The sequence below is a fragment of the Pseudomonas sp. NPDC090201 genome, from assembly GCF_044746825.1.
Lineage (GTDB): Bacteria > Pseudomonadota > Gammaproteobacteria > Pseudomonadales > Pseudomonadaceae > Aquipseudomonas > Aquipseudomonas putida_AD.
The window spans coordinates 1,082,164-1,137,594 of sequence record NZ_JBIVCX010000001.1 but is presented as its reverse complement, the minus strand read 5'-3'; the positions used below and the strand labels follow the sequence as shown (position 1 = coordinate 1,137,594).

The following is a 55,431-nucleotide window of genomic DNA, read 5'->3' as shown; positions in this document are numbered from 1 at the left end:
GTGACTTTCTTCAGGGCGCGCGGGTCGGCTTTCTGGCTCTTGTAACGATCGAACACGTATTCGCCATCGGCCAGGGTTTCCACCAGCAGGCGGTTCTTGCCGTAGATGTCGCGGTTCTTGACGCTCAGTTGATCCAGCACGAATGCCGCATCGGTGCCGCCCAGGCTTTTCAGGGTGTTCAGCGCGCCACTGACGATCTTGCGGAACTGGCGGTCGCTCAGCTCGGCATCCTTGCCAGTGCCGACCAGCAGCACGCGCTCGGCCTTGAGGTTTGGCAGGCTGTGCAGCAACAGGCTCTGGCCGACCTTGCCGGCCAGGTCGCCGCGCTTGAGCACCGCGCTGATCGCGCCGCCGCTCAGGGTGTCGACGCTTTGTGCAGCTTCGCTCAACGCGCGGCCTTCGCCGACGGCGACCACCAGGGTGGCGGTTTTCAAGGTTTCTGCACTGACGCTCTTAACAACCAATTCCATGTCGGGGTCCCCGAATAAACTGTGGGTTACGCAAAATGAGTTCGCGGCTGGCGCGGCCAGAGATGTCTCGCTTCGCCACGCCAGCGGCATGGCCCGCAGTTTGACCCCGGCCAAGGTGTGATGACAACCCCGCAAAGCGCAGGTCTGGCACGCCAGTGCTACGTCTTGTGTGGCGGGCTTGTCGATACAGTTGCAAGAAGTATCCGGCGCACGCAGTGACAGACACACCCAATCACAGGATAATGCCGCATATTTTTTCGGTGGTTCTCCGTCGCGAGCATCATGGCTGATCCATTTCCTTGTCAGGCTGTCTTAGCCTGACAACCCTGGAGTGTCTGGTTTGATTGTCTTCCGTTACCTGTCCCGAGAAGTGCTGGTTACCTTGAGCGCTGTCAGCGCCGTGCTGCTGGTAATCATCATGAGTGGCCGTTTCATCAAGTACCTGGCCCAGGCTGCGTCCGGTGCGCTCGATCCGGGCGTGCTGTTTCTGATCATGGGCTTTCGTCTGCCGGGCTTCCTGCAACTGATCCTGCCGCTGGGCCTGTTCCTGGGCATCCTGCTGGCCTACGGGCGCCTGTACCTGGAAAGCGAAATGACGGTCCTCGCCGCCACCGGCATGAGCCAGCAGCGCCTGTTGTGGATGACCCTGGCGCCAGCCGCCCTGGTTTCGCTTCTGGTCGCCTGGCTGAGCTTCAGCCTGGCCCCGCAAGGCGCGACCCAGTTCCAGCTGCTGATCAACAAGCAGGATGCGATGACCGAGTTCGACACCCTGGTGCCGGGCCGTTTCCAGCTGCTGCGCGACGGCAGCCGCGTGACCTACACCGAAACCATGACCGACGACCGGATCAACCTGGGCGGCGTGTTCATCTCCGAGAAGAAGCTCGACGAGAAGAAGGACCACGGCATCACCGTGCTGGTGGGCGAGAAGGGGCGCCAGGAGATCAAGCCTGACGGCAACCGCTACCTGATTCTGGAAAACGGCTATCGCTACGACGGCAACCCCGGTCAGGCCGACTACCGCGTGATCAAGTACGACACCTACGGTGCACTGCTGCCCAAGCCTGAAATCAGCGATGAGATCACCGACCGCGACGCGATCCCGACCAGCGAGCTGCTGAGCGGAGAAGACACCGCCCGCAACAAGGCCGAGCTGCAATGGCGGGTTTCCCTGCCGATCCTGGTGTTCATCGTGACGCTGATGGCGGTGCCGCTAGCCCGCGTCAACCCGCGTCAGGGCCGCTTCCTCAAGTTGCTGCCGGCGATCCTGCTGTACATGGCCTACCTGACGATCCTGATTGCCGCTCGCGGTGCGCTGGAGAAGGGCAAGATCCCGATGGTGCTGGGCTTGTGGTGGGTGCACGCGATATTCCTGTCCATCGGGCTGGGACTTTTGTACTGGGAGCCTCTGCGCCTGAAAATGGCCAGCCGCCGCGCAGCGTCGGAGGTGGCTCATGGTTAAGCTCGATCGCTACATCGGCAAAAGCGTGTTCATGGCGATTCTCGCCGTACTGGGCATCATCCTCGGTCTGGCCTCGCTGTTCGCCTTTATCGACGAGATGGCCGACATCAGCGACACCTACACCTTCTGGGATGCGGGCAGCTTCGTGGTCATGACCGCGCCGCGTCGCCTTTATGACATGCTGCCGATGGCCGCGCTGATCGGCTGCCTGATCGGCCTGGGCACCCTGGCCAGCAGCAGCGAACTGACCATCATGCGCGCCGCTGGCGTGTCGATTGGCCGGATCGTCTGGGCGGTCATGAAGCCGATGCTGGTGCTGATGGTGGCCGGTCTTCTGATCGGTGAGTACGTGGCCCCGGTCACCGAGGCGCAGGCCCAGGCAGCGCGTTCGCTGGCCCAGGGCACTGGCGATGCACAGAGCGCCAAGCGCGGCCTGTGGCACCGTCAGGGCGAGGAGTTCATCCACATCAACACCGTGCAACCCAATGGTTTGCTCTACGGTGTGACGCGCTACCACTTCGATGACCAGCGTCACATGCTGTCGTCCAGCTTCGCCAAACAGGCCAACTTCAAGAAGGACTATTGGGAGCTGAAGGACGTCACCACGACCGTCTTCCACGAAGGCCGTACCGAAGTCGTGACGGCCCCTGAAGAGCGCTGGGACATTGCCCTGAGCCCACAACTGCTGAGCACGGTGGTGCTGCCTCCCGAGTCGCTGTCGATGACAGGGCTGTACGGCTACGCGAATTATCTGGCCGACCAGGGCCTGAACAACGGCCGTTACTGGCTGGCGTTCTACACCAAGATCTTGCAACCGCTGGTGACCGTGGCGCTGGTGTTGATGGCGATCTCGTTCATCTTCGGTCCGCTGCGTTCGGTGACTCTGGGCCAGCGTGTCTTCACCGGCGTGCTGGTGGGCTTCACCTTCCGCATCGCCCAGGACCTGCTGGGCCCATCGAGCCTGGTGTTCGGCTTCTCGCCGCTGTTCGCGGTGCTGGTGCCGGCCGGGATCTGTGCGCTGGCGGGGGTGTGGTTGTTGCGTCGGGCGGGTTGATCGCTTCTGCGTAACGGGAAAAGCCGACCTCAGGGTCGGCTTTTTTGTGCCCGGCATTCAGGCCAAACGATGACCTGTAGGAGCGCGCTTGCCCGCGACCGCGGTGCTTCAGGCACGCCGATGTCGGATGACACGACGCCTCGCGGGCAAGCGCGCTCCTACAGGGGCCGGCGCTATTTCTTCTGCTTCGGAATACGCACCAACTGTGTCTCGGAATACATGTCGTGCCAGCTGCGTTTCTGCTTGTCGAACAGGCTCCAGAAGAACCCCAGGCCCACGCAGAGCCATGAGGCGATCGCCACCACGAAGCGCAGCAGCGCCTGCCACAGGCTGATCCCGGTGCCATCGGCGTTCTGCACGCGGATGCCCCAGACCTGCATGCCCAGCGTCTGCCCGGCGTGGGTCCAGAATTTGGCGAAGAAGGCGAACAGCGCAAAAAACAGCAGGGTGGACAGCAGTGGGTCGCCATCCAGTGCGCCGGACTCGGACATCTGCCGCAACTTCGCCTCGCCGACGAAGCCCATCCAGATCAGTTTGTAGATGAAGGTGGTGACCATCAGCAGCGCCACGCACAGCAGCGCGTCATAGAAAATCGCCGCCAGGCGCCTGCCCAGCCCTGCGGGAGGAAAGTCGCCTTGAGGACGCAACAGGTGTCTGGACATGGGCAGCGCTCGTTCACCGGGATGGGTGCAGTGTACGAAATCGCAGGCATAAAAAAGCCCCTGATGTCGCCATCAGGGGCTTTTTGTGCGTTGGGCGATCAGCCTTCAGCTTGTACTTCGTCAGCCTGCATGCCTTTCTGGCCCTGCACAGCAACGAAGGTCACTTTCTGGCCTTCTTTCAGGCTCTTGAAGCCGTTGCCCTGAATAGCGCGGAAGTGGACGAACAGATCCGGACCGCTCTCTGGAGTGATAAAACCAAAACCTTTCTCGTCGTTAAACCACTTAACGGTACCGCTCTGACGTTGAGACATTTTCTTATTCCTTGGAGCATAAATTAATGACAGCCCCTTTCACACGAAAGAGTACTGGGCTGGTTGCAGGAAGAAGAAACGTAGAGCGGGATGTAGCATTGCTTTTGGCGCTACTGCCCAGGTCACGATCCCAGCGACCTATGCAAACACAGTTGAGAAACTCTACGCTAACTCCCGCAGAAAAAACAAGCCCCGGATAAGCCCGGATTCAGGGGCTTTCGGCCACTTTTTGAAAACTTTAACCACGGCGGGGTGATCGATAGTTTTTACTGTTAAAGCGGGTAATCAAGTGCAGTTTTCTGACAATTTCATTGCTGTTTTGAACGGCGTCACGTTGCAGCACCGCAACAGTCAAATGCACTGTTGCGGTGCCTTGTTTTTTGACGTCAGCCGTCAGCCGCGGAAGTAACGTGGCGAAACAAAAGGCATTTTGCTCACTTTCATCGGGACTTTCTTGCCGCGCACGATGGCCCACAGCGGGGTGTCGAGTGCTGTGAACGCAGCGTCCACATAGCCCATCGCCACGGGTGCGCCCAAGGTCGGCCCGAAGCCGCCGCTGCACACGGTACCCACTGGCTTGTCATCGGCATCGACAATTTGCGCGCCCTCGCGAACGGGCGTGCGCTCTTGCGGCAACAGGCCGACACGCTTGCTGGCTGCACCGCTTTGGTGCTGGGCGAACACTTGCTCGGCGCCCGGGAAGCCACCGGCGCGAGCGCCATCGGCACGGCGCACCTTGGAAATCGCCCACAAAAGGCTGGCCTGGATTGGCGTGGTTTCGGTGTTCATGTCGTGGCCGTACAGGCACAGGCCTGCTTCCAGACGCAGCGAATCGCGAGCGCCAAGGCCGATGGCGGCCACTTCTGGCTCGGCCAGCAGGCGACGGGCGAGGGATTCGGCCTGGTCAGCCGGCACCGAAATTTCATAGCCGTCTTCGCCGGTGTAGCCCGAGCGGCTGATGTAGCAGTCGATGCCGTCAATCGGCATTGAGGTGTACTGCATGAAGGTCATTTTCGCGACCTCAGGGGCCAGGCGAGCCAGCGCGGTCACGGCCTGCGGGCCTTGCAGGGCGAGCAGGGCGCGCTCTTCGAACAGCGGAGTGATCTCGCACTGATTGCCGATGTGCTTGCGCAGGTGAGCCAGGTCCTGCTCCTTGCACGCGGCGTTGACCACCAGCATCAGTTGGTCGTTACCCAGATTGGCGACCATCAGGTCGTCGAGGATGCCGCCGGCTTCATTGGTGAACATGGCATAACGCTGCATGCCGACGGGCAGGTCGATGATGTCCACCGGGACCAGGGTTTCCAGCGCCTGGGCGGCATTCGCGCCGCTGAGCAGGATCTGCCCCATGTGCGACACGTCGAACAGGCCGGCCTGTTCGCGGGTGTGCAGGTGTTCTTTCATGACGCCAGCCGGGTACTGCACCGGCATGTCGTAGCCTGCGAATTCGACCATCTTCGCGCCCAGTTCACGGTGCAGGGCGTTTAGCGGGGTTTTCAACAGATCTTGGGACATCGATGACTCCTTGAATGCATGTCCGTGTCGGCAGCCCGGTGGCGCCGAACACGATAAGAGGGGGCTGGGATCAGCACTCGATAATGTTCACGGCCAGCCCGCCACGGGCTGTTTCCTTGTATTTGCTTTTCATGTCGGCGCCGGTCTGGCGCATGGTGCGGATGACCTTGTCCAGCGACACGAAATGTTGGCCATCCCCGCGCAGCGCCATGCGCACTGCGTTAATGGCTTTGACCGAGCCCATGGCATTGCGCTCGATGCAGGGCACCTGAACCAGGCCGCCAATGGGGTCGCAGGTCAGGCCCAGGTTGTGTTCCATGCCGATTTCGGCAGCGTTCTCGACCTGTTGCACGTTACCGCCCAGCACTTCGCACAGCGCGCCAGCCGCCATGGAACAGGCCACGCCGACTTCACCCTGGCAGCCGACTTCGGCGCCTGAGATCGAGGCGTTTTCCTTGTAGAGAATGCCAATGGCTGCCGCCGTCAGCAGGAAGCGCACCACGCCGTCTTCGTTGGCGCCGGTGATGAAGCGCATGTAGTAATGCAGCACCGCCGGGATGATTCCCGCCGCGCCGTTGGTGGGCGCTGTGACCACGCGCCCGCCGTTGGCGTTTTCTTCGTTGACGGCCAGGGCATACAGATTGACCCAGTCCAGCACCGACAGCGCATCGCGCAGGGCCGCTTCCGGGTTCTTGCACAGCTGACGATGCAGCGCAGCCGCCCGACGCTTGACCTTCAGCCCACCCGGCAGGATGCCCTCGTTGCGGCAACCGGCTTCGACGCAATCCTGCATGACCTGCCAGATCTTCAGCAGGCCTGCGCGGGTTTCCGCTTCCGGTCGCCACGCCCCTTCATTGGCCAGCATCACCTGGCTGATCGACAACCCGGTGCTTGCGCAGTGGGCCATCAATTCCTTGCCGGTCTTGAACGGGTAGGGCAGCACGGTGCTGTCCTCGACGATCCGGTCGGCACCGGCGGCGTCTTCATCCACCACGAATCCGCCGCCGACCGAGTAGTACTCGCGGCTGCGAATCTGTAGGCCAGCGCCATCGAAGGCACGGAAGATCATGCCGTTGGGGTGGTAGGCCAAAGGCTTGCGGATCATCAGCAGGTGCTGCTTTTCGATGAATTCGATGCTGTGCTCGCCCAGCAGATTGATACGCCCGCTGCCACGAATGAGTTGCAGGCGTTCGCTGACGTGCTCGGTATCGACGGTATCCGGGTGCTCGCCTTCCAGGCCCAGCAACACGGCCTTGTCGCTGCCGTGGCCTTTGCCGGTGGCACCGAGGGAGCCATAGAGCTCGACTTTCACAGAGGCGGTCGCGGTCAGGAGGTCGTCACGGCGCAGGCCTTCGACGAAGCGTGCAGCGGCGCGCATCGGGCCCACGGTATGGGAGCTTGAGGGGCCGATGCCGATCTTGAACAGGTCAAACACGCTCAGGGACATGGTCAGGCTCCGGTCATTATTATGGTTTGAGGACGTGCGGTCCGTAGCAGCCCGGCCGGGCGGCGCTCCGCTTGCCGGCGGGAGCGTTGTATCAGTCAGCGAGTGGATGTCTGACACACCGCTCCCGCCGGCAAGCCGTGCTGCTACAGAGGTTTAGCTTATACCTGTCACGCGTCCTGATAGCTTTCGATGGACGGGCAGGCGCAGACCAGGTTGCGGTCGCCGAAAACGTTGTCCACGCGGCCGACCGGTGGCCAGTATTTGCCTTCGATCAGCGACGCGACCGGGTACACGGCCTGCTCGCGGCTGTACGGATGGCTCCACTCGCCGACCAGCTCCGCTGCGGTGTGCGGGGCGTTTTTCAGCGGGTTGTCGTCCTTGTGCAGGGCGCCGCTTTCGACCGCGCGGATTTCTTCGCGGATCTTGATCATCGCGTCGCAGAAGCGATCCAGTTCTTCCTTGGACTCGCTTTCGGTCGGTTCGATCATCAGCGTGCCCGCCACCGGGAACGACATGGTCGGGGCGTGGAAGCCGAAGTCGATCAGGCGCTTGGCCACGTCATCGACGCTGATGCCACTGGTTTCCTTCAGCGGACGCAGGTCCAGGATGCATTCGTGGGCCACCAGGCCGCTGCTGCCGGTGTACAGCACAGGGTAGTGCTCTTCCAGGCGACGGGAGATGTAGTTGGCGTTGAGGATTGCCAGCTGCGAAGCGCGCTTGAGGCCTTCGCCGCCCATCATACGGATGTACATCCAGGTGATCGGCAGAATGCTCGCGCTGCCGAATGGCGCTGCGCAGACCGCGCCTTCCTTGCGCTCCATCTTGCCATGGCCCGGCAGGAACGGGGCCAGGTGCGATTTTACGCCGATCGGGCCGACGCCCGGGCCGCCACCGCCGTGAGGGATGCAGAAAGTCTTGTGCAGGTTCAGGTGGGACACGTCGCCACCGAACTTGCCCGGTGCACACAGGCCGACCATGGCGTTCATGTTGGCGCCGTCGATGTAAACCTGGCCGCCGTTGTCGTGGATGATGCCGCAGATTTCGCGGATGCCTTCCTCGAACACACCGTGGGTCGACGGATAGGTGATCATCAGCGCGGCGAGGTGTTCGCGGTGCTCGATGGCTTTGGCGCGCAGGTCTTCGATGTCTACGTTGCCGCGGGCGTCGCAAGCGGTCACCACCACGCGCATGCCGGCCATCTGGGCGGTAGCAGGGTTGGTGCCGTGGGCCGAAGAGGGGATCAGGCAGATGTCGCGGCGTTCATCGCCACGGCTCCGGTGATAGGCACGAATGGCCAGCAGGCCTGCGTACTCGCCCTGGGAGCCGGCGTTCGGTTGCAGGGAGATCGAATCATAGCCGGTGGCCGCGCACAGCATGGCTTCCAGCTCGTCGGTCAGTTGCTGGTAGCCGGCGCTCTGCTCCGCCGGGGCGAATGGGTGCAGGTTGCCGAACTCGGCCCAGGTCACCGGGATCATTTCGCTGGCGGCGTTGAGCTTCATGGTGCACGAGCCCAGCGGGATCATGGTGCGGTCCAGCGCCAGGTCCTTGTCGGCCAGACGGCGCAGGTAGCGCATCAGCTCGGTTTCGGAATGGTAGCGGTTGAACACCGGGTGGCTGAGCACCGGCGACTGACGCTTCAATTCTGCGGGCAGGCGCGCTTCGATGTTTTGTGCCAGGGCGGCGAAGTCAGGCAGGGCCTGGCCATCTGCGGCGAACAGTTTCCACAGCACTTCAACGTCGGCTTGCTGGGTGGTTTCGTCCAGCGACAGGCCCAGGCGCTCGGCGTCCACTTCGCGCAGGTTGATCTGCAGGGCGCGTGCCTTGGCGTGGAGTTCGGCAGTTTTCGCGCCGGTGTTCAGGGTGATGCTGTCGAAGAAGAACGCTTGCTCAGGCTTGAGGCCCAGTTGGCTCAAGCCTTCAGCGAAGATCGCGGTCAGGTGATGCACGCGGTTGGCGATGCGGGTCAGGCCGACCGGGCCGTGGTAGACGGCGTACATGCTGGCGATGTTGGCGAGCAGAACTTGCGCGGTGCAGATGTTGCTGGTGGCCTTCTCGCGGCGAATGTGTTGCTCGCGGGTCTGCATGGCCAGACGCAGGGCGGTCTTGCCGAAACGGTCGATGGACACGCCCACCAGACGGCCTGGCATGTCGCGCTTATAGGCATCCTTGGTGGAGAAGTAGGCGGCGTGCGGACCACCGAAGCCCAGCGGAACACCGAAGCGTTGCGCGCTGCCGATGGCCACGTCAGCGCCGAATTCGCCCGGCGGGGTCAGTAGGGTCAAGGCCAGCAGGTCGGCGGCCACGGCCACCAGTGCGTTGGCGGCGTGGAAGCGCTCGACCAGTTCGCGGTAGTCGAACACATCACCGTTGCTGGCCGGGTATTGCAGCACGGCGCCGAAGAATTCGCTGACATCGCTCAGTTGGCGCTCGTCACCGACCACCACTTCGATGCCCAGAGGTTCTGCGCGAGTACGCAGTACGTCCAGGGTTTGCGGATGGCAGTGGGCCGATGCGAAGAACTTGTGGCTGCCTTTGTTCTTGCTCAGGCGTTTGCAGAAGGTCATGGCTTCGGCAGCAGCAGTGGCTTCGTCCAGCAGCGAGGCGTTGGCGATCGGCAGGCCGGTCAGGTCGCTGATCAGGGTCTGGAAGTTAAGCAGCGACTCCAGGCGGCCTTGGGAAATTTCAGGCTGGTACGGGGTGTAGGCGGTGTACCAGGCCGGATTTTCCAGCAGGTTGCGCAGGATCGGCGCCGGGGTGTGGGTGTTGTAGTAACCCTGGCCGATGTAGGTCTTGAACAGCTGGTTCTTGCTGGCGATGGCCTTGATATCGGCCAGTGCGTCGGCTTCGCTTTGCCCGGCGGACAGGCCCAGCACGCTGGTGCCCTTGATCGATTCAGGGATGACACTGGCGCTCAGGGCTTCCAGCGAGTCGAAACCCAGGGTGGCGAGCATAGCGCTTTCGTCGTCGGCACGCGGACCGATGTGACGGGCGATGAACTCGTTGGCGGTGCTCAGTTCGATACGGTCAGTCATGTCGCGCTCCTCAGGCTTCGGCGTTGGCTTTGATCAGACGGTCGTAGGCGTCCTGATCCAGCAGTTGGCCGACAGCGGCGGCGTCGGACGGGATGAAGCGGAAGAACCAGCCTTCGCCCAGCGGGTCTTCGTTGACCAGTTCAGGGTTGGCGTCCAGCGCCGGATTGACCTCGACCACTTCGCCGGTCAGGGGCATGTACACACCGCTGGCGGCCTTGACCGATTCGACGGTGGCGGCTTCGGCGCCTTTGTCGTAGGACGCCAGTTCAGGCAGTTGCACGAATACCACGTCACCCAATGCATTCTGCGCGAATGCGGTGATCCCGACTGTGACGCTGCCGTCTGCTTCGGCACGCAGCCACTCGTGATCTTCGGTAAAACGCAACTCGGTCATCTGGTCACCCTCAATAGAAAAGCCATCGCTCGTCGTCGGCGCGAGCGTTATGCAGGAGACATAGCAAGTTTGCGGCCAACCTGGTGCGAGGCCTTTAAATCAAGGGTTTTGGCGGGATTTGGGATGATTTACAAGTACAGTGCTGTAGCGAAATCGCTACAGTTTTGCGGGGGCGAAAAATTGTTGTGGGATCAAAGCCTTGTCGGCTGGGGATAAGCTGAGGGTGGAATGAAATCAATACGGTGTATTGATTTCGTTCCGACCTACGGTGATCGTAGGAGCGCGCTTGCCCGCGACGGCGTTGTGTCATCCGGCATAAATGTGGCTGAACCGCCGCAATCGCGGGCAAGCGCGCTCCTACAGCGGACGGTGACATCACGCCATTCGTGCAACGGACGGTGACCTCAGGCCGTTCGTGCAACGGATGGTAGCCACTCAGGCCTTCCCCGAAATCCCGTACTTGCGCAGCCGATGGGCGATGGCGGTGTGGGAGGTTTGCAGGCGGGCGGCCAGTTGGCGGGTCGAGGGGTAGTGGCTGTAGAGCTTGGCCAGCAGCGACTTCTCGAAATCTTCGACCGCCGCCTCCAGGCTTTCGACTTCGCCGTCATTGCCCTGGGCGACCGAGGTGCCTGCGATGTCCAGGTCGCCGATCTCCACCAGCGAGCTTTCACAGACGGCTGCCGCCCGAAAAATCACGTTCTGCAACTGCCGCACATTGCCCGGCCAGCGGTTGCCCAGCAGCGCCGGGTAAGTGCCTGGGGCAAGGCGGCAGACCGGGCGCTGGATCTGAGTGCAGGCCTGCTCCATGAAGAATCGGGCCAGCAGCAGAATGTCCTGCCCGCGTTCGCGCAACGGCGGAACGTCCAGATTCAGCACGTTCAGGCGATAGAAAAGGTCTTCGCGGAAGGTGCCTTCGGCGACCATCTTTTCCAGATCGCGGTGGGTCGCGCTGAGAATGCGCACGTTGACCTGCACTTCCTTGTCACCGCCGACGCGACGGAAACTGCCGTCGTTGAGAAAACGCAACAGCTTGGCCTGCAGGTAAGGTGACATCTCGCCGATTTCATCGAGAAACACCGTGCCCTGGTTGGCCAGCTCCATCAGGCCGGGCTTGCCGCCGCGCTGGGCTCCGGTAAAGGCGCCAGGGGCATAGCCGAACAGCTCGCTTTCGGCGAGGTTCTCCGGCAATGCCGCACAGTTGAGCGCCAGAAATGGCGCGCTGTGGCGAGCACTGACGGCGTGGCAGGCGCGGGCCACGAGTTCCTTGCCGGTGCCGGTTTCACCTTGAATCAGCAGCGGCGCATCGAGGGCCGCCACCCGTTGCGCGCGGGCCTTGAGGGTGCGAATCGGCGCGGAATCGCCGAGCAGTGCGTCGAAGCCTTCTGCATGATCGTGATGCAGGGCCGACAGGCGCTCGCCGATGCGGCTGGGCAGATACAGGGTCAGCAAGGCGCCGGCGTCGGTGATGGGCGTGGCGTCGAGCAGCAGCGTTTCGCCGTTGAGCGTCACCTCACGCATGGGCAGGCGAAAGCCGTTTTCCAGCAGCGCGGTTTGCAGGCCAGGTTCGTTGAAAAGCTCGGCGAGAGACTCGCCCGCAGGTTCGCGACCATACAGTGCTACCAAGGCAGGGTTGGCCAGCAGCACATGCCCTGCGCTGTCCAGCGCCAGTACGGGGTCGGTCATGGCGGCGAGCAGGGCGTCCAGTTGCAGGTGGCGACGCTGGCCGGGGAGGATGTCCACGACCTTGATCGCCTCAACGCCACGTACCCGAAACAGCCGGTCCTTGAGTTCTTCGAGCAGCTCGTGGCTCAAGGTCGGGGCGTCGATGTAGACATTGGGCGGCACCATCTCCACGGCGTCGAGATTCAGATTGCGCGCGCCAAGAATGGCCAGCACTTCCTGGGTGATGCCGACGCGGTCGATGAACGTGACGTGGATGCGCATGGGGTGCGGTGCAGTTCGGGCCTGAGAAGCGTCGGATTATGCCAGTAAACCGCAGCACACCTGTAGGAGCGCGCTTGCCCGCGACCGCCGTGTGTCAGCCCAAATCAACGTACCTGACACTCCGCAGTCGCGGGCAAGCGCGCTCCTACAGGCCGAAGGTTACTCCAGGTGCTCTGGCTTGACCGCATCGCCCGATTTCATGTCGAGCTTGTCGCGGATGTCTTCGAACATGGCGTCGTAGTCGCCGTGCATGTCATGCAGGTCGGCGTTTTTGGGAAGGCCATGTTTCTCGCAGATGCGCGAAGCTTCGCTGGCGAAGTTGTAGGCAAGGTCCTTGGGCAGGTCGAAGGCGTCATTGACCGGCTTGCCATTGATGTCCCCGTCGAGGGCGAAATGCATGCCGGGGCCGGCGTCGGTCTGGCTGACCTCGTAGCGGATGTGCAGGTCGTAACCAATTTCATCCGGTTGCAGGGCAGGACGGGTGATGTGCAGATGGCCTGGCTCGAACATGTGACTGCTCCCTCAAGAAACGATGATCGTATGGAGCAGACCGTGCGCCAGGCCCGGGGTTCAGCACCACAGGTCAAGGTTGCCCGGAAGACTCCGTGCAGCGGGCGGTGTGCGAACCCGGTTCGGGCCGCGACCAGATCCACAGGTTGACCAGCACCATGCCGGTGACTGCGAAGTAGATCCACCAGTTGTGCTTGAGCACCACCAGCATGACAACCGCACATATCAGCATGGTGACAGTGGCGCTGATCTTGGCGCTGCGGGCGATCAGCTTGCCGTTGCGCCAGTTGCTCAGCATCGGGCCGAACAGGCGATGATTTTCCAGCCAGGCGCTCAGGCGCGGCGAGCTTCTGGTGGCGGCCCAGGCGGCCAGCAGGATGAATTCGGTGGTGGGCAGCCCCGGAATGAATATCGCAATGATGCCAATGGCAAGGCTGACGTAGGCCAGGATGCCGAACAGGATGCGGGACAGTTTGCTGCCTGGGGGAGTGTTGGTCATGAGTCTCGGGTACGGCAGGGTATAGATGTGCTTCAAGGGCTCGCTCCCTCGAAAGGACGCCCAGCTTAACAGTGCCGGGCGCCAAACGCTTCGATTCAGGCCGGTTCCGTCTGGGCAGCCGACGTATAGGCATGGTTCAGCAGCACGTTGAAACGCTCGAACGCGGCTACGGCGCCTTTATCGATCTGGCGTTCCTGCTCTTCGCTGAAGGGCAGGTCGTCGAGGATCCGGATGAAACGTTTCCAGCCATCGGCACGGCCACCGGCCGGTTCGCCCAGATGGCGGGCACCGAAGGTTTCGCTCAGGTTCAGGGCCACGGCGCGCTTGATGAGAAAGGCAGCGCCCAGCTTCGAGCCCTCGGAGACGAACAGCCAGCCCAGGGCTTCGGCCTGGGAGGGGCTATGCACAGCGCCGGCGACGGGCGACGGGATTGGCGTTTCGAGGTCGTTGAGGTCGGCCTTGGCCTGTTCGGCGCGGCAGCGATCGGGCAGGTCGGCGATCAGTTCGATCAGTTGCGGGTCGGTGTACAGCGCTTTCAGTTCCTGCTGGAACAGGTATTGAGCGGTCAGGAAGCGGGAGTAGCTGGCCAGGGTTTCAAACGGTGCATTGGCCTTGACCGCCTTGTCCAGTTGTTCGTGGGGAGCGTGGGTGATCTGGTTCAGCCGCTGGGAGCGACGAATCGGGTCTTGGGACATGGTGTCTTCCTTGGGGAAAATGAGGCGCTTGTAGACGAGACGAGTGAGGGCGGTTCGAGCGTAAAAAAATCCTGGGCCGCCACGCTGTAGGAGCGCGCTTGCCCGCGATGGCGGCGTGTCAGTCCAAGAGTGGGGACTGGCACACCGCAGTCGCGGGCAAGCACGCTCCTACAGGGGGAAGTGGATGGCGTTAGATATCCCACACCAGGTTGATCGCGAAGTTGCGGCCCGGCTGGGTCAGGCGGTCCAGGTTCGCCGGTTGGGTGACAGCCGCCTCGCCTACGCCGTCGTAGCCGCGCACGTCGTCCCACAGCCAGTACTTCTTGTCGGCCAGGTTGTACAGGCCGCCGCTGACGGTCACATCGTCGGTGACCTTGTAGAAGCCGGTCAGGTCCACCAGCCCGAAGCCCGGGGTCTTGAACTGGGTCGAAGAGCCATCCGGTGCGTGGAAGTTGGAGTCGTCCACCCGGGTCTTGCGCTTGACCAGGGTCCAGCTCAGCAAGCCGCCGTAGTTGTCCTGGTCATAACCCAGGCCGAAGGTGCCGGTCAGCGGGTTGATGCTGTTGATCGGCTGGCCGGTGTCGTCGTTGCGCCCGTGCTGATACGCCACCGAGCCCAGGGTGTAGAGGCCTTGCGGGGCGCCGTAGCTGTCCAGGTTCAGGCGGCCCTTGAGCTCGACGCCCTTGATGGTGGCGTGCTTGATGTTGTTGGACTGAAACACGGCAGTGTTGGAGCTGGCGGGCTGGATGGCATCTTCGTTGATGAAGTCGCGGTACTTGTTATAGAACACCGCCACATCGAACGAGCCCTCGTCGAAACGGCCACGCAGACCGGTTTCGAAGCTCTTGCTCTTCTCCGGTTCCAGGTCCGGGTTGGGCGCGACGACATAGCCGGTATTGATGTTCTCGAAGCGGCCGTACAGTGCCTTGGCGCTCGGGGTACGGAAGCCCTCGGCGTACTGGCCGTACCAGGTGTAGGCGTCGTCGATGGCGTAGGTCACACCGAGTTTGGGCGACAGGCGATGCCACTTCTTCTCGCTGTCGTCGAACTGGCTGGCGCTGGTCAGGCCTACGGCGCGCAGGAATTCCGGAGTGGCGTGTGGGTTGAGCGTGGTGTAGTCGTAGCGCGCACCCGGCATGAATGTCCAGTCACCCCACTTGATCTGGTCCTGGGCGAACAGCGCGTAGGTGTTGATGGTCGGGTCCGGGAAGTCGCTGTTTGGCGCCAGGCTGTCGGAGGCGGTCGGGCTGGTCGCACCGATGGTGCGGCAGGTGCCGAGGACCGATGCGCAGGTCGCGGTGCCGCTACGTTCGCCGGTGACTTTCTGCTGCTTGAGGGTGGTGCCGTAGGTCAGCAGGTGCTCGGTGTCGGCGATGCTGAAGGCCTTGTCCAGTTGCGCGTCGAAGATCCACTGGCGTTCCTTGTAGGTGGTGTCGCGGGTTCGCCAGACGTCGCGCGTTGGCGCCCCTGTGAACGGATTGCTTGGAACGTACCGCTCCATGGTGTCCTGGTCGGTCTTGGCGATCTGGTAGTTAAGGCTCCACTTGACGTTGTCCACCAGCAGGCTGTCCAGCGCGAAGGTGTTTTCCAGGCCGAAACGCTCGCGGGTGATCACATCGTTGCCTTCACGGCTGCGATACATGCCAGAGCTGACGCCGGAAATGAACGGCCCGCCCACCGCACTTTTCTGGTTGGTGTGGGTGTCGTCCTTGTACTTCTCGTAGGTGAAGGCCAGGCGGTCGTTGTCGTTGTAGTTCCAGCCCAGTTTGGCCAGCACGTTGGTGGCGCGACGGTCTTCAGGGTTGGCGGCGGTGCGGGACAGACCGGTGCCACCGTGCTCGCCGTAGGATTCGGTCTCGCGGCCGTTGCGCTGGCTCAGGTGCAGCAAACCGTCGAAATCGCCTTCACGGCCCGCCAGGGTTGCGGAGTTCAGCCAGCTGTTGTCGACCGAGCTGTACCCGGTTTTCAGGCGTGCGCCGACGTCGCTGCCGGGCTTGATGATGTCTTCGGGATCGAGGGTGTAGTAGCTCACCGCGCCGCCGATGGCGCTGCTGCCGTAGAGCGCCGAGGCCGGGCCGCGCAGGATCTCGACGCGCTTGATGATTTCCGGGTCGACGTAGTTGCGGTGAGTGTTGGCGTAGGGGCCGGAGAAGTAGTTGTCCGGGACTTCGACGCCATCGACCTGGGTCAGGATGCGGTCGCCGTCGATGCCGCGAATGTTGTAGCCGCTGGTGCCTGCACGCTGGCCGGCGCCGCCTACCGAGACGCCGGGCTCATAGCGCACCAGATCGCGAATGGTGTTGACGTTTTTACGATCCAGATCCTGACGGGTCTGCACGGTGACGGTGCTGGGCACCGAGTCCACCGACTGGGCCTGTCGGGTGGCACTGACCGTGACCTGATCCAGGGCCAGTATGCCGGTGTTGCTGCGTTTTTCCAGCACCACGTTGTTGTTGCCCAGGCTGCGGTAGCTCAGGTTGCTGCCCGCCAGCAGGCGATCAAGCGCCTTTTCGGCAGGCATCGACCCGTTGACACCCGGCGAGGTAACGTTCTGTGCCAGATCCGAGGACATCCCGACCTGCCAGCCCGTCACCTTGCTGAACTCGTTCAACGCCGACACCAGCGGTTGCTGCTTGATCGAGAACTGATAGCTGCCCGCGACACGCGCCGGTTGTTCGGCGGCGAGGGTGGGGGCTGCGTGCAGGCCGGCGGCGAACACGGCGACGGTCAGCAGGGAAAGGGTGAAGTTGCTGGTGCTGCGGGGTGAATCGGATGTCCCGGGGGTGAACGTGGACGGCATCGATAGCGCTCCCTGTCGTGCGGCTCGTTATAAGTGTTAGCAAGTATTTAATAGGAATCACTTGCATTGGCTATGACGAGACGAACGACGAACGGTTATCGCGTAAAAATAATTATTCTCAATTGAGGATGACCAGCGCAGGCAGTTCATGCAGGTGCGCGGAGGTGATCTGCGCCAGGGAGCGGACCACGTCCACCGGGTTGTCCAGGCGGTAGTTTCCGGTCACGGCGACCTTGTCCAGCCGGTCATTGGCGCTGACGATCCAGCCAGGATAATAGCGGCGCAGCTCGGCCAGCACTTCGCTCAGCGGGCAGTTATCGAAAATCAGGCGTCCCTGGACCCAGGCCAGGTCCTTGTTGCGGTCGATCTTTTCACGATGGCCAAATCCGTCGGGCCCGACCCTGAGGCTGTCGCCTGCGCCCAGGCTGACCTGGGAATTGCCCTTGGTCGCCTGCACGTTCACCGCGCCATGTTCGACCTGAATCTGCGCGACCCCGTCCAGATAGCGCACGGCAAAGGCAGTGCTGCTGGCGCTCATGCGCACGGGACCTGCCTCGACCTCAAGGGGCAGGCCCTTGGCCCCCGGCACTTCGAAGAACGCTTCACCCTGATACAGACGGGCGATGCGCTGGTGTTCATCCAGGTCGCTGGAGAACGCAGATCGGGTATTGAGTAGCACCTTCGAACCGTCTGCAAGCTCCAGCCGCTGGCGCTCTCCGGTCACTGTGAGGTGGTCGGCCTTGAGCCTCAGGGGCAGGTCGCTGAAGTTGAACAGGCCCAGAATCAACAGCGCTGCGGTGGCCAGTGGCATCCAGTGGGGGCGCAGGCGCTTGAACATCGAGGGCTTTTTCGGCGCGGCCAGGGTCACTGCGGCGTCGAGCACCGGCTGCGAATTCCACACGGCCTCGGCCCTGGCGAAAGCTTCGCCATGGGCAGGGTCGGCGGCCAGCCATTCATGAAAACGGGCCTGCTGCTGGGCGTCGGCATCTTCCAGTTCGATCAGCCACATCAGGGCTTGATCCATGGCGCTGTCGTTCAGCGCATCGGCTGGTTGACCGGTGCCAGGTGAGTGAGAGTCCGTCAAGGAGCGTCCTCGGTTGCACGGTTTGGGGCGCGATTCTAGCGTCACAGACGCAAGGCTCCGCCGGATTTCTTATGAAGTATGGATCAGGCTGCTCTCATCAGCGTTCGAGCCGGGCAGCAACCCCGACACAGATCGCCATGATCAGCTTGAGTTCCTTTTGTACGGTGCTGGCCGAAACCCCCAGTTGCTCGGCGATCTCCAGGTAGCTGCAACCATTGAGCCGGCTGAGGGTGAAGATTTTCTGCTGGCGGGGCGTGAGCTTCTCAAGGCTCGCGTTCAGGCTCTGCAGCAGGCGGTTGGCGTCGGCGGCGTCTTCCAGCGCGGCATCAGGGGCGACCACGTTGTAGATATCGGCAATGGGCGCGTCATCGACAATGGTGCGGGCATGAATGCGTCGTGCGCGCAGATGATCCAGCGCCAGGTTGCGTGCCGTCTGGAATACGAAGGGTTCGAGGTGATCGATGGGCCGCTCGCCCAGCGCACGGGTCACCCGCAGGTAGGTTTCCTGCAACAGGTCTTCGGCGGTGCTGGGGTTGCGAACCATGCGTTGCAGGGTGCGCAGCAGGATCGTCCGTCTTGCCAGGAAGACGTCGTTGAAGTGTGACTGACTCACGGGGATACCCGACCAGAAATTCAGCGAATGATAATGCTTATCATCTGCCATGCGGGTCAAGGGTAAAAATTGCAAAGAATGTGTAAAAGCAAGGGCTGGTGCACCCCTGTAGGAGCGCGCTTGCCCGCGATAGCGGTGTGTCAGCCAAGGTTGAGTGACTGACACACCGCCGTCGCGGGCAAGCGCGCTCCTACAGTTAACGCATTGCGTCGGAGGGCACTCGGCCCGTCACTCCGCGTTCATCAACGCCAGGCAGTTATCCAGCATGCGGTTGGAGAAGCCCCATTCGTTGTCATACCAGGCCAGGACCTTGAGCAGGCGGCCGCTGACCTTGGTGTGGTTGGCATCGAAGATCGACGAAAGCGGGTTGTGGTTGAAGTCATGGGACACCAGCGGCAGGGTGTTGTAGCCCAGGATCTTCGAGTGCTTGGCGGCTTCTTTCATGATCGCGTTGACCTCGTCGGCCGTCGCGTCACGCTTGAGCTGGATGGTCAGGTCGACCAGCGACACGTTGATGACCGGTACACGCACCGCCATACCGGTCAGCTTGCCCGCCAGTTCCGGCAGCACCAGGCCCACGGCTTCGGCGGCGCCGGTCTTGCTCGGGATCATCGACTGGGTGGCCGAACGGGCGCGGTAGGGGTCGGTGTGGTAGACGTCGATCAGGTTCTGGTCGTTGGTGTAGGCATGCACCGTGGTCATCAGGCCGCTTTCGATGCCCAGCTCGCGGTTGAGCACCTGGGCCACCGGCGCCAGGCAGTTGGTGGTGCACGAGGCGTTGGAGATGATCTGGTGCGACTGGCGCAGCACGTCGTGGTTGACGCCGTACACAACGGTCGCGTCCGCGCCCTTGGCCGGGGCCGAGATGATGACCTTCTTCGCGCCTGCGGTGATGTGGGCGGCAGCCTTGGCGCGGTCGGTGAACAGGCCGGTGCACTCGAACACCACGTCGATCTTCTCGGATTTCCAGGGCAATTCAGCCGGATTGCGAATGGCGCTGACCGAAATACGGTCACCATTGACTGTCAGGCTTTCCTTGTCGTGCTCGACAGTTGCGTCGAACTGGCCGTGAACGGTGTCGTACTTGAGGAGGTGGGCGTTGATCTCGCTGTCACCCAGATCGTTGATGGCGACGACTTGCAGGTCCTGACGGTAGCCTTGGGTATAGAGTGCACGTAGGACGTTGCGGCCGATGCGGCCAAAGCCATTGATTGCGATGCGGAGAGTCATACACCCGTCCTCTGTAAATTTGTTGTTGGAATTACAAGATTATTCTCATAAAAATAGAAAACAAGCCCTTTTAGTGGCAGTATTTTGGTTTATCTACAAATAGAAACCCGTAAAACGGGCACAACACGCTGATAAATCAGGCCTTTGCTGAAGCGTTTCTCCCAGGTCATGAAAAATTGTCAGGTTTTGTGAACGTTTGAGAGGGTGACCACATCCGTTAGCCTGGAGTTCATCACATGCATCCCCGCGTCCTTGAGGTAACTGAGCGGCTGATCGCTCGAAGCCGTGAAACCCGTCAGCGCTATCTGCAACTGATCCGGGGCGCGGCAAGCGACGGGCCGATGCGCGGCAAGCTGCAATGCGCCAACTTCGCCCATGGCGTCGCGGCCTGCGGCAGCGAAGACAAGCACAGCCTGCGGATGATGAACGCCGCTAACGTTGCCATCGTTTCTTCGTACAACGACATGCTCTCGGCGCATCAGCCTTACGAGCATTTTCCGGAACAGATCAAGAAAGCCCTGCGCGAAGTCGGCTCGGTCGGCCAGTTCGCCGGCGGCGTGCCTGCCATGTGCGACGGCGTGACCCAGGGCGAGCCGGGCATGGAACTGAGCATTGCCAGCCGCGAAGTCATCGCGATGGCAACGGCGGTGGCGCTGTCGCACAACATGTTCGATGCAGCGCTGATGCTCGGCATCTGCGACAAGATCGTGCCGGGCCTGCTGATGGGCTCTTTGCGTTTTGGCCACCTGCCGACCATCTTCGTGCCGGGCGGGCCCATGGTGTCGGGCATTTCCAACAAGGAAAAAGCCGACGTGCGCCAGCGCTACGCCGAAGGCAAGGCCACCCGCGAAGAGCTGCTGGACTCGGAGATGAAGTCCTATCACGGGCCGGGCACCTGCACCTTCTACGGCACGGCGAACACCAACCAACTGCTGATGGAAGTCATGGGGCTGCACTTGCCGGGCGCCTCCTTCGTCAATCCTTACACGCCGCTGCGCGATGCCCTGACACACGAAGCCGCGATCCAGGTCACGCGTCTGACAAAACAGAGCGGCGAGTTCATCCCTCTCGGTGAGATTGTGGACGAACGTTCGCTGGTCAACTCGATTGTTGCGCTTCACGCGACGGGTGGTTCCACCAACCACACGCTGCACATGCCGGCCATCGCCCAGTGCGCCGGCATCCAGTTGACCTGGCAGGACATGGCCGATCTGTCCGAAGTGGTGCCGACCCTGAGCCACGTCTACCCCAACGGCAAGGCCGACATCAACCACTTCCAGGCCGCTGGCGGCATGTCGTTCCTGATTCGTGAACTGCTCGATGCGGGCCTGCTTCACGAAGACGTAAACACCGTGGCCGGCCGCGGCCTGCGTCGCTACACCCAGGAGCCGTTCCTGGATAATGGCAAGCTGGTCTGGCGTGATGGCCCGATCGAAAGCCTGGATGAAAACATCCTGCGTCCGGTGGCTCGCCCGTTCTCCCCGGAGGGCGGCTTGCGGGTCATGGAAGGCAACCTGGGGCGTGGCGTGATGAAGGTTTCGGCGGTGGCGCTGGAGCATCAGATCGTCGAGGCGCCTGCCCGGGTTTTCGAAGATCAGCAGGACCTGGCCGATGCGTTCAAGGCCGGGGAGCTTGAGCGCGATTTCGTCGCGGTCATGCGTTTTCAGGGGCCGCGCTCCAACGGCATGCCTGAACTTCACAAAATGACACCCTTTCTCGGCGTGCTGCAGGATCGCGGTTTCAAGGTCGCGCTGATTACCGACGGACGCATGTCCGGGGCCTCCGGAAAGATCCCGGCGGCCATCCACGTCTGCCCTGAAGCGTCCGATGGTGGCCCTTTGGCACTTGTGCGTGATGGGGACCTCATTCGGGTCGATGGCGTGAAAGGAACGTTGCAAGTTCTGGTCGAACCGGCAGAATTGGCCGCCAGAGAACCGGCAATCGGACGTTTGTCCCACAACGTGGGCACCGGCCGTGAACTGTTCGGTTTCATGCGCATGGCCTTCAGCTCGGCAGAGAAGGGCGCCAGCGCCTTTACTTCGAATCTGGAGACGCTCAAGTGACATTGGCGATGGTGGGTGATATCGGCGGCACAAATGCTCGTTTTGCCATCTGGGAAGACGATCAGTTGCATTCGATCCGGGTGTTCCCGACGATCGATTACGCCAGTCCCGAGAAGGCCCTGCTGGTCTACTTGCAGGACCTGGAGCTGCAACCGGGCGATGTCGGCTCGATCTGCCTGGCCGTGGCGGGGCCGGTGACCGGCGATGATTTCCACTTCACCAACAGCCACTGGAAAATCAACCGGCAGGCATTCTGTGCGGCGATGAAGATCGACAACCTGATCATGGTCAACGACTTCACCGCCATGGCGCTGGGCATGACTCGCCTGCGCGACGATGAATACCTCACCGTGCGCCACGGCAAGGGCGATCCGAAGGCCGCCCGCGTGGTGATCGGACCGGGCACCGGCCTTGGCGTCGGCACCTTGATTCGCACCGGCGAAAGCCACTGGACCGCCGTGCCGGGCGAGGGTGGACATGTGGATTTGCCTATCGGTACGTCCCGCGAGGCGTTGTTGTGGACTCGGCTGATGGCCGAGCATGAACACGTCAGCGCCGAAACGATTCTGAGCGGCGCGGGCCTGTTGTTGCTGTATCAGGTCAGTTGTGCGCTGGATGACATCGAGCCGGAGCTGAAATCCCCGGCGGCCATTACCTCCGCCGCGCTCAAGGGTGATCCGGTGGCCTGCGCGGTGCTGGAGCAGTTCTGTGTGTTCCTGGGCCGGGTGGCGGGCAACAACGTGTTGACCGTCGGCGGGCGGGGCGGTGTGTACATCGCAGGCGGGGTGATTCCGCGTTTCGTCGACTTCTTCATGAACAGCGGTTTCAATGCGGCCCTTGCACAAAAAGGCCTGATGAAGGATTACTTCAAGGATGTGCCGGTGTGGCTGGTGACGGCCGAGTACCCGGGCCTGATGGGCGCGGGTGTGGCGCTGGACCAGGCGCTGGCTCAGGCCTGATGCTTTTGTAGGAGCGCGCTGTGCTGCTGTATCAATAATAACAATCCAGTGCTTACAAGGACGACCAAAGTGAACGCTGTCAGTAAATCGATTCTGGTGGTCGATGACGACCAGGAGATCCGCGAGTTGCTGCAGGCCTACCTGAGCCGTGCAGGCTTTCAGGTACGTACCGTGGGCGACGGTGCCGAGTTTCGTCAGGCGTTCAATGACGAGGCCAGCGACCTGCTGATTCTCGATGTCATGCTGCCCGATGAAGATGGTTTCAGCCTGTGTCGCTGGGTCAGGCAGCACCCGCGCCAGCCCCATGTGCCGATCATCATGCTCACCGCCAGCTCCGACGAGGCCGACCGGGTCATCGGCCTTGAGCTGGGCGCCGACGACTACATGGCCAAGCCCTTCAGCCCACGTGAACTCCAGGCCCGGATCAAGGCCCTGCTGCGCCGTGCCCAGTTTGGCCAGGAACGCACGGCTGGCGAGGTGCTGGTGTTCGACGAGTGGCGTCTGGACATGGTCAGCCACCGGCTGTTCCACAACGATGGCGAGGAAGTGATCCTCTCGGGTGCCGACTTCGCCTTGCTCAAACTGTTTCTCGATAACCCGCAGCAGATCCTCGACCGCGACACCATCGGCAACGCTACCCGTGGGCGTGAGCTGATGCCGCTGGAGCGCATCGTCGACATGGCGGTGAGTCGTCTGCGCCAGCGTCTGCGCGACACCGGCAAGGCGCCGCGGCTGATTCGCACCGTGCGAGGCAGTGGCTATCTGCTGGCGGCCAACGTGCTGCCGCAAGCCGGCAACGGCTACTGACCGGTGATAGTGGTCGAGAAAAAACGCCGTCTGCCGGTACCGCGCTCGCTGCTGGGGCGCATGTTGCTGCTGACCCTGCTGGCGGTGTTGCTGGCCCAGACGCTGTCCAGCCTGATCTGGCTGTCGCAACTGCGTGCCACGCAGATGGAAGGCCTGATCACCAGTGCCCGCAGCCTCGGTTTCTCGATGGCCGCCAGCGTGAGTTATTTCCGTTCGTTGCCGGTGGCGTTTCGCCCGATGGTCCTCGACCAGTTGCGCAGCATGGGCGGCACGCGGTTTTTTGTGTCGCTCAATGACCGGCCCCTGGAAATGCAGGTGCTGGAGCCCACGGTGCGCAAGTCGGCGGTGATCAACGTGGTCGGCCAGGTCCTGCGCCAGAACCTGGGCGCTGACCCCGACATCCTGGTGCGCTTCGTGCGTCCGGAAGACCTGCGCATCTTCAACAGCGGTCTGAAACTCGATGAGCTGCCGCGCTCCTGGGCACATTACGCCCTGACGCTGGAGCCGGTGAATCCGCCGGTGCTGGTGACCCAGATCGAGCTGTCGCCGGGGGAATGGCTGTACATCGCTTCGCTGTTGCCTGAGCCCTACACCATGCTCGAAGAGGAAGGCCTGCCGTCGCAGCAGGTCTGGTTCATCGCGCTGACGAGTATTTTCCTCTTGGTGTTCATCGGCCTGCTGGTGCATTGGCAAAGCGGGCCGCTCAAGCGTCTGGCCAATGCGGCGCGGGACCTGTCGCTGGGCGCCGACGTGGAGCCAGTGGTGGAGGGCGGCGGTAGCGAGGTGGTCGAGGTGACTCGCGCCTTCAACACCATGCGTGAACGCATCAGCCGTTACCTGACCGAGCGCGGGCAGTTGTTCAGCGCCATTTCCCACGACTTGCGCACCCCGATCACACGGCTGCGGCTGCGGGTCGAACTGCTGGAAGACGAAGCCATGCAGGTCAAGTTCACCCGCGATCTGGATGAGCTGGAGCTGCTGGTCAAAGGCGCCCTGCAGTGTGTGAAAGACACCGACATCCACGAGAACATCGAGCCGGTGGACCTCAATCACGCGCTGGACTGCCTGATCGAACCGTACCTGGGGCCCAACGGCGATGGCCGTGTCACGCTGCAAGGCACGGCGATGTCGATGTTCTACGGCAAGCCGCTGGCGTTGCGGCGCTGCATGGGCAACCTGATCGACAACGCGATCAAATACGGCGACAAGGCGCACCTGTTCGTCGAGGACGATGCCGAGGCGTTCATCCTGCATGTGGATGACGAGGGGCCGGGCGTGCCGGAGCAGCGCCTGGAGCAGGTGTTCGAGCCGCATTTCCGGCTGGCGGGCAAACAGCAGCAGGGCTACGGCCTGGGGCTGGGCATCGCACGCAATATCGCCCACAGCCACGGCGGTGAAGTCAGCTTGCAGAACCTGCGCGAGGGCGGGCTGCGGGTGACGTTGTACCTGCCACGCAGCCAGAACTGACGCCAAACCCTGTAGGAGCGCGCTTGCCCGCGACTGCGTCATGTCAGTCGCCACATCCGGTGCAGCCACACCGCAGTCGCGGGCAAGCGCGCTCCTACAACTGCAACAGCGAATGTCACCATCCTGTGACACTCGCGCATCCCTTCGTTACCGTCGGCTCTAGCCCGTTGTTTAGAATCCATGCAGTGCAAGCACCAAGACTTGCTCATGCATAACAACAAGAAAGGTCAAATTGATGAATTCGATTACTCGTCTCGCCGCACTCGTTTCTCTCGCCTCGTTGTTCCCTCTGAGCGCCATGGCCGCTGATTCCAAAGGCACTGTCGAAGTTGTCCACTGGTGGACTTCGGGCGGTGAAAAGGCGGCTGTCGATGTGCTCAAGGCCCAAGTTGAAAAAGACGGATTCACCTGGAAAGACGGCGCTGTAGCTGGCGGCGGCGGTTCGACTGCCATGACCGTTCTGAAAAGCCGTGCCGTGGCCGGTAACCCGCCTGGCGTTGCCCAGATCAAGGGCCCGGACATCCAGGAGTGGGCATCCACTGGCCTGCTCGATACCGACGTGCTCAAGGATGTCTCCAAGGAAGAGAAGTGGGACAGCCTGCTGGACAAGAAAGTCTCCGATACCGTGAAGTACGACGGTGATTACGTGGCCGTGCCGGTGAACATTCACCGTGTGAACTGGCTGTGGATCAACCCGGAAGTCTTCAAGAAAGCCGGTATCGAGAAAGCGCCTACCACCCTCGAAGAATTCTACGCCGCAGGCGACAAGCTCAAGAAAGCCGGCTTCATCCCGCTGGCCCACGGTGGCCAGCCTTGGCAGGACAGCACCGTGTTCGAAGCTGTCGTACTCTCGGTCATGGGCGCAGACGGTTACAAGAAAGCCCTGGTCGACCTCGACAACGGCGCGCTGACCGGCCCCGAGATGGTCAAGTCCCTGACCGAACTCAAGAAAGTCGCCACCTACATGGACACCGACGGCAAAGGCCAGGACTGGAACCTGGAAGCCGCCAAGGTCATCAACGGCAAGGCCGGCATGCAGATCATGGGTGACTGGGCCAAGTCCGAATGGACCGCCGCCAAGAAAGTCGCCGGCAAGGACTACGAGTGCGTTGCCTTCCCGGGCACCGACAAGGCGTTCACCTACAACATCGACTCCCTGGCCGTGTTCAAGCAGAAGGACAAGGGCACCGCAGCCGGTCAGCAGGACATCGCCAAGGTGGTGCTGGGCGAGAACTTCCAGAAAGTCTTCAGCATCAACAAGGGCTCGATCCCGGTGCGTAACGACATGCTGTCCGACATGGACAAGTATGGTTTCGACTCCTGCGCCCAGACCGCTGCCAAGGACTTCCTGGCAGATGCCAAGACCGGCGGCCTGCAACCGAGCATGGCGCACAACATGGCCACCACACTGGCCGTGCAGGGCGCGTTCTTTGACGTCGTGACCAACTACATCAACGACCCGAAAGCCGATCCGGCCGACGCGGCGAAGAAACTGGGCGCTGCGATCAAGGCTGCTAAATAACGCGTAGTCCGCAGACTTGTAGGAGCGCGCTTGCCCGCGATTGCGGTGTGTCAGATCAACGATGCGGCACTGACACGACGCCGTCGCGGGCAAGCGCGCTCCTACGCGGGACGCGTTCGTAATCTTCTTTTCCTGTACTGGATTTCACCATGAGTTCTGTTGCTGTGTTCAGCAAAGCCTCGCCGTTCGATGCACTGCAGCGCTGGCTACCCAAACTGGTGCTGGCGCCAAGCATGTTCATCGTATTGGTGGGCTTCTACGGCTATATCCTGTGGACGTTCGTTCTGTCGTTCACCAACTCGACTTTCCTGCCGTCCTACAAGTTCGTGGGCCTGGCGCAATACGCACGGCTGTTCGACAACGACCGCTGGTGGGTAGCAAGCAAGAACCTTGCGGTGTTCGGTGGCATGTTCATCGGTATCAGCCTGGTGGTCGGCGTGCTGCTGGCAGTGTTCCTCGATCAGCGCATTCGTCGCGAAGGTTTCATCCGCACCATTTACCTGTACCCGATGGCGCTCTCGATGATCGTCACAGGTACCGCCTGGAAATGGCTGCTCAACCCGGGCATGGGCCTGGACAAACTGCTGCGTGACTGGGGCTGGGAAGGCTTCCGTCTGGACTGGCTGATCGATCCGGATCGCGTGGTCTACTGCCTGGTGATCGCTGCCGTGTGGCAGGCCTCGGGCTTCATCATGGCGATGTTCCTGGCGGGCCTGCGTGGTGTCGATCAGTCGATCATCCGTGCCGCGCAGATCGATGGCGCAAGCATGCCCAAGATCTACTGGAAAGTGGTGCTGCCAAGCCTGCGTCCGGTGTTCTTCAGTTCGGTGATGATCCTGGCGCACATCGCCATCAAGAGCTTCGACCTGGTGGCCGCGATGACCGCCGGTGGCCCTGGCTACTCGTCCGACCTGCCTGCGATGTTCATGTACTCGTTCACCTTCAGCCGTGGCCAGATGGGCATGGGGTCGGCCAGTGCAATCCTGATGCTCGGTGCGATTCTCGCGATCCTAGTGCCTTACCTGTATTCCGAGCTGAGGACCAAGCGCAATGACTAGTCTCGCTGCCAAACCTTCCATCAGCCTGAGCCGGATCGCGATCTACGCCGTGCTCATCGGCGCGGTGCTGATCTACCTGGTGCCGCTGGTGGTGATGCTGCTCACCAGTTTCAAATCGCCGGAAGACATCGGCACCGGCAACCTGTTGAGCTGGCCGACCGAAATCACGGCCATCGGCTGGGTCAAGGCCTGGGCGACGGTCAAGGGCTACTTCCTGAACTCGATCCTGATCACCGTGCCGGCGGTGCTGATCTCCACCGCCATCGGTGCCCTGAACGGCTACGTGCTGTCGATGTGGCGCTTTCGTGGCTCGCAGATGTTCTTCGGCCTGTTGCTGTTCGGCTGCTTCCTGCCGTTCCAGACCGTGCTGCTGCCGGCCTCGTTCACCCTGGGCAAGATGGGTCTGGCCAGTACCACCACCGGCCTTGTGTTCGTGCACGTGGTCTACGGCCTGGCGTTCACCACGCTGTTCTTCCGCAACTACTACGTGAGCATCCCTGATGCGCTGGTCAAGGCTGCACGCCTGGACGGTGCCGGTTTCTTCACCATTTTCCGGCGGATCATCCTGCCGATGTCGACCCCGATCATCATGGTCTGCCTGATCTGGCAGTTCACCCAGATCTGGAACGACTTCCTGTTCGGTGTGGTGTTCTCCAGCGGTGATTCGCAGCCCATCACGGTGGCGCTGAACAACCTGGTCAACACCAGTACCGGGGTCAAGGAATACAACGTTGATATGGCGGCGGCGATGATCGCGGGTCTGCCGACCCTGCTGGTCTATGTGGTCGCAGGCAAGTATTTCGTGCGCGGGCTGACGGCCGGCGCAGTCAAGGGGTAATCATGGCAACGCTCGAACTTCGCAATGTAAACAAGACTTACGGGACCGGCCTGCCGGACACCCTGAAGAACATCGAACTGTCGATCAAGGATGGCGAATTCCTGATTCTGGTCGGGCCTTCAGGCTGCGGTAAGTCGACCCTGATGAACTGCATCGCGGGCCTGGAAAACATCACCGGCGGCGCGATCATGATCGGCGATCAGGACGTCAGCGGCATGAGCCCCAAGGATCGTGACATCGCCATGGTGTTCCAGTCCTACGCCCTGTACCCGACCATGAGCGTGCGCGAGAACATCGAGTTTGGCCTCAAGATCCGCAAGATGAGCCAGGCCGACATCGACGCCGAAGTCGCCCGTGTCGCCAAGCTGCTGCAGATCGAACACCTGCTCAATCGCAAGCCGGGCCAGCTTTCCGGTGGCCAGCAACAACGTGTGGCCATGGGCCGCGCACTGGCCCGTCGGCCGAAGATCTACCTGTTCGACGAACCGCTGTCCAACCTCGACGCCAAGCTGCGGGTCGAGATGCGCACCGAAATGAAACTGATGCACCAGCGCCTCAAGACCACCACGGTCTACGTGACCCACGACCAGATCGAAGCGATGACCCTGGGCGACAAGGTGGCGGTCATGAAGGACGGCATCATTCAGCAGTTCGGCACGCCCAAGGAGATCTACAACGATCCGGCGAACCAGTTCGTCGCCAGCTTCATCGGCTCGCCGCCCATGAACTTCATTCCACTGCGCCTGCAACGCAAGGATGGCCGTCTGGTCGCGTTGCTCGACAGCGGCCAGGCGCGCTGCGAACTGCCGATGAGCATGAGCGATGCGGGGCTGGAAGACCGTGAGGTGATTCTGGGCCTTCGCCCTGAACAGATCATGCTAGCGTCCGGTGATTCTTCCGGTATGCCGACCATCCGCGCTGAAGTCCAGGTCACCGAGCCCACGGGGCCTGACACGCTGGTTTTCGTCACGCTCAATGAAAGCAAGGTCTGCTGCCGCCTGGCCCCTGATGTGGCGCCTGCGGTGGGCGAAACCCTGACCCTGCAATTCGATCCGGCCAAGGTGCTGCTGTTCGACGCCAAGACCGGAGAGCGTCTGGGTGCGCTGGGAAAGTCTAAGCCCGAGCAGGGCATGGGCAACGTCACGCGGCTCAACCGCAACTGATTCACGCACGCAGGAGCACTGCGTCAACGAGCACATCTGACGGGGCGGTTTCTGCCGTAAAGACGGCCCGTCAGGCACACGAAGCAAGTGGTTACAACGCTGTTCCAGAGCTAATAACAATAAAACGAGGATTTAAGGGATGAAGAAGGTAAAAGGCAAATCGCTGAACCAGTTCCGGTTGATTGGCGGGCTGTCAGTCCTGGGGGCTTTGACAATGTCGGGATCGGCATTCGCACTCGAGCCTTTCAACGCCAACGAGCACATGACCGGCGATTGGGGCGGTCTGCGCAAAGAGCTGCACGACAAGGGTTATGACTTCAATCTCGAGTACGTTGGCGAGATGGGGGCCAACGTCAAGGGCGGCTACAACCACGACAAGACTGCACGCTACAGCGACCAGTTCGCCATCGGTACCCAGATCGACCTGGACAAGGCTTTCGGCATCAAGGACGCCGAGTTCAAGCTGACCATCACCGAGCGTAGCGGTAACAACATCTCCAACGATCGCCTGGGCGATCCGCGCATCGGCACGCTGTCTTCCTCGCAGGAAGTCTGGGGCCGTGGCCAGACCTGGCGCCTGACGCAGATGTGGGTCAAGCAGAAGTACTTCGACGGCGCGCTGGACATCAAGCTGGGCCGTATGGGCGAAGGTGAAGACTTCGGCAGCTTCCCTTGCGACTTCCAGAACCTGACGTTCTGCGGCACCCAGGCAGCGAACTACGTCAACACCTGGTACAACTGGCCCGTCAGCCAGTGGGCTGCGCGCGTGAAATACAACATCACGCCGGAATTCTTCGCGCAGGTCGGTGTGTATGAGCAGAACCCGTCGTACCTGGAAACCGGTAACGGCTTCAAGCTCAGCGGCAGCGGCGCCAAGGGCACCCTGGTGCCTGTGGAAGTGGTGTGGTCGCCAAGCATCAACTCGCTGCCAGGCGAATACCGCCTGGGCTGGTACTACAGCAGCCCGAGCGCCGATGACCTGAAAGACGACATCAACGGTCAGCCTCAGGCCCTCACCGGCGCCGACTTCAAGTCCCACGGCAGCAAGCACGGCTGGTGGTTTGTCGCTCAGCAGCAACTGACCACCATCGGTGGTGATCCGTCGCGCGGCATGAGCGTGTTCTTCAACGCCACTGTGCACGACAAGGCCACCAACTTCGTCGACAACTTCCAGAACGTCGGCCTGGTGTTCAAAGGGCCGTTCGATGCTCGTCCGAAGGATGACATCGGCGTTGGTGTGTCGCGTATCCACGTCAACGACAACGTGCGTGACCGTGCACGTCTGATCAACCAGGTGAACGGCGCGACCGATTTTGACGATCCGAACTTCCTGCCGATCCAGACCACCGAGTACAACTCGGAGATCTACTACGGCGTACACGTCACCGACTGGCTGACCGTGCGTCCGAACGTGCAGTACGTCGTGCACCCAGGTGGTACCGACCACATCGACAACGCACTGGTTGCCGGTATCAAGCTGCAAACCAAGTTCTAAGTGTCATCGGCGGCGCGTACCGCTCCTGCGCGCCGCTTCTCTCTGATGTGCTTCACAAACGATCTAGGGTCGTGTGTGCTTTACGGGCAGCCTGGCTGCCCGTTTTTTTGTGGAATGGCGCGCAGGTTTTTTTGCGCTTTTTTTTGCACTGAGATCCCCCCTTTTGCCCTCGTAGCAGCACGGCTTGCCGGCGGGGGCATTCTCAAGATCGCCCCCGCCGGCAAGCCGTGCTGCTACGGGTGTCTCACCGCTAGACAGGAACTCAATGGCCATCTCGGAAACAGGCTCGCTTGAGCATCCTCTTCAACGCTTCTTCACCCAGGCAAGGCCGCAGCCGACCTTTCAGTGGGAGCGGTACCAGCAGCGCGATGTGCTGGTGGTCAATCACCCGCAATGCCACGCGGTGTTCAGCCGCCAGGGCGCGCAACTGCTGCATTTCCAGCCTTCCGGGCAAAAGCCCTGGTTGTGGTGCGCGGCGCAGTGGCCGCAGGTGGGCGCGATTCGTGGCGGTGTGCCGGTGTGCTGGCCGTGGGTGGGGCGGCATCCCGGTGAGAGTGGCTGGCCGTCCAATGGCTGGGGGCGCCTGCTGGACTGGAAGCTGATCGACAGCCAGGAACACCGCGACGGTGTATCGCTGCACTGGCGCCTGACATTATGGGACTGGCAGGCCGACCTGTTCGCGGAACTGGGGCAGGGCATGGATCTGCGTCTGGAGACCCAGCATCAGGACAGCGAACCCTGCCAGTTCGGCCACGCCTTGCACGCCTATTGGCGCATCAGTGACATCGCCGATGTCGCCCTGCAAGGGCTGGATGGCGCCCTGGGCTACGACGAACTCAGCCGCAGCCCCTGCGAGCAGAAGGGCGAGCTGAAGGTGCTAGGCAGTTGCCAGAGGGTGTTCGAGCATTCCGGGGCGCTGCAGTTGCAGGATGATAGCTGGCAGCGGCGCCTGAATATCGATGCCAGCGACAGTGCCAGCACGGCAGTCTGGCACCCTGGAGGGCGCCCGCTGCTCGGCGTGGCGGGCAGTGAAGCGGCAGGGTTCGTGCGGGTGGAGGCGGTGTCGGGTATCGACGACTGCCTGAGCCTGGCGCCGGGGCAGCAGGCGCGGGTGAGTTTGCAGGTGAGTTTGGTTGGTTGATGGGTTGGCTCGAGGCCGCCACATGGATGCCCTTCGGGCCTATCGCGGGCAAGCGCGCTCCTACATTTGTTGCAACGTGCCGCATTCTGACGGACCGAGCACATAGCCTTTAAAGCAGACCGCACGGGTCACGTTTGAAACCAAGGCTATCAACTCGGTCCATCAGGCCATGGCACGTTGCAAAAAATGTAGGAGCGCGCTTGCCCGCGAAACGCCCGAAGGGCATCAAGGTAACAATCCCAAGCCAACATCCTCACTCCAACTCATCCCCCGCCGGATACCGGCTCGCATTCAGGCTTTCCTTGATCTTGCGCAGGTGCGGCTGGAAGTCCACGCCGCGGCGCAGGGTCATGCCGGTGGCCAGCACGTCGAGCACGGTCAACTGAACGATGCGCGAGGTCATCGGCATATAGATGTCGGTGTCTTCGGGCAGCGGAATGTTCAGGCTCAGGGTGCTGGCCTTGGCCAGCGGCGAGTTGGCGGCGGTCAGGCCGAGCACCGAAGCGCCGTTTTCCCGGGCAATGCGCGCCACCTCCACCAGTTCACGGGTGCGGCCGGTGTAGGAAATGATCACGAACAGCTCGCCGGTGTGGGCGACGGACGCCAGCATGCGCTGCATCAACACGTCCGCGTGGGCCGTCACGGCCAGGTTGAAGCGAAAGAACTTGTGCTGCGCATCCACCGCAACCGGTGCCGAAGCACCGAGGCCGAAGAAGTGAATCTGCCGGGCCTGGATCAGCAGGTCCACGGCCTTGCTGACCAGCGTCGGGTCGAGCACCTGGCAGACGCTGTCCAGGGAGGCGATGGCGCTGGCGAAGATCTTGCGGGTGTAGGCCTCGGGATTGTCGTCGGCCTCCACCGCACGGCTGACATAGGCCGCGCCGCTGGCCAGGCTCTGGGCCAGTTGCAGCTTGAGTTCCGGATAGCCGCTGACGTCGAACGAGCGGCAGAAGCGATTGACCGTCGGCTCGCTGACCTTGGAGGCCTGGGCCAGGGCGGCAATGCTGAAGCGGGTGGCCTGCTGGGGATTGCTCAGAATCACCTCGGCGACCTTGCGCTCGGCCTTGTTCAATTCCTCGAGACGGCTCTGGATCTGCTCCAGAAGATTGCGTACGCGGTCCATTCAAAATCCTTCTCTGAAGCGGCAAACAGGCGAATCGGCAGGCCATAAGTGTAAAGGTAGCGACATAGGCCTTTAGCCTGTAGCAAAGGTGGCCTATCGTACTGAGGGCCTGTGGCGATCACCACTCTAATGTGCTTTTTGAAGAAATGTTGTGGTTATTACTACATTTGGCCTTGAGTAACGCCTTTAAAAAAGGTATTTGTAGCCTAACTTGATAAAAGAACAAACATTATGCTCTCGATTACGGTAGAACCGTGCACTTTCGCCTTGTTCGGCGCCCTGGGCGACCTGGCAGTGCGCAAGCTGTTTCCTGCGTTGTACCAGCTTGACCGGGCTGGACTGCTGCATGCCGAGACCCGAATTCTTGCCCTGGCCCGCGAAGCGGGCACGCCAGAGGAGCATCTGGCCTACATCGACAAGAACCTGCGCCGTTTTGTCCCCGAGGCTCAGCTTGAGCGCGAGCACGTGGAGCGTTTTCAGGCCCGCCTGAGCTACCTGCACGTGGACTTCCTCAAGGGCGAGGATTACGTGGGCCTGGCCGAAGTGGTGGGCGATGCGCAGACCATGATCGCCTACTTCGCGACGCCCGCCTCGGTGTACGGTGCGATCTGCGAAAACCTGGCGCTGGTAGGCCTGACCGACCGCACCCGTGCGGTGCTGGAAAAACCGATCGGCCATGACCTGGCGTCTTCGCGTCGGGTCAACGATGCGGTAGCCAAATTTCTTCCGGAAAACCGCGTTTACCGGATCGACCACTACCTGGGCAAGGACACGGTGCAGAACCTCATCGCACTGCGCTTTGCCAACAGCCTGTTCGAAACCCAGTGGAACCAGAACTACATTTCCCACGTCGAGATTACTGTGGCGGAGAAAGTAGGCATCGAGGGGCGCTGGGGCTACTTCGACCAGGCCGGCCAGTTGCGCGACATGGTCCAGAACCACCTGTTGCAGCTGTTGTGCCTGATTGCCATGGACCCGCCAAGTGATCTGTCGGCCGACAGCATCCGCGACGAAAAGGTAAAAGTGCTTAAGGCGCTGGTGCCCTTCACCCCGGAACGCCTGGCCACCCAGGTGGTGCGCGGGCAGTACATTGCCGGTTACAGCGAAGGCAAACCGGTTCCCGGTTATCTGGAAGAGGAAAACTCCAACACCCAGAGTGACACCGAAACCTTCGTTGCCATTCGTGCCGACATCCGTAACTGGCGTTGGGCAGGGGTTCCGTTCTATCTGCGTACCGGCAAGCGCATGCCGCAGAAGCTGTCGCAGATCGTGATCCACTTCAAGGAACCGCCGCACTACATCTTCGCCCCGGAACAACGGATGCAGATCAGCAACCGCCTGATCATCCGCCTGCAGCCTGATGAAGGCATTTCGCTGCAAGTGATGACCAAGGATCAGGGGCTGGACAAAGGCATGCAATTGCGCAGCACCCCTTTGCAACTGAGTTTCTCCGACGCTTACAACAGCTCACGCGTCCCGGACGCCTACGAGCGGTTGCTGTTGGAGGTCATGCGCGGCAATCAGAACCTGTTTGTCCGCAAAGATGAGATCGAGTATGCGTGGCAATGGTGCGACCAACTGATTGCCGGCTGGAAAAAGGCGGGCGATGCGCCCAAGCCTTACGCCGCTGGCTCCTGGGGGCCGATGAGTTCCATTGCGCTGATTACTCGTGACGGGAGGTCCTGGTATGGCGATATGTGAACTTGAATTTCCGGCTGGCCTGAAAGCCCTGGATTTCGACAACCCCGAACAGCTGGCCAATGCGCTGGCCGATCACGTGGCCGAGCGTCTGACGGCGGCCATTGACAGCAATCCCCATGGCACCGCGACCCTGGTGGTGTCCGGTGGCAAGAGCCCGGTGGCGTTCTTCCAGGCGCTGGCGCAGAAGCCGATCAAATGGTCGCGCGTGTGTATCAGCCTGGCCGACGAACGCTGGGTGCCGACTGAGCACGCCGACAGCAATGCCGGCCTGCTCAAGCGCTTCCTGTTTCAGGGGCCGGCGGCCGAGGCAGGCTTCTTCAGCCTGTACCGCCCGACCAACACGCTGGACGAAGCGGCGGCAGCCACCGACGAAGCGCTCAAGGAACTGCCGAAGATTGACGTGCTGGTGCTGGGCATGGGCGACGACGGCCACACAGCCTCGCTGTTCCCGGATAGCCCGAACTTGGCCGAAGCACTGGATCTGAACGGCACTCGCCGCTGCCTGCCGATGCTGGCACCGAGCATACCGCATCAGCGTCTGACCATGACCCGTGCCCTTTTGGCGACGGCTGCGACGCCGATCCTGTCCGTTTCCGGGCAGGCGAAACTCGAAACACTGCGCACGGCGCTGGCGGGCGATGACCTGGCCCAGATGCCGATCCGTGCGTTCCTCAACCCGGCTTTAGAGATCTACTGGTGCCCATAAGCAAAGGATCAGCCGCCATGGAGAAAACCCAAGTGACACAACCGTTGAATAGCATGGCGAGCAAAGTTGCCCAGATCGACGAACTCTGCGCGAAAGCGAAGATTCTTCCGGTCATCACCATCGCCCGCGAACAGGACGTGCTGCCTCTGGCCGATGCGCTGGCGGCAGGCGGCCTGACCGCGCTGGAAGTCACCCTGCGTTCCGAATTCGGCCTGAAGGCCATCCGCATGCTGCGCGACGCGCGCCCTGAGCTGTGCGTAGGGGCCGGTACCGTGCTGGACCGCCACATGCTCAAGGCCTGCGAAGAAGCCGGCTCGCAATTCATCGTGACCCCGGGCAGCACTCAGGAGCTGCTGGAAGCTGGCGCGCAGAGCGAGTTGCCGCTGTTGCCTGGCATCAGCAGCGCGTCGGAAATCATGATCGGTTACGCCCTGGGCTATCGCCGCTTCAAGCTGTTCCCGGCTGAAATCAGCGGCGGTGTCGCCGCGATCAAGGCCCTGGGCGGCCCGTTCCCGGAAGTGCGTTTCTGCCCCACTGGCGGCGTCAGCGCAGCCAACCTGAAAAGCTACATGGCGCTGCCAAACGTGATGTGCGTGGGCGGCACCTGGATGATCGACAACGCCTGGGTCAAGAACGGTGACTGGGGTCGCATCACCGATGCCACCGCAGAAGCCGTGGCGCTGTTCGACTGATTGAATGCCCTGACACCCGGCAATATTGATCCCGGACAGCTCTCGTTCATGAGCGGGCTGTTCTAATCATCATTCAACGATGGGTTTCAATGCGCTGGGGTGTTGCTACAGAAGTCGTTGTTGCATGGCTATTTAACGGTGCTCTCCGGTCAGGGAGCATCGTTTTTTTTTGGTTTTTTTAAGGTCAAGGCGAAAGCGATAAATATGTACCGCACAGCCCTTCGGCTGGGCACGTATCTTTATCACTCCTTTGTAGTTCGTTTTTCATGAGCTCTTTAGCGGTGTTCCCTCCCGGGCGCGCCGCTTTTTTTATTCAGGAAATCGAATCAGCGTCTTGGGCGCGTTCGGCCTCAGTGGCTCGCGAGGGCGGGTTCGCAGCGGGTCAAGCAGGGCGGACAAACCGTTGTGGTCAATCTCCTGCATCAGTGCCAACAGGCTGCCCAGCTCTCCCGTCGGAAACCCCTTGCGGGCAAACCAGTTCAGGTAATCCCCCGGCAGATCGGCCAGCAACCGCCCCTTGTACTTGCCATAGGGCATTTCACGGGTCACCAGGAGTTTGAGTTTTTCGGGATTCATGACGTCGCCGTTGGTCTTTTCGAGTGAACTGGCAAGATACGTGCATTCTGCATGCAGGCCAACAGGCCGATCATGCAGAAAGCGCGGTCACGTGATTTGATTAATGTGTTAACTATATGATTTTAAAGGACTTAATTAAGTTTGAAAGTCTGGCATGGCCGCTGCAACAGTCTACTCATCGAGTGAATTGACTCTTCGATCAACCTGCCAGAAAGGAAACTCAAAATGACGGACATCAACAAAGAAGCGGTCTCCCTGCTCAATGACCTGATCGAGACCAGCAAAGACGGCGAAAAAGGTTTCCACACCAGCGCCGAAGATATCAAGAACCCAGAAATCAAAGCTTATTTCCTTTCTCGTTCATCCGAGTGTGCAACTGCAGTGCGTGAACTTCAGGCTGAAGTCCGTGCACTGGGCGGCGATCCAGAAAATTCCTCGACCGCCGCAGGCACTGTGCACCGTCTATGGGTGGAGCTGAAGGCTGCCGTGACCGGCAAGAGCGATGAAGCCGTACTCAATGAAGTGGAGCGTGGTGAAGACCATGCCCTGAAGGCTTATCGCGATGCCCAGCAGAAAGCCGTCGAGAAAGCGCTGCCAACTAATGTGGTCAGCCTGATTCAGCGTCAGCTGGCCGGCGTGCAAGCCAACCACGACAAAGTAAAAGCGCTGCGTGACTCGGTTCGCAGAGCGAGCTGATCAACGCCGGTAGCTGGCACTCAGGTGCTAGCCGCTAGTTGAATGAAAAAGCGTCAGCCTGGCTGGCGCTTTTTTGTGCTCCCGGATCAAGTTGCAGACAGATCAGGTGTTGCTGGTAGCGCGACACGATTGCGACCCAGGCGCTTGGCCTCATAGAGCGCTTTGTCTGCATCGGCCAGCAGCATGGCCAGCGTGGCGTGCGCATTGGGCGTGCGAGTCGCGACACCGATACTCACGGTAGTCGGCTGGGTATCTTCGCCGTGAGGCGCAAGTGCCTCGATGGCGCTGCGGATCTTTTCGGCGATCTGTGCCGCGCCTTCAAGGGGCGTCTGCGGCAACACCACCATGAATTCCTCCCCGCCATAGCGTGCGGCCAGGTCGCCGGGGCGTCGCGTGGTGGCGGACAGCGTGCGGGCAACGTCACGCAATGCGTCGTCGCCGCCATGATGGCCATGACGATCGTTGAACGCCTTGAAGTGGTCCACATCGATCATCAAGAGCGATAAGGGCTGGCCGTTGCGCAGGCTGCGCGACCACTCGTGCGCCAGTGCCTGATCCAGCTGGCGGCGGTTGGCTAGCCCAGTCAACCCGTCGGTGGAGGCGAGCTTGGCCAGTTCCCGTTCGGCCCGACGGCGCAGGCGCAACTGCCTGCCCAGCAACGACGACAGCCAGAGTATTCCCAGGCACAACAGGCCCGTGGCGCCCGCGACCAGCAGCGCATTGCGCTTCCACACGGCATACACCTCATCCCGGGACTGGGCCACCACCACAATCAGCGGCAAGTCCCCGACGCGGGAGAAAGTATATAGCCTGCGTTCGTTGTCGAAATCGGAAACGGCGCTGAAACTGCCGTTGATCTCCTTGAGGATTCGCTGGAAGTTGGGTTGCTGGCTGAAATCCCGGCCAATGAACTTCGCATTCGCACCCTCAGGCTGACGGGCGAGCAGGATGCCTTCGGCGTTGATGAGGTTGATGGTGCCGCTGCGTCCCACATCCAGGCCGCGAAACAGGTGATTGAAGTAGGAGAGGCGCATCGAGGCGCTGGCGACGCCGACGAACTGGCCGTCAGGGGAGGGGATGCGCCGGCTGAAACTGATGCACCAGTCCTTGAACCCCCAGCGGGATTTGAACGGCCCGTCCACCTTCAATCCCAGGGACGCATTGCTTCGATGAAACTGAAAACTCGCCCGGTCGGAAAAGTTGTCTGGCCGAGGGTCCACCGAGGTGGAGTCGGCGACGATCGCGCCATTCTCATCAAGCATGACCAGGTCTCCCTTGTAAGGCGCGGCAGTGGAACGATCAAACAACACCTGACGCCGCAACGCAGGAGAGATCGCCATCACCTCCGGCTGCTGCCATGCGTCGATCATGCCCTTGAGCGAGATGTCATAGAGATCGGCGTTGCGCTGCACATCCGCATCGATCAGTTGCACCACATTGTTGGCCGAGCGCACTGCGGTTTCGGTCGCATTGCCATACTCGCGCAGCAAGAGCGAGGCGACGATGGCCAGGATCGCCAGCACAGCAAGCAGGCTTCCGGACATCAGCATTTTTTCCGACCGGGACCAGGACCTCGGCGGCGATATGGCAACGGAAAATGTCATCGAACAGCTCTGTTGAAGGTGAACCACTGATGTCCTGCCGGCTGGCTGCATCCAGGGTGCGTCCAGGCCAGCCCATGCTTTCAGGAATTGATGACGTTCGGGTCATCATGGTCGAGCATTAAGGAGACGTCGGCGGCTTGGATCAAGTCAGAAAATTCTGCGAACGCCGTAAGAAATAGGCGGCCAAGGCTTAATCGCGACTTGGTCAGCGCAAGCAGACGTTCTGGGAGATGAGTGGGGTCACTCAACGCCCTCTTGGCGTCGAGGGCGTGGCGGGGAGTCTGGTAGCGATACTTGGCGGAGGCGGTTGAGGGATCACTCCCCCTCATCAAACCTGTTGTTGATCAACTCGATCAACCCTTCCAGCGCTGCCTGTTCGTCGTCGCCTTCGGTCAGCAGGTGAATCTCGGTGCCTTTGCCTGCGGCGAGCATCATCACGGCCATGATGCTTTTTCCGTCGACCATGCTTTCCGGGGTGCGGCCGACGCGGATCTGGCAGGGGAATTTTCCGGCCACGCCCACGAACTTGGCGGCCGCGCGGGCGTGCAGGCCCAGCTTGTTGATGATGGTGATCTGATGAGCGGGCATCGCGTTGGGGATCCTTTCAGCTTAGGTCGCGGTGGCGGACCTGAACATTCTTGAGCGATTGTTGCAGGGCCTGACCCAGGCGTTCGGTCAGGTAGACGGAGCGGTGATGCCCGCCGGTGCAGCCAATGGCAATGGTGACGTAGGCGCGGTTGCTGGCGGCGAAGCGCGGCAACCACTTGTTGAGGTACGAGGAAATGTCCTGGAACATCTCTTCGACATCCGGCTGTGCGGCCAGGTACTCGGCCACCGGCAGGTCGAGGCCGGACTGCTCGCGCAACTCCGGCTTCCAGTAGGGGTTGGGCAGGCAGCGCACATCGAAGACCAGGTCGGCATCCACGGGCATGCCGCGCTTGAAACCGAACGACTCGATCAGGAAGGCAGTGCCGGGCTCGGGTTTGTTCAGCAGGCGCAGCTTGAGGGTGTCGCGCAACTGGTAGAGATTCAGGTGCGTGGTGTCGATGGTCAGGTCGGCCAGGTCGATGATCGGCCCCAGCAGCGTCTTTTCGTCACGAATGGCCTCGGCCAGCGAGCGTGTCGCGTTGCTCAGCGGATGGCGGCGGCGGGTTTCGGAGAAGCGCTTGAGCAGTGTCGACTCTTCGGCATCCAGGAACAGGACGTCGCAGCGGATGTGGCGGCCGCGGACCTCTTCGAGCATTCGCGGAAAACGGGTCAGGTGACTGGGCAGGTTACGGGCGTCGATGGAGACGGCCAGTAGCGGTTCTGCCAGTTCCGTGTTGATCAGCGCCCGCTCGGCAAGCTCTGGGAGCAGGCCGGCCGGCAGGTTGTCGACGCAGTAGAAGCCACTGTCTTCGAGAACATCGAGGGCCGTGCTCTTGCCGGAGCCGGAGCGACCGCTGACGATGATCATGCGCATGTTCAGTGACCGTTCTGTACGCGAAGCACGACGTTGTACAGCTCTTCGCTGCTCTTGGCCTCGCGCAGGCTTGCGCGGACGTCGGCACGGTCGAGCATGCTGGCGATCTGGCGAAGCAGTTCGAGGTGGGCATCGGTCGCTGCTTCAGGGACGAGCAGCACGAACAACAGGTCAACCGGAGCGCCGTCGATGGCGTCGAAGTCGACAGGCCGTTGCAGGTGCAGCACGGCACTCACCGGTGCCTGGCAGCCCTTGAATCGGCAGTGGGGGATGGCGATCCCGTTGCCAAAACCGGTAGACCCCAGTTTTTCACGGGCGAGTAGGCTTTCGTAGACGTCTTGCCAGTCGAACTCGGGAACTTCTTCGCCGATGCGTCGGGCAATCTCTTCGAGTACTGCTTTCTTGCTGCCGCCTGGCACGTTCACGAATGAACGGCCAGGGGTCAGGATATTTTCAAGTCGGATCATGGAGGGGGAGCGTCAGCGAGCGGCCGCACCTTTGAGGATGCTTTGCTGCTTTTCCTTATGTTTGAGCAGTTGTCTGTCCAGCTTGTCAGTGAGCAGGTCGATTGCCGCGTACATGTCATCATGCTCCGCATTGGCTACGACCTCTCCACCGTGGATATGCAGGGTGGCCTCGATCTTCTGTTTGAGTTTCTCGACGGCCATCGTCACCTGCACGTTGGTAATCTTGTCAAAGTGCCCTTCGAGCTTTTTCAGCTTCAGCTCGATGTACTCGCGCAGGGGCTTGGTCACTTCCAGTTGGTGTCCACTGATGTTGACTTGCATACAGCTTCTCCTTCGTTGCCAGTGCATTAAGAGGCAGGCTTGGATGCCTGCCACTGGAACGCTGTGGCTCGTGACCTCTAGGTTCTAGTAAGAAAAGTCTTGAGACCCGGTCATGCTGCGCTGAAAACAGCCTTGCCTTACCTACGTCTCAAAACATTTCGTACAGAGCCTGCCTTTACATCAGTCGCTTGCGCTCGCTCGAAGGGGCTATCCCTAAGGATTCGCGATACTTGGCGACTGTGCGACGGGCCACTTGGATGCCTTGTGCCTCCAGTAAACCAGCGATCTTGCTGTCACTCAACGGCTTTTTCTGATTTTCCGCGGCAACCAGTTTCTTGATGATCGCGCGAATGGCCGTGGACGAGCATTCACCGCCCTCGGAGGTGCTCACGTGGCTTGAGAAGAAGTACTTCAGTTCGTAAATGCCGCGAGGCGTGTGCATGAACTTTTGCGTGGTGACCCGCGAGATCGTCGATTCGTGCATGCCCACCGCCTCGGCGATGTCGTGCAGGACCAACGGCTTCATCGCCTCGTCGCCGTACTCCAGGAAGCCGCGCTGGTGCTCGACGATCTGGGTCGCGACTTTCATCAGGGTTTCATTGCGGCTTTGCAGGCTCTTGATGAACCAGCGCGCTTCCTGCAACTGGTTGCGCATGAAGGTGTTGTCGGCGCTGGTGTCGGCACGACGCACGAAACCTGCGTACTGCGGGTTGACGCGCAGGCGCGGCACGGCTTCCTGGTTCAGCTCCACCAGCCAGCGCTCGTTGTCCTTGCGCACGATCACGTCGGGCACCACGTACTCGGCTTCGCTGGATTCGATCTGCGAGCCAGGACGCGGGTTGAGGCTCTGGACCAGTTCGATGACCTGGCGCAGGTCATCTTCCTTGAGCTTCATGCGGCGCATCAGTTGCGAGTAGTCGCGGCTGCCCAGCAAGTCGATGTAGTCACTGACCAGGCGCTGGGCTTCGGCCAGCCACGGGGTTTTGGCAGGCAGCTGGCGCAATTGCAGCAGCAGGCATTCGCTCAGGGTGCGGGCGCCGATGCCGGCGGGCTCGAACTGTTGAATGCGGTGCAGGACGGCTTCGATTTCGTCCAGCTCGATGTCCAGTTCCGGGTCGAACGCGTCGAGCAGCTCTTCCAGGGACTCGTCCAGGTAGCCCTGGTTGTTGATGCAGTCGATCAGCGTGACGGCGATCAGGCGGTCAGTGTCGGACATCGGCGCCAGGTTCAGTTGCCACAGCAGATGGCTTTGCAGGCTTTCGCCGACCGAGGTGCGGGTGGTGAAGTCCCACTCGTCATCGTCGTTGCTGGGCAGGCTGCTGGCGCTGGTCTGGTAGATGTCTTCCCAGGCGGTGTCGACCGGCAGTTCGTTGGGGATGCGCTCGCTCTCGCTCCACTCGCCGTCTTCGAGATTGTCGACGGTGGGGGCGGATTCCTGGTAGGTAGGTTCCTGAACGTCGGCGTTGGGCTTGTTTTCGATGTTGTCGGCCATCGGGTCGGCATTATCGAAGTCGTCGCCTTCTTCCTGGCGTTCCAGCATGGGGTTGGACTCCAGTGCCTCCTGGATTTCCTGTTGGAGATCCAGCGTGGACAATTGGAGCAAGCGGATGGCCTGTTGCAGCTGCGGTGTCATCGTCAGCTGCTGGCCCATTCTCAAGACTAGCGAAGGTTTCATGGCAGGGGCTTAACACCTTATTCGCCGGCGCATCCGCGCCATCCACTACTGGGCGCCGGGGCGCCAAATTAAGCAAATTATATGCCTGAAACCGAAGTGTTTGCCTAGGGTGTGGCGACAATTAATCCGGGGTTGGCGATGAGGCGCATGCAGCGGTCGCCGGCCAACCCCTTGTCAGCCCCCTGTTTACAGGCGGAACTCGTGGCCGAGATACACTTCCTTGACCAACTGGTTGGCCAGGATGGTTTCAGCGTCACCTTCTGCAATCAGCTGCCCGTCGTTGACGATGTAGGCGGTTTCGCAGATGTCGAGGGTTTCGCGCACGTTGTGGTCGGTGATCAGAACGCCGATACCCTTCGCCTTGAGATGGTAGATGATCTGCTTGATATCGCCCACGGAGATCGGGTCGACACCGGCGAATGGCTCGTCGAGCAGGATGAACTTCGGTGCGGTGGCCAGTGCGCGGGCGATTTCGACACGACGACGCTCACCACCGGACAGGCTCATGCCCAGGTTGTCGCGAATATGGGTGATGTGGAATTCCTGCAGCAGGCTTTCCAGTTCCTTGCGACGTCCTGCGCGATCCAGTTCCTTGCGGGTTTCCAGGATCGCCATGATGTTGTCCGACACCGACAGCTTGCGGAAGATCGAGGCTTCCTGCGGCAGGTAGCCGATGCCGGCACGGGCACGCCCGTGCATCGGCTGGTGGCTGACGTCCTGTTCGTCGATCAGCACGCGGCCCTGGTCGGCCTGCACCAGGCCGACGATCATGTAGAAGCAGGTGGTCTTGCCCGCACCGTTGGGGCCGAGCAGGCCAACGATCTGGCCGCTGTCGATGGACAGGCTGACGTCACGTACCACCTGGCGGCTTTTGTAGGCCTTGGCCAGGTGTTGGGCTTTCAGCGTCGCCATTACTGCGCCTTCTGCTGGTCGGTTTTCTTTTTCGGCTGGATCACCATGTCGACGCGAGGACGCGCTTCGGTGACCTTGCTGCCGGTGGCGCGGCCAGCGCTGGCCAGCTTGCGCACGGTGTCATAGACGATCTTCTCGCCCTGGGTCACGTTGTTGTCCTTGTCGATGACCTTGGCCTTGTCGATCAGCACGATGCGGTTTTGCGGCGCATGGTACTGGATCGTCACGCCCCAGCCCTGAACGGGTTTGGGGTCGCCAGCGGTCTGCAACTGCTCGAAGTAGGCCAGGTTGCCCACCGAGGTCACGACGTCGATGTCACCTTGCGGGGTGCGGGTCATGGTCACCTTGTTGCCGGTGACCTTCATCGAGCCCTGGGTAATGATCACATTACCGGTGTAGGTGGCGATGCCTTGCTTGTCATCGAGCTGGGCGTCGTCGGCCTGAATGCGGATAGGCTGATCCTGATCGTTCGGCAGAGCCCAGGCGCTCACGCTTCCCAGTGCTGCGCCCAGGCCGAGCAAAATAGGGAGGGTTTTAAGGAGCCTCATACTGTCCTCTTGCGTTCGATAGCAGGTGTATCCTGCTTTCTTTTAGATAGGCTTTCATACCCGTACCGGTGCTCACGCCGTTGAAGCCGTCGATTCTAACGGGTTGGGCCGTTTCCGCATATTGCTTCTGAGGGAAGACAGTCATGCGGGTGCTGGTGATGATGGTGGTGCGGTTCTGTTCGTCGGTGCGGTTGATGCGCACGTTGTCGATCAGCTCGACATGATCGCCACCCGGGGAAACTTCGGCGCGTACGCTCTGTACATGCCACGGAAACTCGGTGCCACGGTACATCTGCAGCACCGGGGTGGTCATCAGGGTCACGTCGGTAGCCTTCAGGTGCTCGACCTTGTCCGCCGTCAGGTCGTACTGCTGGGTGCCGTCGGGCAGGTACTGGATGCTGTGGGCGTTCATCGCATAGTAGTCGATGGCGCTCTCGTCCACGGCAACCTTTGGCTGGTCCATGAAGCTTTCCGGGCTGATGTTCCAGTAGCCGGCCGCTGCAAGCAGCAGTCCCAGTGCACCGAAGATCAGGAATGTGCGAAATCTTTTGCTCAGCATAAGTACGCTTCTATAAGTAGGCGGCGTGGGCCGCTTCGAGGTTGCCCTGGGCGTTCAGGATCAGCTCGCAGAATTCCCGGGCAGCGCCTTCGCCGCCCCGTGCCCGGGTAACGCCGTGTGCATGCTCGCGCACGAAACCTGCGGCGTTGGCCACGGCCATGCCCAGGCCTACCCGGCGAATCACCGGCAGGTCGGGCAGGTCGTCACCCAGATAGGCAACCTGTTCATAGCTCAGGTTCAATTGCGCCAGCAGTTCATCGAGCACCACCAGCTTGTCTTCACGGCCCTGGTACAGATGGGCGATGCCCAGGTTTTTGGCGCGACGCTCGACGACCGGGGTCTTGCGACCGCTGATGATAGCGGTGGTCACGCCGGAATTGATCAGCATCTTGATGCCTTGACCGTCCAGGGTGTTGAAGGTCTTGAACTCGCTGCCGTCTTCAAGGAAGTAAAGGCGACCGTCAGTGAGGACGCCATCGACATCGAACACTGCCAGCTTGATCTGTTTGCCGCGTTGCATCAGGTCGTTCATATCACCGCTCATTTACATGACTCCCGCGCGCAGCAGGTCCTGGAGGTTGAAGGCGCCCACCGGACGGTCGGTTTCATCCACCACGATCAGCGCGCTGATCTTGTTGTCTTCCATGATTTTAAGGGCTTGTGCCGCGAGCATGTCCGGGCGGACGGTCTTGCCGTGCACGGTCATCACTTCGTCGATGGTCGCCTGGCGAATATCGATAGGGCGGTCCAGCGTACGGCGCAAGTCGCCGTCGGTGAAGATCCCGGCCAGGCGTCCGTCGGTCTCGACGATGGCGGTCATGCCCAGGCCCTTGCGGGTCATTTCCATCAGCGAGTCGCGCAGCAGGGTTCCGCGCGCCACCACAGGCAGCTCGCCACCGGTGTGCATCACGTGCTCGACCTTGAGCAGCAGGCGGCGGCCAAGGGCGCCACCTGGATGGGAGAAGGCGAAATCTTCGGCGGTAAAACCGCGTGCGTCGAGCAGGGCCACTGCCAGTGCGTCGCCCATGACCAGTGCCGCCGTGGTCGAGGAGGTCGGGGCCAGGTTCAGCGGGCAGGCTTCTTTCTCGACCCGGGCATTGAGGTTCACGTCCGCCGCTTTGGCCAGCGTCGACTCGGGGTTGCCGGTCAGGCTGATGAGCTTGATGCCCAGGCGCTTGATGAGCGGCAGCAGGGTCACGATTTCGTTGGTTGTGCCCGAGTTCGACAGGGCCAGGATGATGTCGTCGGCGGTGATCATGCCCATGTCGCCATGGCTGGCTTCGGCCGGGTGCACGAAAAACGCCGGGGTGCCGGTGCTGGCCAGGGTCGCGGCGATCTTCTTGCCGATGTGCCCTGACTTGCCCATCCCGACCACCACAACCCGCCCTTTGCTGGCCAGGATCATCTGGCACGCACTGACGAAATCGCTATCGATGTGCGCGAGCAAACCCTCCACGGCCTCTATTTCAAGGCGGATGGTGCATTGTGCCGATTGGATCAGGTCGCGGGCGTCGGTCATGTCTGGAGAGGATCGGTCTGCTGAAAAGGCGGGGATTATAGCGACAATGTTGAAAAGCCTCACGCTTCATTGCGGATGTTTGTTTATTCAAAGCGCCTGTCCGTCAGTTCCTGCACCGCGCAAGGCAGGAGTGTTGCAGGAAATTTGCACTGCAACCGCCGTTTGCGCTGCCTTTAACGCCTTGTAATGTTGGAGCTTTGGCTGCGTACGACAGCGGTGGTATAGTTCGCCGCTTGTTCGGCCCCCCCAGACAGTGTGTCGTTCTTCAAGGACGCAGCATCTGAGAGAGAGGCTGCATCGCAAGGAGTTTAGATGAGTGCCGATAACGCCTACGCGGTCGAATTGAAGGGTGTGTCCTTCAAACGCGGTACGCGCAGCATCTTCAATAATGTCGACATCCGCATCCCCCGGGGCAAAGTCACCGGCATCATGGGGCCGTCGGGCAGTGGCAAGACCACTCTGCTGCGGCTGATGGGTGCGCAACTGCGCCCGGCCAGCGGTGAAGTCTGGGTCAACGGCCAGAACCTGCCAAAGCTCTCGCGCAGCGATCTGTTCGATGCGCGCAAGCAGATGGGGGTCCTGTTCCAGAGCGGTGCGCTGTTCACCGATCTCGACGTTTTCGAAAACGTGGCCTTTCCGCTGCGGGTTCATACCCAGCTTCCCGAAGACATGATCCGCGATATCGTCCTGCTCAAATTGCAGGCGGTCGGGTTGCGCGGTGCCGTCGAGCTGATGCCCGACGAGCTCTCCGGGGGCATGAAGCGCCGCGTGGCGCTGGCCCGGGCCATTGCACTGGATCCGCAGATCCTCATGTATGACGAGCCCTTCGTGGGACAGGACCCGATCGCCATGGGCGTACTGGTGCGCCTGATCCGCCTGCTCAACGATGCGCTGGGCATCACCAGTGTCGTGGTCTCCCACGACCTGGCCGAGACCGCCAGCATTGCCGACTATCTCTATGTCGTCGGGGACGGGCAGGTATTGGGGCAGGGCACGCCGCAGGAATTGATGCAGTCGGACAACCCGCGCATTCGCCAGTTCATGACAGGGGATCCAGACGGCCCTGTGCCATTTCACTATCCGGCACCGGATTATCGCGAAGATCTTTTGGGGAAGCGCTGATGCGCAGAAAGTCATTGATGGATCGTGTACGCCTGATGGGGCGTTCGGCGATCGACATAGTTGCGGTACTGGGGCGTTCGGGGATTTTTCTGGTCCATGCCTTGCTGGGGCGAGGCGGGATCGGCGGCGGTTTCCAGTTGCTGGTTCGCCAGCTCTACTCGGTGGGCGTCATGTCGCTGGCGATCATCGTCGTGTCCGGCGTGTTCATCGGCATGGTATTGGCCCTGCAGGGTTTCAGCATCCTGGCCAAGTACGGCTCCGAGCAGGCCGTCGGGCAGATGGTTGCCCTGACGCTGCTGCGTGAACTGGGGCCGGTGGTGACCGCGCTGCTGTTCGCCGGTCGTGCCGGCTCGGCGCTGACCGCTGAAATCGGCAACATGAAATCCACCGAGCAGTTGTCCAGCCTCGAGATGATCGGCGTGGACCCCCTCAAGTACATCGTCGCGCCCCGCCTGTGGGCCGGCTTCATTTCGCTGCCGGTGCTCGCCATCATTTTCAGTGTGGTGGGTATCTGGGGTGGTTCGTGGGTGGCTGTCGACTGGCTGGGCGTCTACGAAGGCTCGTTCTGGGCGAACATGCAGAACAGCGTTTCCTTCCCCAATGATGTCATCAACGGTGTGATCAAAAGCGTTGTCTTTGCTTTTGTGGTCACCTGGATTGCCGTGTTTCAAGGCTATGACTGCGAGCCCACATCCGAGGGGATCAGTCGCGCCACGACCAAGACCGTGGTCTACGCCTCGTTGGCCGTATTGGGCCTGGACTTTATTTTGACCGCCTTGATGTTTGGAGACTTCTGATGCAAAACCGCGCCCTCGAAACCGGTGTCGGCCTGTTCCTGCTGGCTGGCATCCTGGCCTTGCTCCTGCTGGCCCTGCGCGTCAGCGGTCTCTCCGCCAGCACGACAGCCGACAGCTATAAACTTTACGCAAATTTCGACAATATCGCCGGTTTGACTGTCAGAGCGAAGGTGACCATGGCCGGTGTGACCATCGGCAAGGTCACTGCAATCGATCTGGACCACGACACCTTCACCGGTCGCGTGACCATGGAAGTGGACAAGCGCGTGAATAATCTGCCTTCGGACTCCACGGCTTCTATTCTCACTGCAGGCTTGCTGGGCGAGAAATACGTCGGCATCAGCGTCGGTGGCGATGACAAGCTGTTGAAAGACGGCGGCACCATTCACGACACGCAGTCGTCCCTGGTGCTCGAGGACCTGATCGGTAAATTCCTGCTCAATTCCGTGGGTAAAGACGCCAAATGAGGAGTTTTTTCATGATCTCGATTCTGCGCCGTGGCCTTCTGGTGCTGCTGGCTGCCCTGCCTCTGTTTGCCAACGCGGCAGCGACGACATCGTCGGCCCATGACCTTGTCGACAACACCACCAAGCAACTGCTGGCCGACCTTGCCGCGAACAAGGAAAGCTACAAGACCAACCCGCAGGCCTTCTACGACGCGCTCAACGGCATCGTCGGGCCGGTCATCGATGCTGACGGCATTTCCAAGAGCATCATGACCGTCAAGTATTCGCGCAACGCCACCCCGGCCCAGATGCAGCGCTTCCAGGAAAACTTCAAGCGCAGCCTGATCCAGTTCTATGGCAACGCACTGCTCGAGTACAACAACCAGGGCATCACCGTGGCTCCGGCCAAGGAAGAGGGCGCCGACCGCACCTCGGTCGACATGTCGGTCAAGGGCAACAACGGCGCCGTTTACCCTGTGTCCTACACACTGGTCAAAATCAATGACGAGTGGAAAGTGCGCAACGTGATCATCAACGGCATCAACATCGGCAAGCTGTTCCGCGATCAGTTCGCCGATGCCATGCAGCGCAACGGCAACAACCTGGACAAGACAATCGATGGCTGGGCCGGCGAAGTCGCCAAGGCCAAGCAGGAGACCGAGAACTCGCCTGACAAGGTCGTCAAATGACTGAAGCCTGTGTGACGGCCGTCGGCAGCAGCGAGCTCAAGCTGTTCGGCGTGCTCGACTACCGTACCGGCCCCGCGCTGCGCAAGCAGGGTGCCGAGTTGATCAAGGCCAGTGATTCACCGGCGCTGGTGCTCGACTGCTCCGCCGTGCAGAAATCCAGCAGCGTGGGCCTGGCCCTGCTGCTGGCGTTCATGCGTGACGCCCAGGCGGCCGGCAAGTCGGTCAGCGTTCGTGCGCTGCCCGAAGACATGAGAGAAATCGCACAGGTATCGGGTCTGACCGAGCTGTTCGAACAACATTGATTGCTATCATCGATCAAGCCCCTCGTCCGGCACCTGGTAAAGCAGGGTTCGCAACGAGAGGGCTTTTTTGTATCATGGCCGACCCGCGCGCACAGGGCGCCGATTGAGGTTAAGCATGCAGGCCGTAGAAGTTAAGAGCTTCCTTGAAGGTAAGCTGCCAGAGATCCAGGTCGAAGTTGAAGGCGAAGGCTGCAACTTCCAGCTGAACGTTATCAGCGATGAACTGGCTACACTAAGTCCGGTCAAGCGCCAGCAGCAGATCTACACGCATTTGAACCCATGGATCGCCGATGGCAGCATCCACGCGGTCACCATGAAATTTTTCAGCCGCGCTGCATGGGCCGAGCGCACCTGAGCCTAATTGGCGTCGAGATTCCAATGGATAAACTGATTATTACTGGCGGCGTTCGTCTTGATGGCGAAATCCGCATTTCCGGGGCGAAGAACTCTGCCCTGCCGATTCTTGCTGCAACCCTGCTGGCCGATGGGCCGGTGACGGTCCAGAACCTGCCGCACCTGCACGACATCACCACCATGATCGAGCTGTTCGGCCGCATGGGCATCGAGCCGATCATCGACGAGAAACTCAGCGTCGAGATCGATCCTCGCACCATCAAGACCCTGGTCGCGCCGTACGAGCTGGTGAAAACCATGCGCGCCTCGATCCTGGTACTGGGTCCGATGGTTGCCCGCTTCGGTGAAGCCGAAGTCGCACTGCCTGGCGGTTGCGCCATCGGTTCGCGTCCGGTCGACCTGCACATCCGTGGCCTGGAAGCCATGGGCGCGATCATCGAAGTCGAAGGCGGCTACATCAAGGCCAAGGCGCCGGAAGGCGGCCTGCGTGGCGCGCACTTCTTCTTCGACACCGTCAGCGTGACCGGTACCGAAAACATCATGATGGCCGCCGCGCTGGCCCGTGGTCGCAGCGTGCTGCAGAACGCCGCTCGCGAGCCTGAAGTCGTCGACCTGGCAAACTTCATCAACGCCATGGGTGGCAAGGTTTCCGGTGCTGGCACCGACACCATCACCATCGAAGGCGTCGAGCGTCTGGGCAAGGCGACCTACCGCGTCATGCCTGACCGCATCGAGACCGGCACCTACCTGGTAGCCGCTGCCGTGACCGGTGGCCGCGTCAAGGTCAAGGACACCGATCCGACCATTCTCGAAGCCGTTCTGGAAAAACTGCGTGAAGCTGGCGCCGAAATCACCACCGGTGAGGACTGGATCGAGCTGAACATGCACGGCAAGCGTCCGAAGGCCGTGAACCTGCGCACCGCTCCGTACCCGGCGTTCCCGACCGACATGCAGGCGCAGTTCATCTCGCTGAACGCCATCGCCGAAGGCACTGGCGCGATCATCGAGACGATCTTCGAAAACCGCTTCATGCACGTGTATGAAATGCACCGCATGGGCGCGCAGATCCAGGTCGAAGGCAACACGGCCATCGTCACTGGCTGCGAGAAGCTCAAGGGCGCGCCAGTCATGGCGACCGACCTGCGTGCATCGGCCAGCCTCGTGCTGTCGGCGCTGGTGGCCCAGGGCGACACATTGATCGACCGCATCTACCACATCGACCGTGGTTACGAGTGCATCGAAGAGAAACTGCAGATGCTGGGCGCGAAAATCCGTCGCGTACCGGGCTAACAGTCTCTCAGGCTTGCCGTCGCCCGTGCAGGTTCGGCACGGGCGGCGGGCATGCCAGCTCAAGGCTTGACCCATTGAATCGTTTCGCTTCGAGTCCTGCGGTTTCGACTTGAAGATTGTCGGGCGCCCATTGCTTCCCGGCTCGCGCTTGCTGATAAGGACTGACGTTTCCCATGTTGACCATCGCACTGTCCAAGGGCCGAATCCTTGACGACACCCTGCCGCTCCTCGCTGCTGCGGGCATCGTGCCGACCGAGAATCCGGACAAGAGCCGCAAGTTGATCATCCCCACGACTCAGGAAGACGTGCGTCTGCTGATCGTGCGTGCGACCGATGTGCCGACCTATGTCGAGCACGGCGCGGCTGACCTCGGTGTGGCGGGCAAGGACGTCCTGATGGAATACGGCGGCCAGGGCCTGTACGAGCCACTGGATCTGCAGATTGCCCAGTGCAAGCTGATGACCGCAGGTGCCGTTGGCGCTGCCGAGCCTCGCGGCCGTTTGCGCGTGGCGACCAAGTTCGTCAACGTTGCCAAGCGTTATTACGCAGAACAGGGCCGTCAGGTCGATATCATCAAGCTGTACGGCTCCATGGAGCTGGCGCCGCTGGTAGGCCTGGCCGACAAGATCATCGACGTAGTCGACACCGGCAACACCCTGCGTGCCAACGGTCTCGAACCTCAGGAACTGATCGCTCACATCAGTTCGCGCCTGGTGGTGAACAAGGCATCGATGAAGATGCAGCACGCCCGTATCCAGTCGCTGATCGACACCCTGCGTATTGCCGTGGAGTCGCGACACCGCAGTTGACCAGATTGCGTAAAAACTACTGCGCTCGGTAATACTGCGTTAAAAACAGGCGAAAAATGCTCATTTAGAACACCTAGACTCCGCTTTTTCGCCCGTTTTTGCCTTGTCTTACCTTCGCTCGTGACGTTTTTACACAATCTGGACTGTTTCGCGCGACTTTAAACAAAGTTGCGCCCAGCTATCCGTGTCATAGCCAAATTTCTCAGGTGCCTGCGCGGATGGCTTGGTAGCTTAGGCTCCTGCCTTTGCATTCAAGGCTCCTGAGAAATTGCCATTCATTGAGGCTCACGCTATGACCACTCCAAACACCATTCGCCGACTCAACGCTGCTGACCCGGATTTCGCCCGACATCTGGCTCATCTGCTGAGCTGGGAGAGTGTGTCTGACGACTCGGTCAATCAGCGTGTGCTGGACATCATCAAGAACGTGCGCGAGCGCGGCGATGCGGCACTGGTTGAGTACACCCAGCGTTTCGACGGCCTGCAGGTGGCGTCCATGTCTGACCTGATCCTGCCGCGCGAGCGCCTGGAACTGGCCCTGACCCGCATCACCCCCGCTCAGCGCCTGGCCCTGGAAAAGGCCGCTGACCGCGTGCGCAGCTACCACGAACGGCAGAAACAGGATTCCTGGAGCTACACCGAAGCCGACGGCACCGTGCTGGGCCAGAAGGTCACCCCGCTGGATCGCGCCGGCCTGTACGTGCCGGGCGGCAAGGCGTCGTACCCGTCTTCGGTACTGATGAACGCGATTCCGGCCAAGGTGGCGGGCGTCGGCGAAGTCGTCATGGTCGTGCCGACTCCGCGCGGCGAGATCAACGAACTGGTGCTGGCCGCTGCCTGCATCGCTGGCGTTGACCGGGTGTTCACCATCGGTGGCGCCCAGGCTGTCGCGGCCCTGGCCTACGGCACCGAAAGCGTGCCGCAGGTGGACAAGGTCGTAGGTCCCGGCAACATCTATGTGGCCACGGCCAAGCGTCACGTGTTTGGTCAGGTCGGCATCGACATGATTGCCGGTCCTTCGGAAATCCTCGTGGTCTGCGACGGCCAGACCGATCCGGACTGGATCGCCATGGACCTGTTTTCCCAGGCCGAGCACGACGAAGACGCCCAGGCGATTCTGGTCAGCCCCGATGCCGAGTTCCTCGACAAGGTTGCGGCGAGCATCGCCAGGCTGATGCCGACCATGGAGCGCGCCGAGATCATCAACACCTCGATCAACGGTCGCGGTGCCCTGATCAAGGTGGCGGACATGAATCAGGCCATCGAAGTCGCCAACCGCATTGCGCCGGAGCACCTGGAACTCTCGGTTGCCGATCCTGACGCCTGGCTGCCACAGATTCGCCACGCCGGTGCGATCTTCATGGGCCGTCACACCTCGGAAGCCCTGGGCGACTACTGCGCGGGCCCCAACCACGTGCTGCCGACGTCCGGCACTGCGCGCTTCTCCTCGCCGCTGGGGGTCTATGACTTCCAGAAACGCTCTTCGATCATCTTCTGCTCCGAGCAGGGTGCATCGGAGCTGGGCAAGACGGCGTCGGTGCTGGCCCGCGGCGAGTCGCTGACCGCCCACGCCCGCAGCGCCGAGTACCGGATCAAAGATAACCAACAGGAAGGCAAGTGAGCATGAGCAAGTTCTGGAGTCCTTTTGTCCGTGACCTCGTGCCTTACGTGCCGGGCGAACAACCCAAGCTGACCAAGCTTGTGAAGCTGAACACCAACGAGAACCCCTACGGCCCGTCGCCCAAGGCGATCGAGGCGATGCGCGCCGAGGTCAATGACAACCTGCGCCTGTACCCGGACCCCAACAGCGACCTGCTCAAGCAGTCGGTCGCGCGTTACTACGGCGTCGAGGCCAACCGTGTGTTCCTCGGCAACGGTTCCGATGAGGTGCTGGCCCACGCCTACCACGCGTTTTTCCTGAAGGACAAACCGCTGTTGTTCCCGGACATCAGCTACAGCTTCTACCCGGTGTACTGCGGCCTGTATGGCGTGGACTACGAAATGGTGCCGCTGGACGAACAGTTCCAGATTTGCGTCGAGGACTACAAGCGTCCCAACGGCGGCGTCATCTTCCCGAACCCCAACGCGCCGACCGGCTGTTTGATGGCGCTGGAGGCGGTCGAGCAGATCCTGGCCGCCAACCCGGATTCGGTGGTCATCGTGGATGAGGCCTACATCGACTTTGGTGGCGAGACTGCAATCACTCTGGTGGATCGTTATCCGAACCTGCTGGTGACCCAGACCCTGTCCAAGTCCCGCTCGCTGGCGGGCTTGCGCGTTGGCCTGGCGGTGGGGCATCCGGACCTGATCGAAGCGCTGGAGCGGGTGAAGAACAGCTTCAACTCCTACCCGCTGGACCGCATGGCCATCGTCGGTGCGGCTGCGGCGTTCGATGACCGCGAGTACTTCGAGAAGACCTGCCAGCTGGTGATCGACAGCCGCGAGAAGCTGGTGGCGCAACTGGAAGGCAAAGGGTTCGAAGTGTTGCCATCGGCGGCGAACTTCATCTTCGCCCGTCACCCGGAACACGACGCAGCGGGCCTTGCCGCCAAGGTGCGTGAGCAGGGTGTGATCGTGCGTCACTTCAAGCAGGAACGCATTGCGCAATTCCTGCGCATCACCATCGGCACGCCAGAGCAGAATCAGGCGCTGGTGGATGCGTTGGGCGATCTCTAAGCATTTATTGCCCGCATGAAAAAACCGCCTTATCGGCGGTTTTTTTATGGCTGCGAATCAATCCTCTGCCGCAGGCGCCGGGGTTTGCGGTGGGCGCAAGCCCACTTCTGCCATCAACTTCAATTCCTTGCCGTTGCGCATCACCTGAATCGC

General features: G+C 61.3%; 55 protein-coding genes (2 of these 55 cut by a window edge). 26 read left to right on the top strand and 29 right to left on the bottom strand.

Annotated elements, in window-relative coordinates; translation table 11 throughout:
- Positions 1-470 carry the 5' end (the start) of a leucyl aminopeptidase gene (locus tag ACIPOO_RS05215; protein ID WP_274135136.1) on the bottom strand. 1,021 nt of this gene lie to the left of the window's left edge, so only the first 470 of its 1,491 coding nucleotides appear in the window; its start codon is at positions 468-470; its stop codon lies beyond the left edge, outside the window.
- A 340-nt stretch (positions 471-810) separates the two neighbouring features.
- On the opposite strand from ACIPOO_RS05215, the gene lptF reads away from it, so the two are divergent.
- Together lptF and lptG are read left to right on the top strand one after the other, a co-directional pair.
- A complete protein-coding gene (gene lptF, locus ACIPOO_RS05210; RefSeq protein WP_400604866.1) occupies positions 811-1,929 on the top strand; it encodes an LPS export ABC transporter permease LptF in 1,119 nt (372 codons plus the stop codon).
- A complete protein-coding gene (lptG, locus tag ACIPOO_RS05205; protein ID WP_400604864.1) occupies positions 1,922-2,983 on the top strand; it encodes an LPS export ABC transporter permease LptG in 1,062 nt (353 codons plus the stop codon). The genes lptF and lptG overlap by 8 nt, the downstream gene beginning before the upstream one ends.
- 173 nt (positions 2,984-3,156) lie before the next feature.
- On the opposite strand, the gene ACIPOO_RS05200 is transcribed toward lptG, so the two are convergent.
- The 14 genes from ACIPOO_RS05200 to gap form a co-directional block, all read right to left on the bottom strand.
- Entirely contained in the window at positions 3,157-3,645 is a 489-nt protein-coding gene (locus tag ACIPOO_RS05200; RefSeq protein WP_400604862.1) for an RDD family protein, read from the bottom strand.
- Positions 3,646-3,743: 98 nt separating this feature from the next.
- The gene (locus ACIPOO_RS05195; protein ID WP_007934683.1) at positions 3,744-3,956 is read right to left on the bottom strand and encodes a cold-shock protein; all 213 of its coding nucleotides are present in this window, start codon (positions 3,954-3,956) and stop codon (positions 3,744-3,746) included.
- 393 nt (positions 3,957-4,349) lie between these two features.
- The gene (gcvT, locus tag ACIPOO_RS05190) at positions 4,350-5,471 is read right to left on the bottom strand and encodes a glycine cleavage system aminomethyltransferase GcvT (protein WP_274135140.1); all 1,122 of its coding nucleotides are present in this window, start codon (positions 5,469-5,471) and stop codon (positions 4,350-4,352) included.
- A gap of 70 nt (positions 5,472-5,541) precedes the next feature.
- Positions 5,542-6,918, bottom strand: a complete 1,377-nt coding sequence (locus ACIPOO_RS05185; RefSeq protein ID WP_400604859.1) for an L-serine ammonia-lyase — start codon at positions 6,916-6,918, stop codon at positions 5,542-5,544.
- Between the two features lie 167 nt (positions 6,919-7,085).
- On the bottom strand, positions 7,086-9,950 hold the full coding sequence (gene gcvP / locus ACIPOO_RS05180) for an aminomethyl-transferring glycine dehydrogenase (RefSeq protein ID WP_400604857.1): 2,865 nt from the start codon (positions 9,948-9,950) through the stop codon (positions 7,086-7,088).
- A 10-nt stretch (positions 9,951-9,960) separates the two neighbouring features.
- Complete coding sequence (gene gcvH / locus ACIPOO_RS05175) at positions 9,961-10,344, bottom strand: glycine cleavage system protein GcvH (protein WP_274135143.1); 384 nt, start codon at positions 10,342-10,344, stop codon at positions 9,961-9,963.
- A 435-nt stretch (positions 10,345-10,779) separates the two neighbouring features.
- Positions 10,780-12,288, bottom strand: coding sequence for a sigma-54-dependent transcriptional regulator (locus ACIPOO_RS05170; protein ID WP_274135144.1), 1,509 nt, complete (start codon positions 12,286-12,288; stop codon positions 10,780-10,782).
- 159 nt (positions 12,289-12,447) lie between these two features.
- Positions 12,448-12,798 carry a DUF5064 family protein gene (locus tag ACIPOO_RS05165; RefSeq protein ID WP_400604854.1) on the bottom strand — a complete coding sequence of 117 codons (351 nt, stop codon included), beginning with the start codon at positions 12,796-12,798 and terminating at the stop codon, positions 12,448-12,450.
- Between the two features lie 73 nt (positions 12,799-12,871).
- Positions 12,872-13,297 (bottom strand): YbaN family protein, encoded by a 426-nt coding sequence (locus ACIPOO_RS05160; protein ID WP_400605201.1) that lies wholly within the window; start codon positions 13,295-13,297, stop codon positions 12,872-12,874.
- Between the two features lie 95 nt (positions 13,298-13,392).
- Entirely contained in the window at positions 13,393-13,992 is a 600-nt protein-coding gene (locus ACIPOO_RS05155; protein WP_400604852.1) for a biliverdin-producing heme oxygenase, read from the bottom strand.
- Positions 13,993-14,182: 190 nt separating this feature from the next.
- Positions 14,183-16,792, bottom strand: coding sequence for a TonB-dependent receptor (locus ACIPOO_RS05150; RefSeq protein WP_400604850.1), 2,610 nt, complete (start codon positions 16,790-16,792; stop codon positions 14,183-14,185).
- Positions 16,793-16,910: 118 nt separating this feature from the next.
- Positions 16,911-17,816 (bottom strand): FecR domain-containing protein, encoded by a 906-nt coding sequence (locus tag ACIPOO_RS05145; RefSeq protein ID WP_274135151.1) that lies wholly within the window; start codon positions 17,814-17,816, stop codon positions 16,911-16,913.
- A gap of 157 nt (positions 17,817-17,973) precedes the next feature.
- On the bottom strand, positions 17,974-18,489 hold the full coding sequence (locus tag ACIPOO_RS05140) for an RNA polymerase sigma factor (protein WP_400604848.1): 516 nt from the start codon (positions 18,487-18,489) through the stop codon (positions 17,974-17,976).
- A 228-nt stretch (positions 18,490-18,717) separates the two neighbouring features.
- Positions 18,718-19,719 carry a type I glyceraldehyde-3-phosphate dehydrogenase gene (gene gap / locus ACIPOO_RS05135; protein ID WP_274135703.1) on the bottom strand — a complete coding sequence of 334 codons (1,002 nt, stop codon included), beginning with the start codon at positions 19,717-19,719 and terminating at the stop codon, positions 18,718-18,720.
- 236 nt (positions 19,720-19,955) lie between these two features.
- Here gap and edd point away from each other — a divergent pair, with 236 nt between their 5' ends.
- The 10 genes from edd to ACIPOO_RS05085 all read left to right on the top strand — a co-directional run bounded on the left by edd (position 19,956) and on the right by ACIPOO_RS05085 (position 32,232).
- Positions 19,956-21,782: a phosphogluconate dehydratase gene (gene edd / locus ACIPOO_RS05130; protein ID WP_274135702.1), complete on the top strand. Its 1,827-nt coding sequence runs from the start codon at positions 19,956-19,958 to the stop codon at positions 21,780-21,782.
- A complete protein-coding gene (locus ACIPOO_RS05125; protein ID WP_274135700.1) occupies positions 21,779-22,741 on the top strand; it encodes a glucokinase in 963 nt (320 codons plus the stop codon). Before edd ends, ACIPOO_RS05125 begins: the two co-directional genes overlap by 4 nt.
- A 69-nt stretch (positions 22,742-22,810) precedes the next feature.
- Positions 22,811-23,548, top strand: coding sequence for a response regulator (locus tag ACIPOO_RS05120; RefSeq protein ID WP_400604845.1), 738 nt, complete (start codon positions 22,811-22,813; stop codon positions 23,546-23,548).
- 60 nt (positions 23,549-23,608) lie between these two features.
- A complete protein-coding gene (locus ACIPOO_RS05115; RefSeq protein WP_274135705.1) occupies positions 23,609-25,015 on the top strand; it encodes an ATP-binding protein in 1,407 nt (468 codons plus the stop codon).
- Between the two features lie 235 nt (positions 25,016-25,250).
- Positions 25,251-26,537, top strand: coding sequence for an ABC transporter substrate-binding protein (locus ACIPOO_RS05110; protein ID WP_274135698.1), 1,287 nt, complete (start codon positions 25,251-25,253; stop codon positions 26,535-26,537).
- 149 nt (positions 26,538-26,686) lie between these two features.
- Positions 26,687-27,595, top strand: a complete 909-nt coding sequence (locus tag ACIPOO_RS05105; RefSeq protein ID WP_274135696.1) for a carbohydrate ABC transporter permease — start codon at positions 26,687-26,689, stop codon at positions 27,593-27,595.
- Complete coding sequence (locus ACIPOO_RS05100; RefSeq protein WP_274135694.1) at positions 27,588-28,433, top strand: carbohydrate ABC transporter permease; 846 nt, start codon at positions 27,588-27,590, stop codon at positions 28,431-28,433. The genes ACIPOO_RS05105 and ACIPOO_RS05100 overlap by 8 nt, the downstream gene beginning before the upstream one ends.
- A gap of 2 nt (positions 28,434-28,435) precedes the next feature.
- Positions 28,436-29,596 (top strand): ABC transporter ATP-binding protein, encoded by a 1,161-nt coding sequence (locus tag ACIPOO_RS05095; RefSeq protein ID WP_400604842.1) that lies wholly within the window; start codon positions 28,436-28,438, stop codon positions 29,594-29,596.
- 139 nt (positions 29,597-29,735) lie between these two features.
- The gene (locus ACIPOO_RS05090; protein ID WP_400604840.1) at positions 29,736-31,091 is read left to right on the top strand and encodes a carbohydrate porin; all 1,356 of its coding nucleotides are present in this window, start codon (positions 29,736-29,738) and stop codon (positions 31,089-31,091) included.
- Between the two features lie 265 nt (positions 31,092-31,356).
- Entirely contained in the window at positions 31,357-32,232 is an 876-nt protein-coding gene (locus ACIPOO_RS05085; protein ID WP_400604838.1) for a D-hexose-6-phosphate mutarotase, read from the top strand.
- Positions 32,233-32,485: 253 nt separating this feature from the next.
- On the opposite strand, the gene ACIPOO_RS05080 is transcribed toward ACIPOO_RS05085, so the two are convergent.
- Positions 32,486-33,355 carry a MurR/RpiR family transcriptional regulator gene (locus tag ACIPOO_RS05080; RefSeq protein WP_274135690.1) on the bottom strand — a complete coding sequence of 290 codons (870 nt, stop codon included), beginning with the start codon at positions 33,353-33,355 and terminating at the stop codon, positions 32,486-32,488.
- Positions 33,356-33,586: 231 nt separating this feature from the next.
- Between ACIPOO_RS05080 and zwf the strand changes: the two genes are divergently transcribed.
- The 3 genes from zwf to ACIPOO_RS05065 are packed head-to-tail and all read left to right on the top strand — an operon-like array spanning position 33,587 to position 36,454.
- Positions 33,587-35,056: a glucose-6-phosphate dehydrogenase gene (gene zwf, locus ACIPOO_RS05075; RefSeq protein ID WP_274135689.1), complete on the top strand. Its 1,470-nt coding sequence runs from the start codon at positions 33,587-33,589 to the stop codon at positions 35,054-35,056.
- Positions 35,043-35,762: a 6-phosphogluconolactonase gene (pgl, locus tag ACIPOO_RS05070; protein WP_400604835.1), complete on the top strand. Its 720-nt coding sequence runs from the start codon at positions 35,043-35,045 to the stop codon at positions 35,760-35,762. The genes zwf and pgl overlap by 14 nt, the downstream gene beginning before the upstream one ends.
- Positions 35,763-35,779: 17 nt before the next feature.
- On the top strand, positions 35,780-36,454 hold the full coding sequence (locus ACIPOO_RS05065) for a bifunctional 4-hydroxy-2-oxoglutarate aldolase/2-dehydro-3-deoxy-phosphogluconate aldolase (RefSeq protein ID WP_274135687.1): 675 nt from the start codon (positions 35,780-35,782) through the stop codon (positions 36,452-36,454).
- A 309-nt stretch (positions 36,455-36,763) separates the two neighbouring features.
- Here ACIPOO_RS05065 and ACIPOO_RS05060 read toward each other — a convergent pair whose 3' ends face one another.
- Complete coding sequence (locus tag ACIPOO_RS05060; protein ID WP_274135686.1) at positions 36,764-37,030, bottom strand: DUF3820 family protein; 267 nt, start codon at positions 37,028-37,030, stop codon at positions 36,764-36,766.
- A gap of 225 nt (positions 37,031-37,255) precedes the next feature.
- Between ACIPOO_RS05060 and ACIPOO_RS05055 the strand changes: the two genes are divergently transcribed.
- Positions 37,256-37,726, top strand: a complete 471-nt coding sequence (locus ACIPOO_RS05055; protein WP_274135685.1) for a PA2169 family four-helix-bundle protein — start codon at positions 37,256-37,258, stop codon at positions 37,724-37,726.
- Between the two features lie 86 nt (positions 37,727-37,812).
- Here ACIPOO_RS05055 and ACIPOO_RS05050 read toward each other — a convergent pair whose 3' ends face one another.
- The 11 genes from ACIPOO_RS05050 to ACIPOO_RS05000 form a co-directional block, all read right to left on the bottom strand.
- Positions 37,813-39,276 carry a sensor domain-containing diguanylate cyclase gene (locus tag ACIPOO_RS05050; protein ID WP_400604832.1) on the bottom strand — a complete coding sequence of 488 codons (1,464 nt, stop codon included), beginning with the start codon at positions 39,274-39,276 and terminating at the stop codon, positions 37,813-37,815.
- Positions 39,277-39,645: 369 nt separating this feature from the next.
- On the bottom strand, positions 39,646-39,918 hold the full coding sequence (locus ACIPOO_RS05045; protein ID WP_274135680.1) for an HPr family phosphocarrier protein: 273 nt from the start codon (positions 39,916-39,918) through the stop codon (positions 39,646-39,648).
- Positions 39,919-39,934: 16 nt separating this feature from the next.
- Positions 39,935-40,792 (bottom strand): RNase adapter RapZ, encoded by an 858-nt coding sequence (gene rapZ / locus ACIPOO_RS05040; protein ID WP_274135679.1) that lies wholly within the window; start codon positions 40,790-40,792, stop codon positions 39,935-39,937.
- 2 nt (positions 40,793-40,794) lie between these two features.
- Entirely contained in the window at positions 40,795-41,259 is a 465-nt protein-coding gene (gene ptsN, locus ACIPOO_RS05035; protein ID WP_274135678.1) for a PTS IIA-like nitrogen regulatory protein PtsN, read from the bottom strand.
- 12 nt (positions 41,260-41,271) lie between these two features.
- Complete coding sequence (gene hpf, locus ACIPOO_RS05030) at positions 41,272-41,580, bottom strand: ribosome hibernation-promoting factor, HPF/YfiA family (RefSeq protein ID WP_062384329.1); 309 nt, start codon at positions 41,578-41,580, stop codon at positions 41,272-41,274.
- 175 nt (positions 41,581-41,755) lie between these two features.
- A complete protein-coding gene (locus ACIPOO_RS05025; RefSeq protein WP_274135676.1) occupies positions 41,756-43,255 on the bottom strand; it encodes an RNA polymerase factor sigma-54 in 1,500 nt (499 codons plus the stop codon).
- 186 nt (positions 43,256-43,441) lie between these two features.
- Entirely contained in the window at positions 43,442-44,167 is a 726-nt protein-coding gene (gene lptB, locus ACIPOO_RS05020; protein ID WP_081565365.1) for an LPS export ABC transporter ATP-binding protein, read from the bottom strand.
- Positions 44,167-44,715, bottom strand: coding sequence for a lipopolysaccharide transport periplasmic protein LptA (lptA, locus tag ACIPOO_RS05015; protein WP_274135675.1), 549 nt, complete (start codon positions 44,713-44,715; stop codon positions 44,167-44,169). The genes lptB and lptA overlap by 1 nt, the downstream gene beginning before the upstream one ends.
- Entirely contained in the window at positions 44,702-45,274 is a 573-nt protein-coding gene (gene lptC / locus ACIPOO_RS05010) for an LPS export ABC transporter periplasmic protein LptC (protein WP_274135674.1), read from the bottom strand. The genes lptA and lptC overlap by 14 nt, the downstream gene beginning before the upstream one ends.
- Positions 45,275-45,284: 10 nt before the next feature.
- Positions 45,285-45,818, bottom strand: coding sequence for a 3-deoxy-manno-octulosonate-8-phosphatase KdsC (kdsC, locus tag ACIPOO_RS05005; protein WP_274135673.1), 534 nt, complete (start codon positions 45,816-45,818; stop codon positions 45,285-45,287).
- The gene (locus tag ACIPOO_RS05000) at positions 45,819-46,793 is read right to left on the bottom strand and encodes a KpsF/GutQ family sugar-phosphate isomerase (protein ID WP_400604826.1); all 975 of its coding nucleotides are present in this window, start codon (positions 46,791-46,793) and stop codon (positions 45,819-45,821) included.
- Positions 46,794-47,105: 312 nt separating this feature from the next.
- Here ACIPOO_RS05000 and ACIPOO_RS04995 point away from each other — a divergent pair, with 312 nt between their 5' ends.
- The 10 genes from ACIPOO_RS04995 (at position 47,106) to hisC (ending at position 55,278) form a co-directional block, all read left to right on the top strand.
- Positions 47,106-47,915, top strand: coding sequence for an ATP-binding cassette domain-containing protein (locus tag ACIPOO_RS04995; protein WP_274135670.1), 810 nt, complete (start codon positions 47,106-47,108; stop codon positions 47,913-47,915).
- Entirely contained in the window at positions 47,915-48,712 is a 798-nt protein-coding gene (mlaE, locus tag ACIPOO_RS04990) for a lipid asymmetry maintenance ABC transporter permease subunit MlaE (protein WP_074753863.1), read from the top strand. Before ACIPOO_RS04995 ends, mlaE begins: the two co-directional genes overlap by 1 nt.
- Positions 48,712-49,179, top strand: coding sequence for an outer membrane lipid asymmetry maintenance protein MlaD (gene mlaD / locus ACIPOO_RS04985; protein WP_274135669.1), 468 nt, complete (start codon positions 48,712-48,714; stop codon positions 49,177-49,179). The genes mlaE and mlaD overlap by 1 nt, the downstream gene beginning before the upstream one ends.
- An 11-nt stretch (positions 49,180-49,190) precedes the next feature.
- Positions 49,191-49,847 (top strand): phospholipid-binding protein MlaC, encoded by a 657-nt coding sequence (locus tag ACIPOO_RS04980; RefSeq protein WP_274135668.1) that lies wholly within the window; start codon positions 49,191-49,193, stop codon positions 49,845-49,847.
- On the top strand, positions 49,844-50,149 hold the full coding sequence (locus tag ACIPOO_RS04975) for a lipid asymmetry maintenance protein MlaB (protein ID WP_274135667.1): 306 nt from the start codon (positions 49,844-49,846) through the stop codon (positions 50,147-50,149). Before ACIPOO_RS04980 ends, ACIPOO_RS04975 begins: the two co-directional genes overlap by 4 nt.
- A 115-nt stretch (positions 50,150-50,264) precedes the next feature.
- Positions 50,265-50,504: a BolA family protein gene (locus tag ACIPOO_RS04970; protein ID WP_062384295.1), complete on the top strand. Its 240-nt coding sequence runs from the start codon at positions 50,265-50,267 to the stop codon at positions 50,502-50,504.
- A gap of 23 nt (positions 50,505-50,527) precedes the next feature.
- Positions 50,528-51,793 (top strand): UDP-N-acetylglucosamine 1-carboxyvinyltransferase, encoded by a 1,266-nt coding sequence (gene murA / locus ACIPOO_RS04965; protein WP_274135665.1) that lies wholly within the window; start codon positions 50,528-50,530, stop codon positions 51,791-51,793.
- Between the two features lie 173 nt (positions 51,794-51,966).
- Positions 51,967-52,602: an ATP phosphoribosyltransferase gene (hisG, locus tag ACIPOO_RS04960; RefSeq protein WP_400604822.1), complete on the top strand. Its 636-nt coding sequence runs from the start codon at positions 51,967-51,969 to the stop codon at positions 52,600-52,602.
- Between the two features lie 292 nt (positions 52,603-52,894).
- Positions 52,895-54,223 (top strand): histidinol dehydrogenase, encoded by a 1,329-nt coding sequence (gene hisD, locus ACIPOO_RS04955; protein WP_400604820.1) that lies wholly within the window; start codon positions 52,895-52,897, stop codon positions 54,221-54,223.
- A 2-nt stretch (positions 54,224-54,225) separates the two neighbouring features.
- Positions 54,226-55,278, top strand: a complete 1,053-nt coding sequence (gene hisC, locus ACIPOO_RS04950; protein WP_400604818.1) for a histidinol-phosphate transaminase — start codon at positions 54,226-54,228, stop codon at positions 55,276-55,278.
- Positions 55,279-55,335: 57 nt separating this feature from the next.
- Here hisC and algW read toward each other — a convergent pair whose 3' ends face one another.
- Positions 55,336-55,431, bottom strand: partial view of a Do family serine endopeptidase AlgW gene (gene algW, locus ACIPOO_RS04945; protein ID WP_400604816.1) — the final stretch only. Its footprint extends 1,065 nt past the window's final position; 96 of the gene's 1,161 nt are visible here — the last part of the coding sequence; its start codon lies off the right edge, out of view; it ends in the stop codon at positions 55,336-55,338.

What these genes read in the sequence shown, in the direction of transcription:
- lptG (WP_400604864.1), top strand. Translation starts at nt 1,922, where the DNA reads ATGGTTAAGCTCGATCGCTACATCGGCAAAAGCGTGTTCATGGCGATT.
- ACIPOO_RS05200 (WP_400604862.1), bottom strand. Translation starts at nt 3,645, where the DNA reads ATGTCCAGACACCTGTTGCGTCCTCAAGGCGACTTTCCTCCCGCAGGG.
- ACIPOO_RS05195 (WP_007934683.1), bottom strand. Translation starts at nt 3,956, where the DNA reads ATGTCTCAACGTCAGAGCGGTACCGTTAAGTGGTTTAACGACGAGAAA.
- gcvT (WP_274135140.1), bottom strand. Translation starts at nt 5,471, where the DNA reads ATGTCCCAAGATCTGTTGAAAACCCCGCTAAACGCCCTGCACCGTGAA.
- ACIPOO_RS05185 (WP_400604859.1), bottom strand. Translation starts at nt 6,918, where the DNA reads ATGTCCCTGAGCGTGTTTGACCTGTTCAAGATCGGCATCGGCCCCTCA.
- gcvP (WP_400604857.1), bottom strand. Translation starts at nt 9,950, where the DNA reads ATGACTGACCGTATCGAACTGAGCACCGCCAACGAGTTCATCGCCCGT.
- gcvH (WP_274135143.1), bottom strand. Translation starts at nt 10,344, where the DNA reads ATGACCGAGTTGCGTTTTACCGAAGATCACGAGTGGCTGCGTGCCGAA.
- ACIPOO_RS05170 (WP_274135144.1), bottom strand. Translation starts at nt 12,288, where the DNA reads ATGCGCATCCACGTCACGTTCATCGACCGCGTCGGCATCACCCAGGAA.
- ACIPOO_RS05165 (WP_400604854.1), bottom strand. Translation starts at nt 12,798, where the DNA reads ATGTTCGAGCCAGGCCATCTGCACATCACCCGTCCTGCCCTGCAACCG.
- ACIPOO_RS05160 (WP_400605201.1), bottom strand. Translation starts at nt 13,297, where the DNA reads ATGACCAACACTCCCCCAGGCAGCAAACTGTCCCGCATCCTGTTCGGC.
- ACIPOO_RS05155 (WP_400604852.1), bottom strand. Translation starts at nt 13,992, where the DNA reads ATGTCCCAAGACCCGATTCGTCGCTCCCAGCGGCTGAACCAGATCACC.
- ACIPOO_RS05150 (WP_400604850.1), bottom strand. Translation starts at nt 16,792, where the DNA reads ATGCCGTCCACGTTCACCCCCGGGACATCCGATTCACCCCGCAGCACC.
- ACIPOO_RS05145 (WP_274135151.1), bottom strand. Translation starts at nt 17,816, where the DNA reads ATGGATCAAGCCCTGATGTGGCTGATCGAACTGGAAGATGCCGACGCC.
- gap (WP_274135703.1), bottom strand. Translation starts at nt 19,719, where the DNA reads ATGACTCTCCGCATCGCAATCAATGGCTTTGGCCGCATCGGCCGCAAC.
- edd (WP_274135702.1), top strand. Translation starts at nt 19,956, where the DNA reads ATGCATCCCCGCGTCCTTGAGGTAACTGAGCGGCTGATCGCTCGAAGC.
- ACIPOO_RS05115 (WP_274135705.1), top strand. Translation starts at nt 23,609, where the DNA reads ATGTTGCTGCTGACCCTGCTGGCGGTGTTGCTGGCCCAGACGCTGTCC.
- ACIPOO_RS05110 (WP_274135698.1), top strand. Translation starts at nt 25,251, where the DNA reads ATGAATTCGATTACTCGTCTCGCCGCACTCGTTTCTCTCGCCTCGTTG.
- ACIPOO_RS05105 (WP_274135696.1), top strand. Translation starts at nt 26,687, where the DNA reads ATGAGTTCTGTTGCTGTGTTCAGCAAAGCCTCGCCGTTCGATGCACTG.
- ACIPOO_RS05100 (WP_274135694.1), top strand. Translation starts at nt 27,588, where the DNA reads ATGACTAGTCTCGCTGCCAAACCTTCCATCAGCCTGAGCCGGATCGCG.
- ACIPOO_RS05095 (WP_400604842.1), top strand. Translation starts at nt 28,436, where the DNA reads ATGGCAACGCTCGAACTTCGCAATGTAAACAAGACTTACGGGACCGGC.
- ACIPOO_RS05090 (WP_400604840.1), top strand. Translation starts at nt 29,736, where the DNA reads ATGAAGAAGGTAAAAGGCAAATCGCTGAACCAGTTCCGGTTGATTGGC.
- ACIPOO_RS05085 (WP_400604838.1), top strand. Translation starts at nt 31,357, where the DNA reads ATGGCCATCTCGGAAACAGGCTCGCTTGAGCATCCTCTTCAACGCTTC.
- ACIPOO_RS05080 (WP_274135690.1), bottom strand. Translation starts at nt 33,355, where the DNA reads ATGGACCGCGTACGCAATCTTCTGGAGCAGATCCAGAGCCGTCTCGAG.
- zwf (WP_274135689.1), top strand. Translation starts at nt 33,587, where the DNA reads ATGCTCTCGATTACGGTAGAACCGTGCACTTTCGCCTTGTTCGGCGCC.
- pgl (WP_400604835.1), top strand. Translation starts at nt 35,043, where the DNA reads ATGGCGATATGTGAACTTGAATTTCCGGCTGGCCTGAAAGCCCTGGAT.
- ACIPOO_RS05065 (WP_274135687.1), top strand. Translation starts at nt 35,780, where the DNA reads ATGGAGAAAACCCAAGTGACACAACCGTTGAATAGCATGGCGAGCAAA.
- ACIPOO_RS05060 (WP_274135686.1), bottom strand. Translation starts at nt 37,030, where the DNA reads ATGAATCCCGAAAAACTCAAACTCCTGGTGACCCGTGAAATGCCCTAT.
- ACIPOO_RS05055 (WP_274135685.1), top strand. Translation starts at nt 37,256, where the DNA reads ATGACGGACATCAACAAAGAAGCGGTCTCCCTGCTCAATGACCTGATC.
- ACIPOO_RS05050 (WP_400604832.1), bottom strand. Translation starts at nt 39,276, where the DNA reads ATGCTGATGTCCGGAAGCCTGCTTGCTGTGCTGGCGATCCTGGCCATC.
- ACIPOO_RS05045 (WP_274135680.1), bottom strand. Translation starts at nt 39,918, where the DNA reads ATGCCCGCTCATCAGATCACCATCATCAACAAGCTGGGCCTGCACGCC.
- rapZ (WP_274135679.1), bottom strand. Translation starts at nt 40,792, where the DNA reads ATGCGCATGATCATCGTCAGCGGTCGCTCCGGCTCCGGCAAGAGCACG.
- ptsN (WP_274135678.1), bottom strand. Translation starts at nt 41,259, where the DNA reads ATGATCCGACTTGAAAATATCCTGACCCCTGGCCGTTCATTCGTGAAC.
- hpf (WP_062384329.1), bottom strand. Translation starts at nt 41,580, where the DNA reads ATGCAAGTCAACATCAGTGGACACCAACTGGAAGTGACCAAGCCCCTG.
- ACIPOO_RS05025 (WP_274135676.1), bottom strand. Translation starts at nt 43,255, where the DNA reads ATGAAACCTTCGCTAGTCTTGAGAATGGGCCAGCAGCTGACGATGACA.
- lptB (WP_081565365.1), bottom strand. Translation starts at nt 44,167, where the DNA reads ATGGCGACGCTGAAAGCCCAACACCTGGCCAAGGCCTACAAAAGCCGC.
- lptA (WP_274135675.1), bottom strand. Translation starts at nt 44,715, where the DNA reads ATGAGGCTCCTTAAAACCCTCCCTATTTTGCTCGGCCTGGGCGCAGCA.
- lptC (WP_274135674.1), bottom strand. Translation starts at nt 45,274, where the DNA reads ATGCTGAGCAAAAGATTTCGCACATTCCTGATCTTCGGTGCACTGGGA.
- kdsC (WP_274135673.1), bottom strand. Translation starts at nt 45,818, where the DNA reads ATGAGCGGTGATATGAACGACCTGATGCAACGCGGCAAACAGATCAAG.
- ACIPOO_RS05000 (WP_400604826.1), bottom strand. Translation starts at nt 46,793, where the DNA reads ATGACCGACGCCCGCGACCTGATCCAATCGGCACAATGCACCATCCGC.
- ACIPOO_RS04995 (WP_274135670.1), top strand. Translation starts at nt 47,106, where the DNA reads ATGAGTGCCGATAACGCCTACGCGGTCGAATTGAAGGGTGTGTCCTTC.
- mlaE (WP_074753863.1), top strand. Translation starts at nt 47,915, where the DNA reads ATGCGCAGAAAGTCATTGATGGATCGTGTACGCCTGATGGGGCGTTCG.
- mlaD (WP_274135669.1), top strand. Translation starts at nt 48,712, where the DNA reads ATGCAAAACCGCGCCCTCGAAACCGGTGTCGGCCTGTTCCTGCTGGCT.
- ACIPOO_RS04980 (WP_274135668.1), top strand. Translation starts at nt 49,191, where the DNA reads ATGATCTCGATTCTGCGCCGTGGCCTTCTGGTGCTGCTGGCTGCCCTG.
- ACIPOO_RS04975 (WP_274135667.1), top strand. Translation starts at nt 49,844, where the DNA reads ATGACTGAAGCCTGTGTGACGGCCGTCGGCAGCAGCGAGCTCAAGCTG.
- ACIPOO_RS04970 (WP_062384295.1), top strand. Translation starts at nt 50,265, where the DNA reads ATGCAGGCCGTAGAAGTTAAGAGCTTCCTTGAAGGTAAGCTGCCAGAG.
- murA (WP_274135665.1), top strand. Translation starts at nt 50,528, where the DNA reads ATGGATAAACTGATTATTACTGGCGGCGTTCGTCTTGATGGCGAAATC.
- hisG (WP_400604822.1), top strand. Translation starts at nt 51,967, where the DNA reads ATGTTGACCATCGCACTGTCCAAGGGCCGAATCCTTGACGACACCCTG.
- hisD (WP_400604820.1), top strand. Translation starts at nt 52,895, where the DNA reads ATGACCACTCCAAACACCATTCGCCGACTCAACGCTGCTGACCCGGAT.
- hisC (WP_400604818.1), top strand. Translation starts at nt 54,226, where the DNA reads ATGAGCAAGTTCTGGAGTCCTTTTGTCCGTGACCTCGTGCCTTACGTG.